Origin of the sequence: Nonomuraea sp. NPDC049684 (assembly GCF_044465345.1) — a bacterium.
Lineage (GTDB): Bacteria > Actinomycetota > Actinomycetes > Streptosporangiales > Streptosporangiaceae > Nonomuraea.
This window is the reverse complement of record NZ_JBITLO010000014.1, coordinates 54,063-108,136: the sequence shown is the minus strand read 5'-3', so window position 1 is coordinate 108,136 and position 54,074 is coordinate 54,063. Positions and strand designations below refer to the sequence as shown.

General features: G+C 70.8%; 62 protein-coding genes and 1 tRNA gene (2 of these 63 cut by a window edge). 30 read left to right on the top strand and 33 right to left on the bottom strand.

Going from position 1 to position 54,074, the window contains the following annotated elements; translation table 11 throughout:
- Positions 1-403: the 5' portion of a hypothetical protein gene (locus ACIBST_RS35900; RefSeq protein ID WP_397178028.1), read on the bottom strand. The gene continues 422 nt to the left of window position 1, outside the view; 403 of the gene's 825 nt are visible here — the first part of the coding sequence; the start codon lies at positions 401-403; the stop codon falls past the left edge of the window.
- Positions 404-540: 137 nt separating this feature from the next.
- On the opposite strand from ACIBST_RS35900, the gene ACIBST_RS35895 reads away from it, so the two are divergent.
- Entirely contained in the window at positions 541-2,628 is a 2,088-nt protein-coding gene (locus ACIBST_RS35895) for a RecQ family ATP-dependent DNA helicase (RefSeq protein WP_397178027.1), read from the top strand.
- Between the two features lie 51 nt (positions 2,629-2,679).
- Here the strand turns inward: ACIBST_RS35895 and ACIBST_RS35890 are convergent, their stop codons facing one another.
- Positions 2,680-3,573 carry a sugar kinase gene (locus ACIBST_RS35890; protein WP_352323632.1) on the bottom strand — a complete coding sequence of 298 codons (894 nt, stop codon included), beginning with the start codon at positions 3,571-3,573 and terminating at the stop codon, positions 2,680-2,682.
- A gap of 167 nt (positions 3,574-3,740) precedes the next feature.
- On the opposite strand from ACIBST_RS35890, the gene ACIBST_RS35885 reads away from it, so the two are divergent.
- From ACIBST_RS35885 to ACIBST_RS35870, 4 genes are all read left to right on the top strand, one after another.
- On the top strand, positions 3,741-6,410 hold the full coding sequence (locus ACIBST_RS35885; RefSeq protein ID WP_397178026.1) for a GNAT family N-acetyltransferase: 2,670 nt from the start codon (positions 3,741-3,743) through the stop codon (positions 6,408-6,410).
- 96 nt (positions 6,411-6,506) lie between these two features.
- Complete coding sequence (locus ACIBST_RS35880; protein ID WP_352323634.1) at positions 6,507-7,097, top strand: DUF5998 family protein; 591 nt, start codon at positions 6,507-6,509, stop codon at positions 7,095-7,097.
- 214 nt (positions 7,098-7,311) lie between these two features.
- Positions 7,312-8,424 (top strand): alkaline phosphatase family protein, encoded by a 1,113-nt coding sequence (locus ACIBST_RS35875; RefSeq protein WP_397178025.1) that lies wholly within the window; start codon positions 7,312-7,314, stop codon positions 8,422-8,424.
- On the top strand, positions 8,421-9,233 hold the full coding sequence (locus tag ACIBST_RS35870) for a sulfurtransferase (RefSeq protein WP_397178024.1): 813 nt from the start codon (positions 8,421-8,423) through the stop codon (positions 9,231-9,233). Before ACIBST_RS35875 ends, ACIBST_RS35870 begins: the two co-directional genes overlap by 4 nt.
- 13 nt (positions 9,234-9,246) lie before the next feature.
- Here the strand turns inward: ACIBST_RS35870 and ACIBST_RS35865 are convergent, their stop codons facing one another.
- The 4 genes from ACIBST_RS35865 to ACIBST_RS35850 form a co-directional block, all read right to left on the bottom strand.
- On the bottom strand, positions 9,247-11,799 hold the full coding sequence (locus ACIBST_RS35865) for a CHAT domain-containing protein (protein ID WP_397178023.1): 2,553 nt from the start codon (positions 11,797-11,799) through the stop codon (positions 9,247-9,249).
- A 67-nt stretch (positions 11,800-11,866) separates the two neighbouring features.
- On the bottom strand, positions 11,867-12,328 hold the full coding sequence (locus tag ACIBST_RS35860; protein ID WP_397178022.1) for a hypothetical protein: 462 nt from the start codon (positions 12,326-12,328) through the stop codon (positions 11,867-11,869).
- Positions 12,325-12,885, bottom strand: a complete 561-nt coding sequence (locus tag ACIBST_RS35855; protein WP_397178021.1) for an RNA polymerase sigma factor — start codon at positions 12,883-12,885, stop codon at positions 12,325-12,327. Before ACIBST_RS35855 ends, ACIBST_RS35860 begins: the two co-directional genes overlap by 4 nt.
- Before the next feature lie 72 nt (positions 12,886-12,957).
- On the bottom strand, positions 12,958-13,971 hold the full coding sequence (locus ACIBST_RS35850; protein ID WP_397178020.1) for a S8 family peptidase: 1,014 nt from the start codon (positions 13,969-13,971) through the stop codon (positions 12,958-12,960).
- A 175-nt stretch (positions 13,972-14,146) separates the two neighbouring features.
- Here ACIBST_RS35850 and ACIBST_RS35845 point away from each other — a divergent pair, with 175 nt between their 5' ends.
- Entirely contained in the window at positions 14,147-14,641 is a 495-nt protein-coding gene (locus tag ACIBST_RS35845) for a DUF3145 domain-containing protein (RefSeq protein ID WP_352323642.1), read from the top strand.
- A gap of 153 nt (positions 14,642-14,794) precedes the next feature.
- Here ACIBST_RS35845 and ACIBST_RS35840 read toward each other — a convergent pair whose 3' ends face one another.
- From ACIBST_RS35840 to ACIBST_RS35800, 9 genes are all read right to left on the bottom strand, one after another.
- The gene (locus ACIBST_RS35840; protein WP_397178019.1) at positions 14,795-16,219 is read right to left on the bottom strand and encodes an acyl-CoA carboxylase subunit beta; all 1,425 of its coding nucleotides are present in this window, start codon (positions 16,217-16,219) and stop codon (positions 14,795-14,797) included.
- On the bottom strand, positions 16,219-17,451 hold the full coding sequence (fabF, locus tag ACIBST_RS35835; RefSeq protein WP_397178018.1) for a beta-ketoacyl-ACP synthase II: 1,233 nt from the start codon (positions 17,449-17,451) through the stop codon (positions 16,219-16,221). Before fabF ends, ACIBST_RS35840 begins: the two co-directional genes overlap by 1 nt.
- 36 nt (positions 17,452-17,487) lie before the next feature.
- On the bottom strand, positions 17,488-17,727 hold the full coding sequence (locus tag ACIBST_RS35830) for an acyl carrier protein (RefSeq protein ID WP_125639869.1): 240 nt from the start codon (positions 17,725-17,727) through the stop codon (positions 17,488-17,490).
- A gap of 81 nt (positions 17,728-17,808) precedes the next feature.
- Complete coding sequence (locus ACIBST_RS35825) at positions 17,809-18,765, bottom strand: beta-ketoacyl-ACP synthase III (RefSeq protein WP_397178017.1); 957 nt, start codon at positions 18,763-18,765, stop codon at positions 17,809-17,811.
- Complete coding sequence (locus ACIBST_RS35820) at positions 18,762-19,658, bottom strand: ACP S-malonyltransferase (RefSeq protein WP_397178016.1); 897 nt, start codon at positions 19,656-19,658, stop codon at positions 18,762-18,764. Before ACIBST_RS35820 ends, ACIBST_RS35825 begins: the two co-directional genes overlap by 4 nt.
- Before the next feature lie 103 nt (positions 19,659-19,761).
- The gene (locus tag ACIBST_RS35815) at positions 19,762-20,886 is read right to left on the bottom strand and encodes a helix-turn-helix domain-containing protein (protein ID WP_357965870.1); all 1,125 of its coding nucleotides are present in this window, start codon (positions 20,884-20,886) and stop codon (positions 19,762-19,764) included.
- A 95-nt stretch (positions 20,887-20,981) separates the two neighbouring features.
- Positions 20,982-21,413, bottom strand: coding sequence for a DUF350 domain-containing protein (locus ACIBST_RS35810; RefSeq protein ID WP_397178015.1), 432 nt, complete (start codon positions 21,411-21,413; stop codon positions 20,982-20,984).
- Positions 21,414-21,437: 24 nt separating this feature from the next.
- Entirely contained in the window at positions 21,438-22,583 is a 1,146-nt protein-coding gene (locus ACIBST_RS35805; RefSeq protein ID WP_397178014.1) for a glutathionylspermidine synthase family protein, read from the bottom strand.
- A 1-nt stretch (position 22,584) separates the two neighbouring features.
- Positions 22,585-22,983, bottom strand: coding sequence for a hypothetical protein (locus ACIBST_RS35800; protein ID WP_397178013.1), 399 nt, complete (start codon positions 22,981-22,983; stop codon positions 22,585-22,587).
- 90 nt (positions 22,984-23,073) lie between these two features.
- Here ACIBST_RS35800 and ACIBST_RS35795 point away from each other — a divergent pair, with 90 nt between their 5' ends.
- The 3 genes from ACIBST_RS35795 (at position 23,074) to ACIBST_RS35785 (ending at position 25,347) form a co-directional block, all read left to right on the top strand.
- On the top strand, positions 23,074-24,096 hold the full coding sequence (locus ACIBST_RS35795) for a PHP domain-containing protein (RefSeq protein ID WP_397178012.1): 1,023 nt from the start codon (positions 23,074-23,076) through the stop codon (positions 24,094-24,096).
- Positions 24,097-24,182: 86 nt separating this feature from the next.
- The gene (locus tag ACIBST_RS35790) at positions 24,183-24,911 is read left to right on the top strand and encodes a YafY family protein (protein ID WP_352357678.1); all 729 of its coding nucleotides are present in this window, start codon (positions 24,183-24,185) and stop codon (positions 24,909-24,911) included.
- A 73-nt stretch (positions 24,912-24,984) separates the two neighbouring features.
- The gene (locus ACIBST_RS35785; RefSeq protein WP_397178011.1) at positions 24,985-25,347 is read left to right on the top strand and encodes a VOC family protein; all 363 of its coding nucleotides are present in this window, start codon (positions 24,985-24,987) and stop codon (positions 25,345-25,347) included.
- A 196-nt stretch (positions 25,348-25,543) separates the two neighbouring features.
- Here the strand turns inward: ACIBST_RS35785 and ACIBST_RS35780 are convergent, their stop codons facing one another.
- The 3 genes from ACIBST_RS35780 to aceE all read right to left on the bottom strand — a co-directional run bounded on the left by ACIBST_RS35780 (position 25,544) and on the right by aceE (position 30,814).
- The gene (locus ACIBST_RS35780) at positions 25,544-26,290 is read right to left on the bottom strand and encodes a maleylpyruvate isomerase family mycothiol-dependent enzyme (protein ID WP_397178010.1); all 747 of its coding nucleotides are present in this window, start codon (positions 26,288-26,290) and stop codon (positions 25,544-25,546) included.
- Between the two features lie 10 nt (positions 26,291-26,300).
- Positions 26,301-27,800 (bottom strand): alpha/beta hydrolase, encoded by a 1,500-nt coding sequence (locus ACIBST_RS35775; protein ID WP_397178009.1) that lies wholly within the window; start codon positions 27,798-27,800, stop codon positions 26,301-26,303.
- Positions 27,801-28,015: 215 nt separating this feature from the next.
- Positions 28,016-30,814, bottom strand: coding sequence for a pyruvate dehydrogenase (acetyl-transferring), homodimeric type (aceE, locus tag ACIBST_RS35770; protein WP_397178008.1), 2,799 nt, complete (start codon positions 30,812-30,814; stop codon positions 28,016-28,018).
- Between the two features lie 902 nt (positions 30,815-31,716).
- Here aceE and ACIBST_RS35765 point away from each other — a divergent pair.
- The 7 genes from ACIBST_RS35765 (at position 31,717) to ACIBST_RS35735 (ending at position 35,039) form a co-directional block, all read left to right on the top strand.
- The gene (locus tag ACIBST_RS35765; protein WP_397178007.1) at positions 31,717-32,013 is read left to right on the top strand and encodes a DUF1918 domain-containing protein; all 297 of its coding nucleotides are present in this window, start codon (positions 31,717-31,719) and stop codon (positions 32,011-32,013) included.
- A 9-nt stretch (positions 32,014-32,022) separates the two neighbouring features.
- Entirely contained in the window at positions 32,023-32,430 is a 408-nt protein-coding gene (locus ACIBST_RS35760; RefSeq protein WP_397178006.1) for a secondary thiamine-phosphate synthase enzyme YjbQ, read from the top strand.
- 118 nt (positions 32,431-32,548) lie between these two features.
- Positions 32,549-32,977, top strand: coding sequence for a DUF3052 domain-containing protein (locus tag ACIBST_RS35755; protein ID WP_397178005.1), 429 nt, complete (start codon positions 32,549-32,551; stop codon positions 32,975-32,977).
- A gap of 30 nt (positions 32,978-33,007) precedes the next feature.
- Positions 33,008-33,469, top strand: coding sequence for a peroxiredoxin (locus ACIBST_RS35750; protein WP_397178004.1), 462 nt, complete (start codon positions 33,008-33,010; stop codon positions 33,467-33,469).
- Between the two features lie 14 nt (positions 33,470-33,483).
- The gene (locus ACIBST_RS35745; protein ID WP_352321053.1) at positions 33,484-33,813 is read left to right on the top strand and encodes a hypothetical protein; all 330 of its coding nucleotides are present in this window, start codon (positions 33,484-33,486) and stop codon (positions 33,811-33,813) included.
- A 192-nt stretch (positions 33,814-34,005) separates the two neighbouring features.
- Complete coding sequence (locus tag ACIBST_RS35740; protein WP_397178003.1) at positions 34,006-34,947, top strand: ROK family protein; 942 nt, start codon at positions 34,006-34,008, stop codon at positions 34,945-34,947.
- A 17-nt stretch (positions 34,948-34,964) separates the two neighbouring features.
- Positions 34,965-35,039, top strand: a tRNA-Val gene (locus tag ACIBST_RS35735).
- Between the two features lie 56 nt (positions 35,040-35,095).
- Here ACIBST_RS35735 and ACIBST_RS35730 read toward each other — a convergent pair.
- The 3 genes from ACIBST_RS35730 to ACIBST_RS35720 all read right to left on the bottom strand — a co-directional run bounded on the left by ACIBST_RS35730 (position 35,096) and on the right by ACIBST_RS35720 (position 36,795).
- Positions 35,096-35,266: a hypothetical protein gene (locus ACIBST_RS35730; protein WP_397178183.1), complete on the bottom strand. Its 171-nt coding sequence runs from the start codon at positions 35,264-35,266 to the stop codon at positions 35,096-35,098.
- A 12-nt stretch (positions 35,267-35,278) separates the two neighbouring features.
- Positions 35,279-35,692 (bottom strand): hypothetical protein, encoded by a 414-nt coding sequence (locus tag ACIBST_RS35725; RefSeq protein WP_397178002.1) that lies wholly within the window; start codon positions 35,690-35,692, stop codon positions 35,279-35,281.
- Between the two features lie 755 nt (positions 35,693-36,447).
- Positions 36,448-36,795, bottom strand: coding sequence for a hypothetical protein (locus ACIBST_RS35720; RefSeq protein ID WP_397042333.1), 348 nt, complete (start codon positions 36,793-36,795; stop codon positions 36,448-36,450).
- A 125-nt stretch (positions 36,796-36,920) separates the two neighbouring features.
- Between ACIBST_RS35720 and ACIBST_RS35715 the strand changes: the two genes are divergently transcribed.
- Together ACIBST_RS35715 and ACIBST_RS35710 are read left to right on the top strand one after the other, a co-directional pair.
- Positions 36,921-38,135, top strand: coding sequence for a helix-turn-helix domain-containing protein (locus tag ACIBST_RS35715; RefSeq protein ID WP_397178001.1), 1,215 nt, complete (start codon positions 36,921-36,923; stop codon positions 38,133-38,135).
- A 30-nt stretch (positions 38,136-38,165) separates the two neighbouring features.
- Positions 38,166-38,642, top strand: a complete 477-nt coding sequence (locus tag ACIBST_RS35710; protein WP_364329088.1) for an NUDIX hydrolase — start codon at positions 38,166-38,168, stop codon at positions 38,640-38,642.
- Between the two features lie 80 nt (positions 38,643-38,722).
- On the opposite strand, the gene ACIBST_RS35705 is transcribed toward ACIBST_RS35710, so the two are convergent.
- Positions 38,723-39,133 carry a hypothetical protein gene (locus ACIBST_RS35705; RefSeq protein ID WP_397178000.1) on the bottom strand — a complete coding sequence of 137 codons (411 nt, stop codon included), beginning with the start codon at positions 39,131-39,133 and terminating at the stop codon, positions 38,723-38,725.
- Between the two features lie 94 nt (positions 39,134-39,227).
- On the opposite strand from ACIBST_RS35705, the gene ACIBST_RS35700 reads away from it, so the two are divergent.
- Positions 39,228-39,671 (top strand): hypothetical protein, encoded by a 444-nt coding sequence (locus ACIBST_RS35700; protein ID WP_397177999.1) that lies wholly within the window; start codon positions 39,228-39,230, stop codon positions 39,669-39,671.
- Positions 39,672-39,690: 19 nt separating this feature from the next.
- Here the strand turns inward: ACIBST_RS35700 and ACIBST_RS35695 are convergent, their stop codons facing one another.
- Complete coding sequence (locus tag ACIBST_RS35695) at positions 39,691-40,047, bottom strand: GntR family transcriptional regulator (RefSeq protein WP_397177998.1); 357 nt, start codon at positions 40,045-40,047, stop codon at positions 39,691-39,693.
- Positions 40,048-40,371: 324 nt separating this feature from the next.
- Complete coding sequence (locus ACIBST_RS35690; RefSeq protein ID WP_397177997.1) at positions 40,372-41,097, bottom strand: hypothetical protein; 726 nt, start codon at positions 41,095-41,097, stop codon at positions 40,372-40,374.
- A gap of 766 nt (positions 41,098-41,863) precedes the next feature.
- Between ACIBST_RS35690 and ACIBST_RS35685 the strand changes: the two genes are divergently transcribed.
- Entirely contained in the window at positions 41,864-42,217 is a 354-nt protein-coding gene (locus ACIBST_RS35685; protein WP_397177996.1) for a hypothetical protein, read from the top strand.
- A 15-nt stretch (positions 42,218-42,232) separates the two neighbouring features.
- Here the strand turns inward: ACIBST_RS35685 and ACIBST_RS35680 are convergent, their stop codons facing one another.
- Positions 42,233-42,589: a hypothetical protein gene (locus ACIBST_RS35680; protein ID WP_397177995.1), complete on the bottom strand. Its 357-nt coding sequence runs from the start codon at positions 42,587-42,589 to the stop codon at positions 42,233-42,235.
- 540 nt (positions 42,590-43,129) lie between these two features.
- Here ACIBST_RS35680 and ACIBST_RS35675 point away from each other — a divergent pair.
- Together ACIBST_RS35675 and ACIBST_RS35670 are read left to right on the top strand one after the other, a co-directional pair.
- The gene (locus tag ACIBST_RS35675; RefSeq protein ID WP_397177994.1) at positions 43,130-43,423 is read left to right on the top strand and encodes a hypothetical protein; all 294 of its coding nucleotides are present in this window, start codon (positions 43,130-43,132) and stop codon (positions 43,421-43,423) included.
- Between the two features lie 76 nt (positions 43,424-43,499).
- A complete protein-coding gene (locus ACIBST_RS35670) occupies positions 43,500-43,958 on the top strand; it encodes a GNAT family N-acetyltransferase (RefSeq protein WP_397177993.1) in 459 nt (152 codons plus the stop codon).
- Between the two features lie 61 nt (positions 43,959-44,019).
- Here ACIBST_RS35670 and ACIBST_RS35665 read toward each other — a convergent pair whose 3' ends face one another.
- A complete protein-coding gene (locus ACIBST_RS35665) occupies positions 44,020-44,706 on the bottom strand; it encodes a hypothetical protein (RefSeq protein ID WP_397177992.1) in 687 nt (228 codons plus the stop codon).
- Positions 44,707-44,851: 145 nt separating this feature from the next.
- Here ACIBST_RS35665 and ACIBST_RS35660 point away from each other — a divergent pair, with 145 nt between their 5' ends.
- The 3 genes from ACIBST_RS35660 (at position 44,852) to ACIBST_RS35650 (ending at position 46,054) form a co-directional block, all read left to right on the top strand.
- On the top strand, positions 44,852-45,373 hold the full coding sequence (locus ACIBST_RS35660; RefSeq protein ID WP_397177991.1) for a hypothetical protein: 522 nt from the start codon (positions 44,852-44,854) through the stop codon (positions 45,371-45,373).
- A gap of 142 nt (positions 45,374-45,515) precedes the next feature.
- Positions 45,516-45,788, top strand: coding sequence for a hypothetical protein (locus tag ACIBST_RS35655; RefSeq protein ID WP_397177990.1), 273 nt, complete (start codon positions 45,516-45,518; stop codon positions 45,786-45,788).
- Positions 45,785-46,054, top strand: coding sequence for a hypothetical protein (locus ACIBST_RS35650; RefSeq protein WP_397177989.1), 270 nt, complete (start codon positions 45,785-45,787; stop codon positions 46,052-46,054). Before ACIBST_RS35655 ends, ACIBST_RS35650 begins: the two co-directional genes overlap by 4 nt.
- On the opposite strand, the gene ACIBST_RS35645 is transcribed toward ACIBST_RS35650, so the two are convergent.
- Both ACIBST_RS35645 and ACIBST_RS35640 read right to left on the bottom strand, forming a co-directional pair.
- Positions 46,031-46,876, bottom strand: a complete 846-nt coding sequence (locus ACIBST_RS35645) for an FkbM family methyltransferase (RefSeq protein WP_397177988.1) — start codon at positions 46,874-46,876, stop codon at positions 46,031-46,033. The genes ACIBST_RS35650 and ACIBST_RS35645 overlap by 24 nt on opposite strands.
- Before the next feature lie 27 nt (positions 46,877-46,903).
- Complete coding sequence (locus ACIBST_RS35640) at positions 46,904-48,277, bottom strand: hypothetical protein (RefSeq protein ID WP_397177987.1); 1,374 nt, start codon at positions 48,275-48,277, stop codon at positions 46,904-46,906.
- Between the two features lie 145 nt (positions 48,278-48,422).
- Between ACIBST_RS35640 and ACIBST_RS35635 the strand changes: the two genes are divergently transcribed.
- The 4 genes from ACIBST_RS35635 (at position 48,423) to ACIBST_RS35620 (ending at position 49,869) form a co-directional block, all read left to right on the top strand.
- Positions 48,423-49,217 carry a GNAT family N-acetyltransferase gene (locus ACIBST_RS35635; RefSeq protein WP_397177986.1) on the top strand — a complete coding sequence of 265 codons (795 nt, stop codon included), beginning with the start codon at positions 48,423-48,425 and terminating at the stop codon, positions 49,215-49,217.
- Between the two features lie 72 nt (positions 49,218-49,289).
- The gene (locus tag ACIBST_RS35630; RefSeq protein WP_397177985.1) at positions 49,290-49,430 is read left to right on the top strand and encodes a hypothetical protein; all 141 of its coding nucleotides are present in this window, start codon (positions 49,290-49,292) and stop codon (positions 49,428-49,430) included.
- Between the two features lie 105 nt (positions 49,431-49,535).
- Complete coding sequence (locus tag ACIBST_RS35625; RefSeq protein ID WP_352323191.1) at positions 49,536-49,682, top strand: hypothetical protein; 147 nt, start codon at positions 49,536-49,538, stop codon at positions 49,680-49,682.
- A 43-nt stretch (positions 49,683-49,725) separates the two neighbouring features.
- Complete coding sequence (locus tag ACIBST_RS35620; protein ID WP_357965512.1) at positions 49,726-49,869, top strand: hypothetical protein; 144 nt, start codon at positions 49,726-49,728, stop codon at positions 49,867-49,869.
- A 33-nt stretch (positions 49,870-49,902) separates the two neighbouring features.
- On the opposite strand, the gene ACIBST_RS35615 is transcribed toward ACIBST_RS35620, so the two are convergent.
- Both ACIBST_RS35615 and ACIBST_RS35610 read right to left on the bottom strand, forming a co-directional pair.
- Positions 49,903-50,220, bottom strand: coding sequence for a hypothetical protein (locus ACIBST_RS35615; RefSeq protein ID WP_397177984.1), 318 nt, complete (start codon positions 50,218-50,220; stop codon positions 49,903-49,905).
- A gap of 87 nt (positions 50,221-50,307) precedes the next feature.
- Positions 50,308-51,033: a LysR family substrate-binding domain-containing protein gene (locus tag ACIBST_RS35610; protein WP_397177983.1), complete on the bottom strand. Its 726-nt coding sequence runs from the start codon at positions 51,031-51,033 to the stop codon at positions 50,308-50,310.
- 54 nt (positions 51,034-51,087) lie between these two features.
- Here ACIBST_RS35610 and ACIBST_RS35605 point away from each other — a divergent pair, with 54 nt between their 5' ends.
- Positions 51,088-51,459 (top strand): DUF5997 family protein, encoded by a 372-nt coding sequence (locus ACIBST_RS35605; RefSeq protein ID WP_397177982.1) that lies wholly within the window; start codon positions 51,088-51,090, stop codon positions 51,457-51,459.
- 62 nt (positions 51,460-51,521) lie between these two features.
- Here ACIBST_RS35605 and ACIBST_RS35600 read toward each other — a convergent pair whose 3' ends face one another.
- The 3 genes in view from ACIBST_RS35600 to ACIBST_RS35590 are tightly spaced (at most 34 nt apart) and all read right to left on the bottom strand, a layout consistent with a single transcriptional unit that may run on beyond the window.
- Positions 51,522-52,886, bottom strand: a complete 1,365-nt coding sequence (locus ACIBST_RS35600) for a TrpB-like pyridoxal phosphate-dependent enzyme (protein WP_397177981.1) — start codon at positions 52,884-52,886, stop codon at positions 51,522-51,524.
- Positions 52,887-52,920: 34 nt separating this feature from the next.
- Positions 52,921-53,577: a transglutaminase family protein gene (locus tag ACIBST_RS35595; RefSeq protein WP_397177980.1), complete on the bottom strand. Its 657-nt coding sequence runs from the start codon at positions 53,575-53,577 to the stop codon at positions 52,921-52,923.
- A protein-coding gene (locus ACIBST_RS35590) for an acyl-CoA dehydrogenase family protein (protein WP_397177979.1) crosses the window boundary here: on the bottom strand, positions 53,574-54,074 show its 3' portion. The gene runs 666 nt beyond the window's last position; the window shows 501 of its 1,167 coding nt (coding positions 667-1,167); its start codon lies beyond the right edge, outside the window — the gene reads right to left on this strand; the stop codon is at positions 53,574-53,576. The genes ACIBST_RS35595 and ACIBST_RS35590 overlap by 4 nt, the downstream gene beginning before the upstream one ends.

Genomic DNA, 54,074 nt, shown 5'->3' with positions numbered 1-54,074 from the left:
TCACCACGGCCATGAACTCGCCGGAACCGCTGTTGACCTTGTAGATGTGGTCGAACCCCGCCACGTCCGGCCTGTCGGGGCTCCTGCGGGCGTCGCGGACGATCACGTAGAAGGCGTCGTCGTCGGCCTCGGGCAGGTTGTACGCGGCGCCGATCGAGAAGACGCCGACCGGCGTGACCAGCGAGGTCTCCCCCGAGACCTGCACCCTGCCGTCGCTGCCCCACTCCAGCTTCACCGGCAGGAAGGCGGGGTGGTAGGACGCCTTCACGTCGGTCCCGGCGCAGCCCGCCGTGGTGAGGATCAGGACGGCCAGCACCACCCGGGCCATCATCTCGAAGTGATCTTTCGTGTTCCTCCGGCGACGCGCCGCCGGTCCGACCGGGGTGTGGACAAGCCCCGTCATCAGCCCTCCTGGGGGGCGAAAGCGCTTGACGACTGCTCAACGTCCCGCCCGGCCGCCCGGTTCCGTACGACGGGCCAACGCGGGCCGGGACGCGCGATCGGCCTGTTCCGTCGGTGGAAGCTGGTAATAAGGGGGACATGATTGAAGCCCCCGACGCGGCGATGCTGCGCGAAGAGGCCGAGGAGCGGCTGCGAGCCCTGGCCGGCGACCACGCCCGGCTGCGAGACGACCAGTGGTCCGCCATCGAGGCGCTCGTGCTCGACCGGCGCAGGGTCCTCGTCGTGCAGCGCACCGGCTGGGGCAAGTCCGCCGTCTACTTCGTGGCCACCGCCCTGCTGCGCGAGCTCGGCGAGGGCCCCACGGTCATCGTCTCGCCGCTGCTCGCCCTCATGCGCAACCAGATCGCCGCCGCCGAGCGCGCCGGGATCAGGGCCGTCACCATCAACTCCGCCAACCCCGAGGCGTGGGAGGAGATCTACGGCCAGGTCGCCGAGGGCATGGTCGACGTGCTGCTGGTCAGCCCCGAGCGGCTCAACAACCCCGACTTCCGCGACAACGTGCTGCCCGAGCTGGCCGAGAGCGCCGGGCTCGTGGTCGTCGACGAGGCCCACTGCATCTCCGACTGGGGCCACGACTTCCGGCCCGACTACCGCCGGCTCGCCACCCTGTTCGACGAGCTGCCGCCCGGCATCCCGGTGCTGGCCACCACCGCCACGGCCAACGCCCGCGTCACCCGCGACGTCGCCGAGCAGATGGGCGAGGGCACGTTCGTGCTGCGCGGCCCGCTGGAGCGCGAGAGCCTCCACCTGAGCGTCGTCAAGCTGCCCTCGGCCGAGCAGCGCCTGGCCTGGCTGGCCCAGACCCTGCGCGAGCTGCCGGGCTCCGGCATCGTCTACACGCTCACCGTCGCCGCCGCCCACGAGATCGCCGGCTACCTGCGCGAGCAGGGCCACGAGGTGGCCGCCTACTCCGGCCAGACCGACCCGGCCGAGCGGCTGGCCGCGGAGGAGGCGCTGCTCAACAACAAGATCAAGGCGCTGGTCGCCACGAGCGCGCTCGGCATGGGGTTCGACAAGCCCGACCTGGGCTTCGTCGTGCACGTCGGCGCGCCGCAGTCGCCCGTCGCCTACTACCAGCAGGTCGGCCGGGCCGGGCGCGGCGTCGAGCGGGCCGAGGTCATCCTGCTGCCCGGCACGGAAGACCGCGAGATCTGGGCCTACTTCACCTCCCTGGCCTTCCCGCCCGAGCCCGTCGTGCGCGCCACGCTCCAGGCGCTCGAACAGGGCGGCGTGATGTCCACCCAGGCCCTGGAGACCGCCGTCGACCTGAGCCGCAGCCGTCTGGAGATGATGCTCAAGGTCCTCGACGTCGACGGCGCCGTGCGCCGGGTCAAGGGCGGCTGGGAGTCGACCGGCGAGCCCTGGGCCTACGACACCGAGCGCTACGCCCGCATCGCCGCCGAGCGCAAGGCCGAGCAGGACGCCATGCTGCGCTACCTGACCACCGAGGAGTGCCGCGAGCAGTACCTGCGCAGGCACCTCGACGACGACACCGCCACGCCCTGCGGCCGCTGCGACAACTGCACCGGCCGCCACCGCTCGCCGGAGATCGCCGCCCAGGCCGTCGAGACCGCCCGCGAACGCCTGAGCAGGCCCGGCGTCGAGATCGAGGCGCGCCGGCAGTGGCCCACCGGCCTGGCCGACCTGTCCGGCAGGATCAAGCCCGAGCTCGGCGCGGAGCCGGGCCGCGCGCTCGGCCGGCTGACCGACATCGGCTGGGGCAACCGGCTGCGCGAGCTGCTGGCCGGAGCCGACGGGCCGATGGCCGACGACATGTTCAAGGCCGTCGTCCAGGTGTTGTCGGCGTGGAGCTGGCAGGAGCGGCCGGTGGCCGTGGTCAACGTGCCGTCGGCGACGCGCCCGCAGCTCGTGCGCGGCTTCGCCGAACGGCTGGCGCAGGTCGGCCGGCTGACCTACCTGGGCGAGCTGGGCTACCGGGCGGGGTCGCCCGGCCGGCAGTTCAACAGCGCCAAGCGCGTCCAGGCGATCAGGGGCACGCTGGCGATGCCGAAAGAGCTCGGCGCGGCCATCGCCCAGTGCGGCGGCCCGGTGCTGCTGGTCGACGACCGCGTGGACACGGGCTGGACGATGACCCTGGCGGCGGCCCTGATCCGGCACGCGGGCGCGCCGGCGGTGCTGCCGCTCGCGCTGGCCACCACGTCCTGACCGGCCGGTAGGCGTCCCGGCCGGGGCAGGGAAGCCCGGCCGGGGAGCGGGTCAGAACGGCGGGCGCGCGCCCAGGTGCATGATGGCCTTGGCGGCGAGCCGGCACCCGGCGGCCAGCGACTCGGCCGGCGGCTTGCCGGCCAGCCACGGCGGCAGGAACCCGGCCGAGAACGCGTCACCCGCGCCCGTGCCGTCGACGATCTTGTCGACCGGCTCGGCGGCCACCCGGACCGGGTCGGGGCGGCCGTTGCTGAACCACAGCGCGCCCTCGGCGTTCATCTTGATGACGACCTGCGGGAACCACGCGGTGAGCACCTTGGCGGCGGCCTCGGCGTCGTCGCGGCCGGTCAGCACCTTGGCCTGGTCGATGTTGGCGAACAGCAGCTTCGCGCCGTTGGTCCATTCGAGGAACGGCTCGGCGCCCGTGCGCTCCAGCGGCGCGGAGGAGGCGCAGTCGACCGAGATCGACATGCCCGTGCGGCGCGCCATGTCGAGCGCCGCCAGACCGGCGTCGCGCGAGCCCTCGTTGACCAGCGTGTAGCCCGACAGATGCAGGTGGGCGCCCGAGGCGAACAGGTCGCGCGGCAGGTCTTCGGGGGACAGGGCGGCGTTGGCGCCCGGGTCGGAGAGCATCGTGCGCTCGCCCTTGTGCGTGACGAGCACCACGCAGGTGCCGGTGGGCCGCTCGGGGTCCATGACGAGCCGGGCGTCGACGCCGTAGCCCATCAGCTCCATGTCGCGGTTGCGGCCGGTGATGTCGGCGCCCCGGCGGCCGATGAAGGCCACCTCCGCGCCCTCGACGGCGAGCCACGAGGCGATGTTGGCGCCGGAGCCGCCGCCGTGCATCGTCACGATCGCGGGCGTGTCACTCGCCCTGGCGAGCGCGTAACGGGCGCGTGCGACCGCGTCGGTCATGAGATCGCCCACCACGACGACCCGCGTCATGATGCCACCACCTTGCTGCCTTCAGAACGACCCTGGCCACGGCAAAACTAACAGCTTCCGGGCTGTTCGTGGGGCTGACCCCGGACACCGGGCAGCAGTCGATGCACAAGCGTTGCCCAAGAGGCCCGCCGGTCTTGGCATGTGGGATGCGGGTTTACGCTCGTGGCGTGGAGGCACAGTATCCGGCTCACTGGGAGGCCGACGTCGTCCTGGCCGACGGGGGCACCGCGCACGTGCGCCCCATCAGGCCCGCCGACGCCGACCGTCTCCGTGCTTTCTACTCCCGTCTGTCGGCCGAGTCGATCTATTTCCGGTTCTTCGGCCCCCGGCCCCGGCTGTCCGACCGCGACGTCGAGCGCTTCACCAACGTCGACTACGTCAACCGCGTGGCCCTCATCGCCACCATCGGCGCCGAGATGGTCGCGGTCATCCGCTACGACCGCACCGAGCCGGGCGAGGCCGAGGTCGCCTTCCTGGTCGAGGACGCCCACCAGGGCAGGGGCGTGGCCTCCGTCCTGCTGGAGCACCTGGCGGCCACGGCCCGCGAGCGCGGCATCGAGCGGTTCGTCGCCGACGTGCTGCCCGCCAACATGAAGATGATGGGCGTCCTGCGGCAGGCCGGCTACACCGCCCAGAGCCAGTTCGCCGACGGCGTCGTCCGCATGACCCTCGACCTGACCCCGACCGAGACCTCGGCGGAGGTGACGACCTCGCGCGAGCACCGGGCCGAGTCGCGCTCGATCGCGCGCCTGCTGGCCCCCGGCTCGGTCGCGGTCATCGGCGCCTCGCGCGAGCCCGGCGGCGTCGGCCAGACCGTCCTGCGCAACCTGCTGGCGGCCGACTTCACCGGCCCGGTCTACCCCGTCCACCGGCAGGTGCGGGCCGTGGCGGGCGTGCGGGCCTACCCCAGCGTGACCGAGATCGACGGCGAGGTCGATCTCGCGGTCGTGGCCGTGCCCGCCGAGGGCGTCCTCGACGTGGTCAAGGAGTGCGCGGAGAAGGGCGTCCACGGGCTGGTCGTGGTCTCCTCCGGGTTCGGCGAGACCGGCGCGTCCGGCCGCGCCCGGCAGGACGAGCTGGCCCGCATCGCCCGCTCCTACGGCCTGCGCGTGGTCGGCCCCAACTGCCTGGGCATCGCCAACACCGACCCGGCCGTCAAGCTCAACGCCACGCTGGCCGCCACCGTGCCGGGCCGCGGCCGGGTGGGCTTCTTCAGCCAGTCCGGCGCGCTCGGCACCGCGCTGCTCCAGCGCGTGGCCCAGCGCGGCATGGGCATCTCGTCGTTCGTCTCGGCCGGCAACCGCGCCGACGTCTCGGGCAACGACCTCCTGCAGTACTGGGAGGAGGACGCCGCGACCGAGGTCATCCTGCTCTACCTGGAGTCGCTGGGAAACCCGCGCAAGTTCACCCGGCTGGCCAGGCGCATCGCGCGCAACAAGCCGATCGTGGTGGTCAAGAGCGGCGGCACCCCGGCCGGCCACTCGGCCGAGGAGCTCGGGCTGCCCGACTCCGCGATCAGCTCCCTGTTCGCCCAGGCCGGCCTGATCAGGGTCGACGACCTCATCCAGCTCTTCGACGTGGGCCAGCTCCTGGCCTACCAGCCGCTGCCCGCCGGGCCCAGGGTCGCGCTGGTGACCAACTCCGACGCGCTTGGCCTGCTGGCCGCCGACTCCTGCCTGGCGGCCGGCCTCGAACCGCGCCCGCCGGTCAACCTGGGCGCCGCGGCCGGGCCGGCCGAGTTCGGCGCGGCGCTCGCCGGCGAGCTGGCCGCCGACGAGGTCGACGCGGCCGTCGTGATCTACATGCCGCCGATCCCCGGCGAGTCGGACGAGGTGGCGGCCGAGCTGCTGCGCGTCTCGCGGGAGTCCGCCAAGCCGGTGCTGGCCACGTTCCGCGGGCACCTCGGCATGCACCCGTCGCTGCGCGTGCCCGGCTCCTCCGGCGGCACGCCCGCGCGGGGCTCCATCCCGTCGTACGCGGCGCCGGAGGAGGCGGTCAGGGCCCTGGCCCACGTGGTGCGGTACGCCACCTGGCGGGCGCATCCGGCCGTGCCGCCGCCCGAGCTCGACGGCCTCGACACCGCCCGCGCCCGCGAGCTGGTGCTGGCCGCGCTGTCCGGCGCCCCGGCCCCGGCGGGGGAGGAGCCGGGCGGGTTCGCCGAGCCGGGCCCGCCGGTCGAGATCGACGCCACCGAGCTGCTGTCCTCCTACGGGCTGACCGTCTGGCCCGCCGAGGTCGTTCGCTCGCCCGAGGAGGCCGTGGCCGCCGCCGAACGGCTCGGCTGGCCCGTGGTGCTCAAGGTGGCCGACCCGGGGGCCTCGCGCCGCGCGGGCACCGTACGCCTGGGGCTCACCGGCCCCGAGATGGTGCGCCACGCCTACGCCGAGTTCGCCGACCAGCTCGGCGAGCGGGTCGAGCTGGCCGTGCAGCGCATGGCGCCGCAGCCGGCCGTGCCCACCGTCGTGGGGGTCGTCGAGGACCGCGCGTTCGGGCCGGTGGTCTCGTTCGGGCTCGGCGAGGTGACCGCCCGCCTGCTGCTCGACCAGGGCTTCCGGCTGGCCCCGCTGACCGGCGAGGACGCCGCCGCCCTGGTGCGTTCCGTACGCGCCGCCCCGCTGCTGTTCGGCCAGTACGGCTACCCGCCCGTCGCCGTCCCCGCCCTGGAGGAGCTGCTCGTACGGGTGGGCCGCCTGGCCAACGACCTGCCGCAGGTGGCCCGGCTCGACCTCGACCAGGTGCTGGTGGGCGAGTCGGAGGTGCTGATCCTGGGCGCCCGCGCCACCCTGCGCACCCCGGCGGGACCACGCCTGGACGGCGGCCCGAGACGGCTCTCCTGACCGCACGCACAATGTCGTTCATGTCTAGACAAAGACGTTCATAGAGCGTTATGTCTGGCGGGTGAGTGCACTGCGCGGCCCTGGCAGGATGGAGGCATGAGGGAAACCCGAGTCTCAGCCGCGGGCCTGCGTGAAGCGATCGAGCGCAGCGGCTACTACCCCGACCTCGTCACCGATGCGGTCGAATCCGCGCTGGGCAAGGAGGCCGTGACCGCGTTCGTGGTCCACCACGAGGCCACCTTCGATCCCGCCATGGAGGTTCGCAGGCACGTCACCGTCCTGGTGCTGTCGACGACGAGGCTGCTGGTCTGCCACACCGACGAGCACCCGGCGGTCGAGGGCGTCTCGGCCTCCCACGCGTCCACGACCACCGAGGCGGTCCGGCTGAGCCGCGTGCAGTCGGTGGCCGTCACCCGCGTGGTGCCCGACCCTGCCTCCTACGTGCCGGGCGTCCCGCCCACGGAGGTCACCCTCACCATCGGCTGGGGCGCGATCTCCCACGTCGACCTTGAGCCGGCCACCTGCGGCGACGAGAACTGCGACGCCGACCACGGCTACACCGGCGCGATCACGGCCGACGACCTGTCGCTGCGGGTCAGCGAGGCGGCCGACGGCCCTGAGGCGGTCACCCACGTGCTGGCCTTCGCCAAGGCACTGTCCGAGGCCACCGCCCGAGCCGCCGCCTGACCCCGACGACCCGCCGCTCGGCGCACCACCCGGCCGCCCCGGTCACCGCCAGGGCCGCAGCCTGACCACCCCCGGTCGTCACGGCCGCAGCCTGACCGCCCCCGGTCGTCACGGCCGCAGCCTGACCGCCCCCGGTCGTCACGGCCGCAGCCTGACCGCCCCCGGTCACCGTCAGGGCCGCCGCCCGGCCACCCGCGGCCACTAGGATGTGGGGATGCTGCCGGACTACGGCGCCGGGTCGCTGGCGGACCTTCCCGGTTCGCTGCTGGCCGCCCTCGGCCTGACCGAGCCCAACCCGCTGGCCCTCGACCCCGCGGCGCGCGTCTGCCTGCTCCTGGTCGACGGCCTGGGGGCCGAGCTGCTCCGCGCCCACCCCGAGACCGCCCCCTTCCTGTCCGCCCTGCCCGCCCGCATCCTCACCGCCGGTTTCCCCGCCACCACCGTCACCAGCCTGTGCTCACTCGGCACCGGCCTGACCCCGGGCGAGCACGGCATGGTCGGCCTGACGCTGGCCGTCCCCGGCACCGGCCACCTGTTCAACTGCCTGCGCTGGACCCTCCCCGGCGGCCGGACGATGGACCCCGAGGAGTGGCAGCCCGCCACCACCGTCTACCAGCGGGCCGCGGCCCAGGGCGTCGACGCCGTCTACGTGGCCCCCGCCGAGTTCGAGGGCTCCGGCCTGACCAGGGCCGTCTACCGCGGCGTGCGCCACGTGCCCGCCGACGGCGTCGACGACATCGTCGCCCGCGTCGGCGAGGCGCTGCGCGGCGCGCCCCGCGCCCACGTCACCGCCTACTACGGCAAGCTCGACGCCGTCGGCCACATGTCCGGATGGGGTGGCGAGGAGTGGCTGGCCGAGCTGGCCGTCGTCGACGGCCTGGCCCGGCGGCTGGCCGAGTCGCTGCCGCCCGGTTCGGCCCTCTACGTCACCGCCGACCACGGCATGGTCAACGCCACCGAGAAGCTCGACGCCGAGCGCGTGCCCGCGCTGACCGAGGGCGTCGCGCTGCTCGGCGGCGAGGCCCGGGCCAGGCACGTCTACGCCGAGCCCGGCGCCGCCGGGCACGTCCTGGAGGCGTGGCGCGCGACGCTGGGCGAGCGCGCCTGGGTAGTGTCCAGGCAGGAGGCGGTCGAGTCCGGCTGGTTCGGGCCCCGGGTGCGCGAGGCGTGGCTGGGCCGCATCGGCGACGTCGTGGCCGTGCCCCGGGCCGGTCTGGCCGTCACCGCTCCCACCCGTCATCCGATCGAGGCGCTGTTCACCGGCTACCACGGCTCGCTGACCGCCGCCGAGCTCAACGTCCCGCTGCTGGAGGTTTCCACCCGATGAGTGCGCTGATCACGCCCGCCGAGCTCGCCGCGCTGCCGGAGGTGTCCGTGCTCGACGTGCGCTGGCGGCTCGGCGGCCCGCCCGGGATCGGGCTCTACCGCGAGGGGCACCTCCCGGGCGCCGTCTTCTGCGACGTCGACGCCGACCTCGCCGCGCCCCCCGGCCCCGCCGGCCGCCACCCGCTGCCGGGCGCCGACGAGTTCCAGCGGGCCATGCGCGCGCTGGGCGTCCGCGACGGCCGCCCGGTCGTGGTCTACGACGACGCCGGCTCCACGACCGCCGCCCGCGCCTGGTGGGCGCTGCGCTTCTTCGGCCACACGTCCGTACGCGTGCTCGACGGCGGCCTGGCGGCCTGGACCGAGGCGGGCCTGCCGGTCACGAAGGACGAGCCCGCGATCGCGCCGGGCGACTTCACCGCCAGGCCCGGCGGCATGCCGACGCTGACCGCCGACGAGGCCGCCGCGGTGGCCGCCGAGGGCGTGCTGCTCGACGCCCGCGCCGCCGAACGTTACCGGGGCGAGGTCGAGCCCGTCGATCCGGTGGCCGGGCACGTGCCCGGCGCGGTGAGCGCGCCCACGACCGGCAACGTCGACGCGGGCGGCAGGTTCCTCGCCCCCGCCGTCCTGCGCGAGCGCTTCGCCGGGCTGGGCGTGCGCGAGGGCGTCCCGGTGGGCGCCTACTGCGGGTCGGGGGTCACCGCCGCCCACGAGGTGCTGGCCCTGGAGCTGGCCGGCGTGCCCGCGGCCCTCTACGTCGGCTCCTGGTCGAACTGGGTCGCCGACCCCGCCCGCCCGGTGGCCACCGGCTGACGCCCGAACGCGGTCAGCCGGCCGGATGGACCGGCCGGTCGCCCGCCCCGAAACAGACGAACCCCAGCAGGCCGGTCTTGGCCGACGCGCAGGCCAGAGCCGCGTCCGGCGCCTGCCCGGCGGCCAGCAGCTCGTGGAAGGCGCCCATCATGGCCATCGCGGCCTCGTCCCCGATGGGCACCATCCCCGCCACCACGCATGAGCTCCCGCGCGCCAGGAACGTGCCCGGCAGCCCGAGCGGCGCCCCCTCCGCAGGCGTGCGGGCCATGCCCGAGTTGCACGCCGACAACACGACCAGCTCCGGCGCGCGGTGCCGGCCCAGCAGGTCGTAGGCCATGAGCTGCCCGTCGCCGAGCGTGATGCCGGACAGCAGCGGGCTGCGGGCGTGGAAGGCGCCGTGCGCGGCCAGATGGAGGACGTCGGCCTCGCCGAGCGCGGCCAGCACGGCGTCCCGGCGGCCGGGCACCGCCCGCGCGCCCGGATGGCAGGCCAGCACGCGGGCCACCTCCTCCTCGGCGTGGACCAGGTCGGGCCCGGCCGCCGCCAGCACCACCGGCGCCCCCTCCCGCAGGCGGGCCCGCCGCCGCGCGCCCACCCACGCCGCCGCGCTCGCCGCCACGCTCACGGGACGCTCGCGCAGCCCCGGCAGCGCGCCCCAGGGCAGGGTGTGCAGCGGCCCCACCGGCACCACCACCAGCGGCCGATCACCCAGCTCGGCCACGAGCGGCCCCAGCAGCAGCCGCTCCAGCTCCGCGCCGGCGCCGGTCAGCTCGGTGAGCGCCTGCGCGGGACCGGTCACGTCGAGCCCCGCACCCCACTGACGCAGGGCGTGGCGCAGCCGCATGATCGCCTCACGCGTCTGCCGCACGCCGCCCAGCCGCCGCAGGACCAGCCGGTCGGCGGTGATCAGCACCGCCAGCAGCGTCTCCTCCTCGGCCACGAACTCCACCAGCGCCGCGCCGTCGAGCGCCGCCCGGACCCGGTCGACGTCCACCAGGCCGCACGCGTGTTCCGGCGCCGCGACCGCACGCCACCGCTCGGCCCACTCGAACACCTCGCCCGCGCACCCGTCGCGCACCGCCAGGCCCAGCCCGAAGGCGGCCAGCCGCTCGCCGGACCGGGCCGCGTGCGCCCGCAACGCCGGATCCTCGAACGTCTCCACCTGCCCGCTCACCTCGGCCAGCCCGTCGCGGACCGCCCGCAGCGCCCCCGTGACGTCCTCCCGCAGCGCCGCCTCCAGGGCCAGGGCGTGCTGGCGTACGGTCGCCGGGATCTGCGCGAGCTGCGTGGTCTGCGGCTCGGGGGCCAGCGAGGTCAGGCGGGTGCCGGCCGGCATCCAGCGCTCGGCTCGCTCGGCGTGCCGGGTGAGCCTGCGCAGCTGGGCCGAGGCCACCGGATGGTCGTCGACGGCGAGCGCCGCCTCGGCCGCGCTCAGCCGCAGCGCCGCGGCGGCGGCCACGTGCGAGGAGACGTCCTCCAGCTCGTCGGCGCACTTGATCAGATCGGCGACCAGCTCGGACGTGACCGGCCCGAGCGCCAGCCGGGCACGCAGGACGACCTCGCCGGCCAGCGGCAGCCACGACAGCCGCTCCTGCTCGGCCAGCTCGCGCGCCGCCTGCTCGGCCACCTGCCTGGCCCGGTGGGGATCGCCGGTGAGCAGCTCGACCTGGGCCAGCTTGAGCCGCGCCTCGGCCAGCGCCACCTGCGCGCCGGAGGACTCCAGATCGGGCACCGCCAGGCTCAGCATCGCCCTGGCCTCACCGGGCAGGTGCGCCGCCAGCAGCGCGCCGGCGAAGTCGGCCCGCATCGTGGCCAGCCGCTCGGGGAAGCCGAACAGGGTGTCCTCGGCCTCCCGGTAGTGCTCGAACGCGCTCGCGATGTCCCCCCGCCGCACGGCGAGGAAGGGCAGGTTGGCGGCCGACAGCCGGGCCAGGTGGCGCAGGCCGGCGTACTGGGCGATCTGCAGGCAGGCCGCGATGTCGCGCATGGCGGCGTCCCAGTCGCCGCGGTAGGCGTGGATCAGGCCGCGGTTGAGCAGGCCGCCGGCCAGGAACCGCCGGTCGTCGACCGTGCCGGGCGCGGCCACGAGGGCCCGCAGCGACCGGTCGCAGGCGGCGATGGCCTCCTGGTGGCGGCCCAGGTGGGCCAGGGCGACCGCGCGCTGGGTGTCGAGCTTGGCGCGGTCGAGGGGCGACAGGTAGGCCCAGGCCAGGGCGGCCACGCGCAGGGCCTGGAGCGGGTGCCCGCGCTCGGTGCGCACGGTGACCAGCGACAGCCGCGCCTGGGCCTGGCGCTCGGCCGGGGCGCCCGGGGTGGCGATGGCCTGGCGCAGGCAGTGTTCGGCGCCGAGGAGGTCGCCCAGCTCGCGGGCGGCCAGCGCCATGGCGCGCAGCGCGATGGCCTCGGCCTCGGGCGCCTCGGCCCGGCGGGCGGCGGCCAGGACGGTGCGGCCGGCGTAAAGGGCCTGCTCGGGATCGACGTGCGCGCGCAGCACGGCCGCCTCGGCCGCCTCGACGAGCGGACCGTGGTCGGGTGCTGATCCTGGTGGGGGAGAAGTGACGCTCATGGCGGGCTGACCGGCGGGGAGGAGGGGGTGGGGGCGTAGGGCGCGGACGCGTGCCAGGGCGGCGGCGTCACGTGCGGATGCGCACCCACCTGGTCTGGACGGGGGCATGACCGGGACGGTGGCACACGATGCTCAGCCACCCGGGCGGCAGCCCGGTGGCGGCGAACCGGCCGTCCTGGGCGACCTGCCGGGTGAGCGTCAGGTGGGGGGTGCGCACGTCGATGGCGGCGCCCTCCCCGGGGTCGGGAAAGATCTGCCCGGCGACGTCGATCAGCCCGTCGCCCACGGTCACCTCCAGGTCGAAGGTGAGACCGTCGGTGACGAACCGCACCAGGTGCGAGCCGTCGTCGCGGTCGGGCGCACCCGAGCGCGCCGCGCGGCCACCGCCGTGGTCGGCGGGGTTGGCGGTCACCGCCTGGGGGACGCGCAGCCCGTAGACGTCACGCGCGGCGGCCGACACGTGCCCGGGCATCGGATCCATGCCGGCGGCCAGCCGGAGCGCCGCCAGGAAGTACTCGTCGTTGATCATTGCGCTGTCTCCTGTAGTGAGAGCAGAGTGCGCAGTTTCTCCAGGCAGCGGGCCCTGGTCGGCCCCACGCTGCCCACGGGCAACCCGAGCCGCATCGCCATCTGCTGGTTGCCCAGATCGGTCGCGACCAGTTGCAGCAGAGTGCGGCAGGGTTCCTGCAGGGCGGAGACCGACTTCCACAGCAGCCGCCTGCCGTCGGCCTCCAGCACGGCGGAGGCGGGGTCGGGCTCCTCGACGGCCCCGAAGGTGGGCCTGCCCTCCGGATCGGCGACCAGCAGGCCCGACGGCTCCTTCCGGAGCAGCAGCAGCGCCTCGCGGCGGGTGGTGGTCATCAGCCAGCCGCCCACCCGCGAGGGGTCGCGGATGTCGTGCAGGTGCTGGAGCAGCCGCAGCCAGGCGCCCTGGACCGCGTCGGCGGCGTCGGCCTCGCCCAGCCCGCACGAGCGGGCCAGCGCCCACATGCGCGGGCCGAACCGGGACTCCATCTCGTCCCAGGCTGATCGGTCGCCGTCGGCCGCGTCGCGGAGCAGCTCCGCCGGTTCGCGCAAGTCGCTCAAGCGGCCTCCTTTCGTCCCGCACGGGGAGGTCATCCTGCCTCCGCGTGATTGGCCGAGGACTGAGCGTAAACTCTACAGACTCGTGGGTACGACAACTCCCAGATCGGGAATTTGCCGGGACTGCCGGGGGTCGAGCAGTCGTTCGACGGCTTCCTTGGCCGGTTCGCGCCGGGCGGCGTCGGCCACGGCCCCCGACACCAGCGCGGTGGCGAACGACGTGCCGCTCCAGGCCGCGTAGCCGGCGAACTCGCCGGTGTCCAGGAAGCTGCTGGTCAGCCAGTCGCCGCGGGCGCAGGCGTCGACCCAGGTGCCGTATCCGGAGAAGGGCGCGCGGCGCTCCTGGGCGGCGTCGAGGGCCGCCACGCCCACCGCGCACGGCAGGGCGGCGGGCCAGAACGGCCGGTCGGAGGCGGTGTTGCCGGCGCAGGCCACCGTCACCGTGTCCTTCAGCGCGCCGATGGCGTCGGCCAGCAGGGGCGGCGGCCGGTCGTCGAAGGAGTGGCAGCCGAAGGAGAGGTTGAGCACCTGCGGCGGGTCCTCGCGCATGCGGTGGAGGGTGCGCACCACGGTCGCCTCGTCGCCCAGGCCGTCGCCGTCGAGCACGCGGCGGACCCGCAGCCTGGCGCCGGGCGCCCGGCGGGCCAGCAGGCCGGCGACGAACGTGCCGTGCCCGGCCTGCGCCCCCTGGGCCGCGTCGGCGCTCTCCGGGCCGAGCCCGGCGTACCAGTCGCTGCCCGACCACCACGGGTGCTTGGCCACGCCGGTGTCGAGCAGGGCCACGACCACGTCCGAACGCGACCTGGCCGGCCTGAAGGAGACGGGCGGCGCGGGGAACGGCCGGGACGCCGGTCCGCCGAAGAACAGCGGCTGGCCGGTGAGCACGTGGTTGGGCGAGGCCCGGAAGCCCCGGTCGCGCAGCTCGGCGGTGATCTCGCACGGGTCCACCCCGGCCGTCAGGTGCAGGACGGTGACCCCGTCGGCCTCGGAGACCGCCTGCGTCCAGCGGGCGGCGGCCGACACCGCGCCCCGGTCGACCAGCACCTGACCTGGCCGGATGAACGCCTCGCCGACAGATTGCATGTCCATGAGCCGGTTGTTTCCCCGTCCGCCACAACTGTCACGTGACACGCCCGCACCAACTTGGTATGGCCCCCCTCTGGTGTCCGATGGCGACCGACGGTAGTCTTCCCCTAGTCACTTGTGATCATCCCGGGGCGAGGCCGTTGGGGAAGGCGCACCTCGTACCGAAACGGGAGGTCCGGTGTCTGCTCGTGGCGTGCTTTACGTCCACTCGGCTCAGCCCGCGCTGTGCCCTCACATCGAATGGGCAGTCGCGGGTGTCCTCGGCGTGCCCGTTGATCTGACGTGGACACCGCAACCAGCCGCGCCGAACGTCGTGCGCGCGCAGGCGGAGTGGGAGGGCCGCGCCGGCATCGCGGCGGCCATCGCCTCTTCGCTCATGGGCTGGCAGCGCCTGCGATTCGAGATCACCGAGGATCCCTCGCCCGGCGTCGACGGCTCCAGACACGCCTACACGCCGACGCTCGGCGCCTTCACGGCGGTCATCGGCGCGGCCGGGGACATCATGATCCCCGAAGACCGCCTGCGTGCCGCCATGATGATGGCCGCCCAGGGCCGGTGCGTGCTGGAGGACGAGCTCGACAAGCTGCTCGGCCGGCCGTGGGACGAAGAGCTGGAGCCCTTCCGGTACGCCGGCGACGGCGCTCCCGTCCGCTGGCTGCACGCCGCCGTCTGACCCCGCCGTCTGACCCCGCCCCACCTCCCGCCGAGCGCCTGCCGGGGGCGGCCCGCGGCACGCACGTCATGCCCTGGAGCCGTCCGGCTTCTCGAACGACGGAAAGGCCCCGCACCGGGTCTCGGTGCGGGGCCTTTCGCGTGGAACCGGCCGCTACAGCGGGATGTTGCCGTGGGCGCCCCTGGCCGGGGTGGCCTGGGCGAGCACCTTGGCGATGGCGCCGCGCGTCTCGGCGGGCTTGATCACCTCGTCGATGACGCCCAGCTCCTGGGCGCGGGCCAGGCCGCCGGCGAGCTGCTCGTGCTCCTCGGCGAGCCGCTGCTCCAGCGCCGGGCGCTCCTCCTCGGGCGCGGCGGCGAGCTCGCGCCGCTTGAGCACGCGCACCGCCGCCACCGCTCCCATGACCGCCACCTGGGTGGTCGGCCAGGCGAACACCCTGGTGGCGCCCAGTGCCCGTGAGTTCATCGCGATGTACGCCCCGCCGTACGCCTTGCGGGTGACCACGGTGACCCGGGGCACCGACGCCTCGGCGAAGGCGTGCAGCAGCTTGGCGCCGCGCCGGACGACGCCGTCGTGCTCCTGGCCGACGCCCGGCAGGTAACCCGGCACGTCCACGAGGACAACCAACGGCACTCCGAAGGCGTCACACATACGTACGAAGCGAGCGGCTTTCTCGGCGGACGTGGCGTCGAGGCAGCCGCCCAGCCGCAACGGGTTGTTGGCGACGACACCGACCGTCCGGCCGCCGAGACGGCCCAGAGACGTGACGACGTTGGGCGCCCATTTGGCGTGCAGTTCGACGCCGGCCTCGTCGAGCAGGCCGTTGACCAGCGGCTTGACGTCGTAGGCCCGGCGCGCGGACTCGGGCAGCAGCGAGGAGAAGTCGACCTCCTCGACCGCGCCGGGCCGCACCCGGCCCTGGTGGCCGAGCAGCGTGGCGAGCCGGCGCGCCTGGAGGTAGGCCTCGGCCTCGGTCTTGGTGACGACGTGCACGACGCCGCTGCGCCTGCTGTGCGGCTCGGGGCCGCCCAGCGCCTCGCTGTCGACGTTCTCGCCGGTGACGCTGCGCACGACGTCGGGGCCGGTCACGAAGATGCGGCCGGTGTCGGCCAGGATCACCAGGTCGGTGAGCGCGGGGCCGTAGGCGGCGCCGCCGGCCGCCGGGCCGACGACCACCGAGATCTGCGGCACGACGCCCGACGCCTTGGTCATGGCCGCGAACACCCGGCCGACGGCGTGCAGCGACTCGACGCCTTCGGCGAGCCGGGCGCCGCCGGAGTGCCAGATGCCGATGACCGGCACCCGCTCCCGGACGGCCACGTCGTAGGCGTGCACGATGTGCTCGCAGCCCTCGCTGCCCATCGCGCCGCCCTGGAAGCGCGCGTCGCTGCAGAAGGCGGCGACGGGCACGCCCTCGATCCGGCCCATGGCGGCCAGGACGCCGCTGTTGTCCTGCGGGGTGATGAGCCGCAGCGAGCCCTCGTCGAGCAGCGCTGCCAGGCGGACGACTGGATCGCGGGGGTCGGCGGGCTCCTGGCCGGAGCCTTCGCCCACCACCCGGCTGTCCAGTACGGTCATCAAGCCCCCTTGAAGACGACGGTCACGTTGTGCCCGCCGAACCCGAAGGAGTTGTTGACCGCGGCGATGTCACCCTGCGGCAGCGAGCGGTTCGCGCCGTGGACGATGTCGACCTCGATGCCGTCGTCGAGGTTGTCGAGGTTGATGGTGGCCGGGACGATCCGCTCCTGCAGCGCCTTGATCGTGAAGACGGACTCGATGCCGCCGGCGCCGCCGAGCAGGTGACCGGTCATGGACTTGGTCGAGGTGACCAGCGGGTGGGTGCCGATGGCCTTGGCCACGGCCTGCACCTCGCCGACGTCGCCCGCCGGGGTGGAGGTGGCGTGCGCGTTGACGTGCTTGACGTCGACGCCGGTGATCTCGGCGTCGGTCAGCGCCTGCGTCATCGCCATGATGATGCCGCGGCCCTCGGGCTCGGGCTGGGTGATGTGGTGGGCGTCGGCCGAGTAGCCGACGCCGGAGGCGTAGGCGTAGATGCGCGCGCCGCGCGCCTTGGCGTGCTCCTCCGACTCCAGCACCACGATGCCGGCGCCCTCGCCGAGCACGAACCCGTCGCGGTCGCGGTCCCACGGCCGGGAGGCGCCCTGCGGGTCGTCGTTGCGGGTGGACATCGCCCGCGCGGCGGCGAAGGCGGCGATGTTGAGGCCGTGGATGGCGGCCTCGGTGCCGCCGGCGACCACCACGTCGGCACGGCCGAGCCGGATCATGTCCATGGCGTAGCCGATCGCCTCGGCGCCGGAGGCGCAGGCGGAGACGGTGGCGTGCACGCCCGCCTGGGCGCCCAGGTCGATGCCGATCCAGGCGGCCGGGCCGTTGGGCATGAGCATCGGCACGGTGAAGGGCGACAGCCGGTTCCAGCCGCGCTCCTTCCACGTGTCGTAGGCGGTCAGGGTGGTGCTGATGCCGCCGATGCCGCTGGAGACCACGACGCCCAGCCGCTCGGGGGCCACCTCGGGGGCGCCGGCGTCCTGCCAGGCCTCCCTGGCGGCGACCAGGGCGAACTGCTCGCTGCGGTCGAGACGGCGGGACTCGGGGCGGGGCAGCACCTCGGTGGGGTCGACCGCCGCCGTCCCCGCGAACCGCACGGGGACGGAGTCGATCCACTCCGTGGTGAGGGTCTCCACACCCGACTGACCGGCGAGGAGCGCCGTCCAGGTCGAGGTGACGTCTCCACCGACGGGCGTCGTCGCGCCGAGCCCGGTGACGACGACACGTACCCGGTTCGCACTCACGTTTTCGCGCTCCTTACTGGTCAGAACTGCTGGGTGTCAGGCCTGGATGAAGTTGAGGACGTCCTTGACCGTCTTCAGGTTCTTCAGCTGGTCGTCGGGGATCTCGACGCCGAACTCGTCCTGAGCGGCCACGGCGATCTCGACCATGGACAGGGAGTCGATGTCGAGGTCGTCGACGAAGCTCTTCTCGGGGGTCACCTCGCCGGCCGGAATGCCGGTGATCTCGTTGATGATCTTGCCGAGGCCCGCGAGGATCTCCTGCTCGGTGGCAGCCATGTCGCTACTTCTCCTTCATTTTCTGGTTTCTGTACGGCGTCCGCCGTACGAGCTGAGGTACGGCGGGAGCCGTACCGGATCCTACGGAATCTCGATCACTTGGCCCGCATAGGTCAGACCGGCGCCGAAGCCGAGGATGAGCGCGAGGTCGCCTGAGCGGACCTCGCCGCGCTCCAGCATCCGCGAGAGCGCGAGCGGGATGGAGGCCGCCGACGTGTTGCCCGCGGTGACGATGTCGCGGCCGACGACGGCCTTGTCGGCACCGAGCTTGCGCGCGATGGCCTCGATGATGCGCAGGTTGGCCTGGTGGGGGACGAACGCCGCCAGCTCCGAGGGGTCGACCCCGGCGCGGGCGCACGCCTCCAGGGCCACCGGGTGCAGCGCGGTGGTGGCCCAGCGGAAGACCGTCTGGCCCTCCTGGAAGAGGAACTTCGTGCGGTCGGCGATGGAGATGGCCTCGGACCTGTCGCCGGAGCTGCCCCAGACGACCGGGCCGATGCCGGGCGTGTCGGTCGGGCCGACCACCGCGGCGCCGGCGCCGTCGGCGAAGATCACGGCCGTGGACCGGTCGGTCCAGTCGACCCACTGCGACAGCTTCTCCGAGCCGACGACCAGCACGTTCCTGGCCGAGCCGCCGCGGACGGCGGCGCTGGCGGTGGCCAGCGCGTAGCAGAAGCCGGCGCAGGCGGCGTTGACGTCGAAGGCGCCCGGGGACTTGATGCCCAGCCGGTGGGCCACGAGCGCCGCGGCGTTGGGGATCTGGGTCTCCAGCGTGCAGGTGGCCACGATCACCAGGTCGATCTCGTCGGGCGTGAGGCCGCTGGCGGCCAGCGCCTTGCCGCCGGCCTGGACCGCCATGTCCTCGACGGACTCGGCGGCCGAGGCGACCCGGCGCTCCTTGATCCCGACGCGGGACTGGATCCACTCGTCGTTGGTGTCCATGGTCTTGGCCAGGTCGTCGTTGGTGACGACGTTGTCCGGCTGGTAATGGCCCAAGGCCAGAATCCGGGCGCCGGGGGCGATGTCGGGGATCCTCACTTGATCAGCTCCCTGGCCGCGTCGAGGTCGTCGGGTGTCTTCAGCGCCACGGTCTCGACGCCGCGCAGGCCGCGCTTGGCGAGCCCCGTCAGCGTGCCGCCGGGCAGCAGCTCGATCATCTTGGTCACGCCCAGCTCGGCCATCGTCGCCATGCACAGGTCCCAGCGGACGGGGCTGCTGATCTGCGAGATGAGCCGCTGGACGAACTCGGCGCCGCTCGCGGCGGGCCGGCCGTCGGCGTTGGACAGCAGAGTGACCTGCGGGTCGCCGGGCACGACGTTCCAGGCCGCCTCGCGCAGGGCGTCGACGGCGGGGGCCATGTGACCGGTGTGGAACGCCCCGGCCACCTTGAGCGGGATGAGCCTGGCACGGGCGGGCGCGTCGTCCTTGAAGGCGGCGAGCTGCTCCAGCGTGCCGCCCGCCACGATCTGGCCAGCGCCGTTGATGTTGGCCGGGGTCAGCCCGTGACGCTCGATCGCGGCCAGCACGTCGGCCTCCACGCCGCCGAGCACGGCGGTCATGCCGGTCTCGGTGACGGCGGCGGCCTTGGCCATGGCCTGGGCGCGCTCGCGGACCAGGCCCAGGGCCTGCTCGGCGGTGAGCACCCCGGCCAGCGCGGCCGCGGCGAACTCGCCCACGCTGTGGCCGGCCAGGACGTCGGGGGAGGCCCCCAGCGCCTCGGCGGCGGCCAGCGCGGCGGCCACGAGCAGCGGCTGCGCCACGGCGGTGTCGCGGATCTCGTCGGCGTCGGCGGTGGTGCCGTAGGCCACCAGGTCGATCCCGGCGACCTCCGACCAGGCGCCGAGTCTGTCGGCCAGACCGGGCAACTCAAGCCAGGGGGTCAGGAAGCCTGGGGTTTGGGCGCCTTGGCCCGGAGCGACGAGTACAAGCACAAAAACCACCATGCCCTGTAGAACTTCGACACGCGGATGGAGATCCGTACGAACTTTGTCCCGGGTGCTTTGTAGGAACCCTACAGTGAAGATTTCGGGAATGTTACGTTAGGGCCCGCCATGCCGCGGCGCCTTCGGAAAGCCGGCCCAGGATGAGGCCGACCTGCAGCGTGAAGGCCGACCTGCCCTCGGTGGGCTGGTAGCCCGTGAGCTCGGTGATCTTCTTCAGACGGTAGCGGACCGTGTTCGGGTGCACGAACAGCAGCCGCGCCGTCGCCTCCAGGGAGGTGCCCTGTTCGAGGTAGGTGGCCAGCGTATCGAGCAGGGGAGTGCCGGCCAACGGCAGGTAGACGTTCTCGATGAGCTGCTCCCTGGCGTCGGCGTCGCCGTCGAGGGCGCGTTCGGCCAGCAGGTCCTCGGCGTGCACCGGCCTGGGGGCGTCCGGCCAGCCCGCGGAGGCCTTCAGCCCGGCCAGCGCGGCCCGCGCCGACCGCGCGGCGGCGTGCAGGTCGGGCACCTCGGGGCCGATGACGATCGGGCCCACGCCGAAGCGCGCCACGACCTGCCGGGCCGCGTCGTGGACGCTGTCGGCCCCGCCCACGATCACGATCAGCCGGTCGGCCTGCACGCCGGCCAGCAGGTCCATGCCGATGCGGCGGCCCTTGTCGCGCAGGCCGTCGATGACCGCGCGCGGGTCGTCGTCGGGGGCGTGCCCGGCGATCACGACGACGGGGGAGGAGGTCCAGCCGAGGGCGGCGGCCCAGGAGTGGAGGCCGTCGTCGACCTCGCCGCGCACCAGCGCGTCGACGATCAGCGCCTCCAGCCTGGCGTCCCAGGAGCCGCGGGCCTCGGCCTCGCGGGCGTAGACGTGCGCGGCGGCGAAGGCCACGTCGCGGGTGTAGCGGAGCATGGCCTGCTGGAGCTGGTCCTCGCCGCCCGGCGCGGCCAGCTCGTCGGTCTGGGCCTCGACCACCTCGACCACGACCCGGACGATGTCGACCGTCTGCTGGAGCGAGATCGAGCGTTTGAGCTCGCGCGGGGCCGTGCCGAAGAACTCGATGCTGGGCGTCGGCCGGTTCTCGCCGGCGTGCTGGAACCACTCCACGAACGCGGCGATGCCGGCCTGGGCCACCAGGCCCACCCACGAGCGGTCCTCGGCGCTGAGCGCACGGAACCAGGGGAGCTGGTCGTCCATGCGGGCCATCGCCGCCGTGCCGAGCGCGCCCATGGCGCGCTCGAGCCTTCGCGTGGTGTCCTCCCGGGTCCGGTCTGTCACGCCTCCTAGAGTGCCAGGTCGGTTCCGATGACCGGAACGGTGGTGTTTCAGATGACCGCAACCGCCGTGATCAGGCCGATCGCCACGTTGGTGACCGCCAGCAGGCGCGCGCCGGGCTGCAGCTCCGGCTCCTTCACCAGCTCGCGTACGGAGATCCCGACGACCTTGTCGAACACCAGCATGGCCACCGTCTGCACCACGATGCCGACCAGCCCGAACACGGCCGTGCCCGCGAGCCCTTCGGCCAGCCGGCCGCCGGAGGACCAGATGGACGCGGCCACGATGAGCCCGATCGCCGCCAGCGCGGACGTGGTGAGCAGCGTGGCGTTGGCGTTGCGCTGGGTGCGGATGATCTCGCTCAGCTTGCCGGGCGTGGCCCAGTCGATCACGTAGAAGCCGACGATCAGCAGGATCACGCCGACGGCGGCGTACGCGGCGATCGCGCCGGCGCCGCGGGCCAGGACTTCGAGAAGGGTCACGTCATTTCCAATCACGGGGGTGCTTCAGATCGCGATGCGATGAGGGACGAAGGAGGAGGTGTCATCGGTGATCAGGCCGGTGGTCTCCCTGATGCCGAGCCCGGCGGCCTCGTCGGCGACCACCCAGGCGCCGAGCACCGGCCGCTGGCCCTCGAACGCGGGCAGGGCCTCGAACCCCTGGAAGACGTAGCCCTCCCGGCCGTAACGGCCCGGGGTCTCCTGGGCGCCCTCGGGGGTGACGATGCGCATCGAGGCGCCCTCCCTGCCCAGCAGCGGCTTGGCGATGTAGGAGGTCAGCTCGCGCGGCCCGTCGAGGTAGGCGGGCAGCAGGTTGGGATGGCCGGGGTAGAGCTCCCACAACACGGCCAGCAGCGCCTTGTTCGACAGCAGCGCCTTCCACAGCGGCTCGATCCAGGTGGAGTGGCGCACCGCGTGCCGGCCGAAGTCGTCGGCGAGCATCCACTCCCAGGGGTAGAGCTTGAACGCCGAGCGGATCATCTCGTCCCCGGCGTCGACGAAACGGCGGTTGAGCTCGTCCCAGCCGATGTCCTCCATGGCGACGGCGACCGTCCGCCGGCCGGCCTGCTCGGCGGTCTCCTGCAGGTAGGCGACCGTCATGGCCTCCTCGCCCGTCTCGTCGGCGTTGGTGAAGGCGAAGTGCGTGGGGCCGGGCGGCAGCGGCAGCTCGCGCCAGCGCTCGATGAGCCGCTCGTGCAGGGAGTTCCACTGGTCGTCGCCGGGGTGGACGTCCTGCAGCCAGAACCACTGGATCACCGACGCCTCCACCAGCGACGTCGGCGTGTCGGCGTTGTACTCCAGCAGCCGGGCCGGGCCGGTGCCGTCGTAGCGCAGGTCGAAGCGGCCGTACAGGTGGGGGTCGCGACGCTCCCAGGAGTGGGCCACGGCGTCCCTGGCCCACTCGGGGACGGCGAAGTCGGCGTAGCGGCCGGTCGAGACGACGTGCTCGACGGCCCGCAGGCACATGCCGTGCAGCTCCTCGACCTGCTCCTCCAGCGACTCCACCTCCTCCAGGGACAGGACGTAGTGCACCGACTCGTCCCAGTAGGGCCGGCTCAGGCCCTCGGGGTGGGCCGCCCGGTGGTAGGCCAGGCCCTGGCTCTCGATCGTCTTCTCCCAGCCGGGACGGGCGATGCCATGCTCGCGGCGCACGTCAGCTCCCGCCGCCCCAGCTGTTGCCGAAGCCGCCGCGCTGGATCGACTTGCCGCTGCGGCTGGAGATGTTCACGTCGGACGGCCGGTACGTGGTGCCGCCCTGCATGCGGTTGCCGACCCGGTGGCCGCCGTAGTACCACATGTACGCGCCGCGCGAACCGGCGTAGTAGTGCGACCCGCCGCCACCGCCGTCGTCGTCGCAGTAGTCGTCGTCGACGACCTCGTACGTGCCGTCCTCCAGCCGCACCACGCAGTCGGCGGTGACGTCGTCGTCGTCCTGGGTCGCCGCGCAGTAGCCCACCAGCATCACCGACAGGACCCCGAGAATGGTCAGTGGGACGGCCTTGGACGACTTGCGCGGGGGTGGGGGAGCCGGCGTGCGCGGCGGTTGTGCCATGTGGTTCCTGCTTTCCTGGGCGAATCAGCCTATCGGTGCCCTTCGCCCCTGTTCAATGCCGGTGGTCGTCCGCTCGGGTATGAATGACTCATGGAACCGGTCCAGGCCCTGCGCGAGATCGCCTTCCTGCTCGAACGCGCAGGTGAGCCCACCTATCGGGTCCGCGCGTTCCGCCGCGCGGCCGCGGTCGTGGACGACCTGCCGGAAGGGGAGCTCGCGCGGCTGGCCGGAACCGGCGGGCTGGGCGACCTCCCCGGCATCGGCAAGGTCACCGCCCTCGTGATCAACGAAGCGCTCGACGGTCAGGTTCCGACGTATTTGCGTAGGTTGCGGGCCACCGAGGGCGTCGAGCTCGACGCCGAGACCGCGGCCCTGCGCGAGGCGCTGAAGGGCGACCTGCACAGCCACTCCGACTGGTCCGACGGCGGCTCGCCGATCGAGGAGATGGCCGAGGCCGCCAGGGGGCTCGGGCACGAGTACTGGGCGCTGACCGACCACTCGCCGCGCCTGACCGTGGCCAAGGGACTGTCGGCCGAGCGGCTGGAGCGGCAGCTCGACGTGGTGGCCGGGCTCAACGAGCGGCTGGCGCCCTTCCGCATCCTGACCGGCATCGAGGTCGACATCCACCTCGACGGCTCGCTCGACCAGGACCCGGCGCTGCTCGAACGGCTCGACGTGGTCGTGGCCAGCGTCCACTCCAAGCTGCGCATGGACCGCGAGGAGATGACCCGCCGCATGGTCACCGCCGTCGCGAACCCCCTGGTCGACGTCCTCGGCCACTGCACCGGGCGGGTCGTGCGGGCGGGCGGCGAGCGCGGGGTCAAGCGGCCGGAGTCGGAGTTCGACGCCGAGCTGGTCTTCGAGGCGTGCCGGCGGTTCGGGGTGGCCGTGGAGATCAACTCCAGGCCCGACCGGCTCGACCCGCCCAAGCGGCTCCTGCGGCTGGCCTACGAGACGGGGTGCGTGTTCTCGATCGACTCCGACGCGCACGCGCCCGGACAGCTCGACTGGCAGCGCTTCGGCTGCGAGCGTGCCGCGCGCTGCGGGATCGAGCCCGCGCGGATCGTCAACACCTGGCCCCTGGACCGGCTGCTGGAGTGGACGGCGGCGTGAGATCTGGGTGGCCGGGCGGTTAGCCCCCTCTTGCGGGGGCCGCGCGGGGCCGGTGATTGTCGGTGGCGGCGCGTAGCGTTCCGGCTGTGAACCGTACCGACCGGCTCTATGCGCTCGTCGAGGACCTGCGCGCCATCGCGCCACGCTGCCGCTCCGCCCGCGAGCTCGCCGAAAGGTTCGAGGTCAGCGTGCGCACCATCGAGCGCGACATCACCGCGTTGCAGGGGTCCGGGGTGCCGATCTACGCCGAGCCCGGTCGCAGGGGCGGCTACGCCCTCGACAAGAAGATGTCGCTGCCCCCGCTCAACTTCACCCCGGCCGAGGCGGTGGCCATCGCGGTGGCCCTCAGCCAGGCCGGCGACCAGCCGTTCGGCCGCCAGGCCCGCAGCGCGTTACGCAAGGTGGTCTCGGCCATGCCGGGGCCCGAGGGCGATCTGGCCAGGGAGCTGGCGCGGCGGGTCCAGCTCGTCAGCGAGCCGCCAGAGCCCGGCTCCCCGAGCCGGCCGCTCGGCGCCGAGGGCATCTCCAGGGCCATCGAGGAGGCGCTGCTGCGGCGGCGCGTGCTCAGGCTCGACTACGCCGACGCCAAGGGCGCGCTCACCTCGCGCGACGTCGAGCCGGGCGTGTTCCTGGGCGGGCGCGGCGGTTTCTGGTACCTCGTGGCGTGGTGCCGGCTGCGCGAGGACGTCCGCGTCTTCCGGCTCGACCGCATCGCCGCGGCCGTCGTCACCGTCGAGCGCTGCCCCGAGCGGCCGCTCGAAGGGTTCGCCCCCGACGTGCCGGAGATGGTGGTCCGCGGAACCATGCTCGATTAATCATGCGAAAACACCGACATAGGGTTGTCGCCATAGCGATACATCGTTGTCTTGTTCGAAAAATGAGGAGGCGATGATGGACAACACGGTGACCTGGTTCGAGATCTCGACCGACGACCCCGAAGGCGCCGAACGTTTCTACGGCGAGCTGTTCGGCTGGTCGTTCAGCCGCGACGACGACGGCCCGCTCGACTACCGCATGATCGGCTACCCGGGCGGCGAGCGGCCCGGCGGCGGCCTGTTCAACAACAAGGGCGACTTCCCCGCCCACGCGGTCTTCCACGTGCAGGTCGCCGACGTCGAGGCCGCGTGCGCCAAGAGCGAGTCGCTCGGCGGCAAGGTCGAGATGAAGGTCATCGACGACGGCGCCGGCACCGACTTCGCCTATCTGCGCGACGTCTCGGGGAGCCTGTTCGGAGTCTTCCACCGCAGGTGAGCCCTCCGGCGGCGTCCGCCGCCGGAGCTCGCGGGACGTCGCCGCGCTCGCGCCCCCGGGGAAGCACCTTCCCCGCCGAACCGGGGCCGCGCGAGGCGGGCCGTGCCGCATGGGAGCGGTTCACCCGCCCTGGACACGCCGCCGATCGCCGAGCGGCGGCGCGTCCAGGGCCCCTTCCCCCGTCAGGGGGTCCGGTTCAGAAGGCGGCGGCCGCCAGCCAGCGGGTCAGCAGGTCGTGGTCGCCGAAGACGGCCGACGACCGCGGGGGCCGCCGGCCGTAGAGCATCAGGAGCAGTTCACTCGCCGGGCCGCGCACGGCGGCGTCGCCCTTGGTGTGGCCGCGTTCGCAGGTGACCGCCCCGTCGGCGCCCTGCGTGACGGTCCACTCGCCGTCGAGGTCGCTCGCGTGGAGGTGGATCCTGGCCCCTTCCGCGCCGAGCCCGGCCAGCGACCTGGTCACCCAGAACGCGTACGGCAGGTTGTGCAGGAACTCCTCGATGCCGTCCACGGCGGTCGCCGCCGGGATCTCCGGGTCGAGGCCGAGTGCGAGCTCGGCGTCGGCCCGGTGGATCACCAGCTCGAACAGCATCCTGGGCGCCCACCAGCCGGCCCGCCGGTCCGGGCCCCACGTCCACACCGGCAGGTCCGGGTCGGCGGTGCGCAGCACGTCCAGGAGGTCGGCGGCGCCCTCCATGAGCCAGGCGGCGTCGCCGTGCGCGCCCTCGGCCAGGCCGCTGGGCACCTCGCGCGACCAGACGCGCTCCTGGACCCGGTCGCGCAGCACGTACGCCGCCCAGCGATGGGTCCGGCCGACGTGCGTGAGGAGATCGCCGAACGTCCATCCCGGGCACGTCGGCACCGGGACGGACAGGTCGGTCGCCAGCGCCGCCAGCCGCGCGGCCTCGCCCTCGATCCGGGCGATGAAGGTGTCGTTGTCGGTCACCCGTCACACACTAGGCCGCCGGGCAGGTCGCGCCCTTGGGGGGCAGCTTGCCCTCCACCAGGTACGCGTCCACCAGCCCCTGCACGCACTTGCTGCCCGACAGGTACGCCCCGTGCCCCTCGCCCTCGTACGTCACCAGCCGCGCGGTCCTGAGCTGGGCCGTCAGCCGCGGCGCCCACTGGTACGGCGTGGCGGGGTCGCCCTTGCCGCCCACGACCAGGATCGGCGCCGACCCGGTGGCGTTGACGTGCCGCGCCTGGTTGCTGCCCTTGGCCGGCCACACCCGGCACAGTCCGCCCGAGCCCTCGCTGCCGAACAGCGGCGAGATCCGCAGCGCCGCCGCCTCGGTGCGCCGCAGCTCGGCCTCGCTGGGCCGCTCGGCGGTGTCCACGCAGGTGATGGCCGGGAAGCTGGTCATCTGCGTGGAGTAGGTGCCGTCCTCCGAGCGTCCGGTGTAGGAGTCGGCCAGGTACATCAGCGCCTCGCCGTGGCCCTTCAGCGCCTCGCCGAGCGCCTTCTCCAGGAACGGCCAGGTCAGCTCGGAGTACAGGGCGGCGGCCACGCCGGTGGAGGCCAGGCCCTGGGTGAGCTGCCGGCCGTCCACCTTCAGCGGCTTGGTGGTGAGCTGGTTCATCAGGTTCTCGACGTTGGCGTTCGCGGCGGTCACGTCCTTGCCGACCTCGCAGCCGCCCTTGACGCAGCTGCGCAGGAAGCTCTCGTACGCCTGCTGGAAGCCGCGGGTCTGGGTCAGCGTGCGCTGCTCGAAGGTGACCGTCGGGTCGAGCGGCGCGTCGAGCAGCATGCGGCCCACGTTCTTGGGGAACTGGGTGGCGTAGACGGCGCCGAGCTGGGTGCCGTACGACATGCCGACGTAGTTCAGCTTGGGGTCGCCGACGGCGGCGCGGATGCGGTCCATGTCGCGGGCGGCGTTGACGGTGCCGACGTAGGGCAGGACCTTGCCGGAGTGCTGCTGGCAGAGCTGGGCGAACTCCTTGTTGGCGTCCAGGCTCTCCTGATGGGTCTGCGCGTTGGTGGGCAGCGTGTCGAGGGAGACGAACCGGTCCATCTGCGCGCTGTCGCCGCAGCGTACGCCTGCGCTGCGCTCGACGCCGCGCGGGTCGAAGCTGACCAGGTCGTAGTGGGCGCGCAGTGAGGTCAGCGCCTTGGCGGCCTGGTCGAGGGTGTCCACGCCGGAGGCGCCCGGCCCGCCGAAGTTGAACACCATCGAGCCGAGCCGCTTCTTCGGATCGGTGGCCGCCAGCTTGATGAGCGCCAGCTCCAGCTTGTCGCCGTCGGGGCGGGAGTAGTCGAGGGGCACCGCCAGCTTCCCGCAGCGCACCGAGGCGTCCTGCTGTGCCGGTGGCTCGCCGTCCGGGCGCTTGATGTCGGTGCACGGCCCCCACGCGATCTTGTCGGTGTCGGCGGCGGGCCCGTCGGTGGCGGGCTCTGCGGGTGCACTCGCGCAGCCCGCGGCCGTTACGAGCAGGGCGGCGGCTAGGACGCGTCGCATACGAACATTCCCCTTCGTGTCTTCGGGGGAAGCAGTGCCCACGATACGGGACCCCGCGGCGAACCTGTGTGAGGCGGCCCTGTGTGAGGCGGTCCTGGGTGAGGCGGCACGTACCCCTCCTGGACGTGCCGCCTCATCCGTCAAACGGAGCGGAGGCCCGGACATGACGGCGCTCCCGCGAAATGTTCTTCGCGGGAGCGCGCCTTCCGGATGACTCAGACGCCCATCGACTGGGTGTCGTTGCTCTCCGCGCCGCCGGCTTCGGTGACGCCGTTCTTCAGGTGGTAGCGGGCGATGGCCTCGCGCAGCACCTCGCCGTCGAGCTCGCCCCGCTTGACCAGCCGGGTGAGCACGGCCAGCGTGATCGAGGCGGCGTCCACGTGGAAGTGGCGGCGCAGCGCCGAGCGGGTGTCGGACAGGCCGAACCCGTCGGTGCCCAGCGAGGACCAGTCACCCGGCACCCACTGCGCGATCTGGTCCTGGACCGCCTTCATGTAGTCGCTGACGCCCACGAACGGGCCGCCGGCCTGCGAGAGCGCCTGCGTCACGTACGGGACGCGCTGCTCGGCGTCGGGGTTGAGCAGGTTGTGCTCCTCGCACGCCAGCGCGTCGCGCCGCAGCTCGGACCACGACGTCGCCGACCACACGTCGGCGGACACGCCCCACTCCTCGGCCAGCAGGCGCTGGGCCTCCATGGCCCACGGCCCCGCCACGCCCGAGGCCAGGATGTTGGCCTTCGGCCCCTGCGTCTGCGGGCCCTCGGCGAACTTGTACAGGCCCTTGAGCAGGCCCTCGACGTCGAGGTCGGCCGGCTGCGCGGGCTGCAGGTAGGGCTCGTTGTAGACGGTCAGGTAGTAGAAGACGTCCTCGGGCTGCTCGCCGTACATGCGGCGCAGGCCGTCCTTGACGATGTGGGCGACCTCGAAGGCCCAGGACGGGTCGTAGGAGACCGCGGCCGGGTTCGTCGAGGCGATGAGCGGCGTGTGGCCGTCTTCGTGCTGCAGGCCCTCGCCGTTGAGCGTGGTGCGGCCGGCGGTGGCGCCGAGCAGGAAGCCGCGGCCCATCTGGTCGCCCATCTGCCACATCTGGTCGCCGGTGCGCTGCCACCCGAACATCGAGTAGAAGATGTAGACCGGGATCATGTGCTCGCCGTGCGTGGCGTAGGAGGTGCCGGCCGCGATGGTCGAGGCCATCGAGCCCGACTCGCTGATGCCCTCGTGCAGGATCTGCCCCTGCACGGCCTCCTTGTACGACAGCAGCAGCTCCCTGTCGACCGCCTCGTACGTCTGCCCGTGAGGCGAGTAGATCTTGGCCGTCGGGAACATGGCGTCGAGACCGAACGTGCGGGCCTCGTCGGGGATGATCGGCACGAACCGGTGGCCGATCTCCTTGTCGCGCATGAGGTCCTTCAGCAGGCGCACGAACGCCATGGTCGTGGCGACCTGCTGCTTGCCCGAGCCCTTGCGGAACTGGCTGTAGACGTCGTCGCCGGGCAGCTTGACCGGCTTGGCACGCATGACCCGCTTGGGCAGCACCCCGCCGAGCGCCGCGCGGCGCTCCTTCATGTACTGGATCTCGGGGTCGTGCTCGCCCGGGTGGAAGTACGGGGGCAGCTCGCCCTCCAGGGCCGAGTCCGGGATCGGCAGGTAGAGCCGGTCGCGGAACTCCTTCAGCTCGGCCTTGGTGAGCTTCTTCATCTGGTGGGTGGCGTTGCGCGCCTCGAAGTCCTTGCCCAGCGTCCAGCCCTTGATGGTCTGGGCGAGGATCACCGTCGGCTGGCCGACGTGCTCGCGGGCCGCCTTGAAGGCCGCGTAGACCTTGCGGTAGTCGTGGCCGCCGCGCGACAGCTTGCGGATGTCGTCGTCGGACAGGTGCTCGACCATCTTGCGCAGACGAGGGTCGCCGCCGAAGAAGTGGTCGCGGATGTAGCCGCCGGTCTCGACCGAGTAGGTCTGGAACTGGCCGTCGGGCGTGGTGTTCATCTGGTTGACCAGCACGCCGTCGACGTCGGCCGCGAGCAGCGGGTCCCAGTCGCGGCCCCACACGACCTTGATCACGTTCCAGCCGGCGCCGCGGAAGTACGACTCCAGCTCCTGGATGATCTTGCCGTTGCCGCGCACCGGGCCGTCGAGCCGCTGCAGGTTGCAGTTGATGACGAACGTGAGGTTGTCCAGCTCCTCGCGGGCGGCCAGGCCGATCGCGCCGAGCGACTCGGGCTCGTCCATCTCGCCGTCGCCGAGGAAGGCCCACACGTGGCTGCGCGAGGTGTCCTTGAGCTGGCGGTTGAGCAGGTAGCGGTTGAACCGCGCCTGGTAGATCGCGCCGATCGGGCCGAGGCCCATGGAGACCGTCGGGAACTCCCAGAAGTCGGGCATGAGCCGCGGGTGCGGGTAGGAGGGCAGGCCGCGGAAGCCGTGCGACAGCTCCTGCCGGAACGCGTCGAGCTGGGCCTCGTTGAGGCGGCCCTCCAGGAAGGCGCGGGCGTAGATGCCCGGCGCGGCGTGGCCCTGGAAGAACACCTGGTCGCCCGACTCGCCGTGGTCCTTGCCGCGGAAGAAGTGGTTGAAGCCCACCTCGTAGAGCGAGGCCGCCGAGGCGTAGGTGGCGATGTGGCCGCCCACGTTCGTACGGGCGTTGGCCCGCGACACCATGACCGCGGCGTTCCACCGGATGTAGGCGCGGATGCGCCGCTCGACGTGCTCGTCGCCCGGGAACCAGGGCTCGCGCTCCGGCGGGATCGTGTTGATGTAGTCGGTGCTGCGCAGGCCCGGCACGCCGACCTGGTGCTCGCGGGCCCGTTCCAGCATGCGGAGCATGAGGTAGCGGGCTCTGGTGCGGCCTTCGGTCTTGACGACATTGTCGAGAGACTCGAGCCACTCGTTGGTCTCACTGGGGTCGACATCAGGCAGCTGGCTGGGTAGGCCGTCGCTGATGATCGAGAATCGCTGGCGTCCGGAAGCCACTGGGTCTCGCCTTCCGAGAATGACTGAAGTCTGGTCTGGGTCGCCTTCCATCCTGGTCGCTAGTCGTAGAAAACGCATCTCTACTGACGGGTAACCAGAGCGTCCCTGCTGGCAGGGCCATGTTGGTGGCCTAGACCACCGATGGTAGGACGAATCGCCACCAAAGGTTACATCGGTGGAGCAATTTAACAAGACTAGAAAACGGACGAAATTTCCCCCCAATCCTAGGGGGCTGGCCCGGTGGGTCGGCCTCCGCCCTCAACCCTCCCCCGAACCGGGCGCTCCTCACCCCTTCCCCGTCCGTTCCCCGTCCGCGCCTCGGCCGTGCCTCGTCCGGATGGGGCGGGCGCGCCGCGCCGCGCCGCGCGAGTCTAGCCACCGTCTTTGCGGTTGCGCCGGGCGGGGCGGCGGTCCCCGGCGGGAGTGTCGAGGCGCACACCTCTTCTCTTTACTTCTGTACGCGCTCCGGAACGGCCTCGCGGGGCCACCGCCCTCCGGGGTTGTCCGGCGGGAGTGCATCCGAGACCCGGCCGCCGCCATTACAGACCGCACGCTCACACACCTGAGGCGCTCGCACCCCCCGAGGCCCGCCCGCGCCCGGTCGGGCCGCCCGCGCCCGGTCGGGCCGCTGCATCCGGTCGGCGCACGCGGAGTCGGACCCCGCCGGTCGGCCCCGCTCGAAGCCGCGTCTCCGTCTCCGTGGGGGTCTCTCTCCTTGTGTCTCTTGTCGCGCCGGCCCTTCACCGCCCATCCGACCGGGGCCTCCGGCTGCCTCCACTCGCGTGCACAAACGGCTCTCGGCCGGGCCGCTGCCGAAATGAGGCCATATCGGAACCATCAGGCGACAGAGCCGGACGCGACCCCGCCGTCCCGGCTCTGACCAGCCCTTATGTCGTGGTGGTCAGGTGATCCGACGACCACAGCCGGGTCGCGGCGGCCGAAACCGCGCACATGTGCCGCGTAACGTTTCGGTCATCATTTCCGGCCCCTATGAAGACCCGGCAAAAAATCGCCATCCCCGGGATCCGCTCTTTTCCTCGGCCGTCCGCCGTACCAATGTGGAAGGTATGAATGCGACGGCAGGAGACCGGCTCCTGATGCACGGCAACACCGTCGGCGAAAGGGACCGGAGCGGCGTCATCACCGAGGTCCACGGCATGGACGGCGGGCCTCCGTACATGGTGCGGTTCGACGACGGCCACACCGGGCTGGTCTTTCCCGGCCCTGATGCGGTCGTTGTGCCTCAGTAGGATTTCCCTGTGAGATCAGAAATCATCTCCGTGGCCACGGGTTCACGCGAGACCGTGCACGACATCACCGCTGAATGCGCTGAATTCGTGCGCGCGCAGGGAGAAGACGGCCTGTTGCACGTTTTCGTGCCGCACGCGACCGCGGGCGTGGCGCTGCTGGAGCTCGGCTCCGGGAGCGACGACGACCTGATCACCGCGCTGCGTGACCTGCTCCCGGCCGACGACCGCTGGCGTCATGCCCACGGTTCGCGCGGTCACGGCAGGTCACACGTCATGCCCGCGCTGATCCCGCCGTACGCCACGATCCCCGTGCTGGGCGGGAGAATGGCGTTGGGCACATGGCAGTCCGTCGCGCTGGTCGACCTCAATGTCGACAACACGCAACGCCAGGTTCGCCTGTCGTTTTTGTCAGATTGATTCTGGCCGACTACGGCCGTACCCGTGGCGACCGTTGACGACTGAGGGTCACAGCGTGTGGACTGTGCCGAAGCGATAAACCGCATAGAGCGGGGCCACTCAAGCAGGAGGGATAAACGTGAGCGCGACCGCGGGTCAGGCGCAGGGCGAGCGCGGCCTGGCCGAACGACTCGGCCTCAAGCCGGGTCAGGTGGTGCAGGAGATCGGTTGGGACGAGGACGTCGACGACGAGCTTCGCGACTCCATCGAGGACCTGACCGGCAACGAGCTGCTGGACGAGGAGAGTGACGACGTCGTCGACGTTGTGCTGCTGTGGTGGCGCGACGGCGACGGGGACCTCTTCGACGCCCTCAGCGACGCCATGCGAGCACTCGCCGAAGCCGGCCAGATCTGGCTGCTGACTCCCAAGGCCGGGCGCGCTGGCCACGTGGAGCCGAGCGACATCGGGGAGGATGCCGCTACCGCGGGTCTCTCGCAGACCAGCAGCATCTCAGCCGCACCCGACTGGTCCGGGACCAGGCTCGTCGCCCCGAAGGGCCGACGTTAGGAAACTTCCGAGGCCGGCCGATACGGCAGGATGGTGGCTGTGAACGCACATCCTGCCGAGGTCGGCGCACTGGCTCCGGATTTCGAGCTGCAGGACCAGCACGGCGCCCCGGTGAGACTGTCCATGTTCCGGGGCGAGAAGGTCGTGCTGGTCTTCTATCCGCTTGCCTTCAGCGGGATCTGCGAGGGCGAGCTCACCGCGCTGCGCGACCAGCCTCTCGACGCGCGGGTGCTCGCCGTGTCGGTCGACTCCGTGTTCGCCTTGCGTGCCTGGTCCGACCGGGAAGGTTACGGATTCGCCCTACTCTCCGATTTCTGGCCACATGGACAGGTCGCCCAGGCGTACGGTGTGTTCGATGATGCGAAGGGGCTCGCGCGTCGGGGGACCTTCATCATCGACGGCGAGGGCGTGATCCGGTGGTCGGTGATCAGTCCGATCTCCTCGGCACGTGACGTCGCCGACTACGTCAAGGCACTCGCCGACATTTCCTGACCTCGGAGGGAACGATGCCCTGCTACCGATGCGGGGCCCGGCAGACCGACCCGGTCCGTGGCGCCAGCCCGTGGCAGCGCGGGGTGCGCAACGAGTCCCAGGTGCTGATCTGCCCGGACTGTCAACGGCTGCACGACCTCGATCTCGACTCCTGCGCCACCTGCGGGTCCACCGCGCTCATCTGCCGGCTGGGGGAGATCGAGTGCCGCGGCTGCGGCGCCGTCCGGCAGGCCCGGGCGCCGAAGGGGTTCGAGGAGCAGGGAGCGTACGTGGGGTCGGGGGCTCCGCCTGGGTTGTCGGCGGAGGTCGAGGCGGCGCTGAACCGGGTGCTGGGCAGGGCCTGACCGTCCGGACCGATCTTGAGCCGAACTCCCGGCGGTGTGCGGCTTCCTGGCGGTGTGCGGCTGATCGCCAGTTCAGGGCCCGGGTGTCGTCGGCCCGGATCGCGGCGCGGCGCCCTCCTCCCACCTGAGGGATTCTCAAGCGCCTTTTCAGACATTTGCTGACCTGCGCTATCGTCTCCTTTCGTGTCCGCTATGAGTTCGTTCGTCGTCGCGCTCGACGTCGGTGGCACGTCCATGAAGGGCGGCCTGGTCAGCGAGTCCGGTGAGGTGCTGCTGAGCGAGCGGCGCCACACTCCTCGCGCGGAGGGCCCTGAGGCGGTCGTGTCCGCCATTTCAGACTTCATCAGCCACCTGGCCTCCTCCGGCGACGGCGAACCCGCAGGCGTCGGTCTGGCCGTCCCCGGGCTGGTGTCCGAGAACGCGGCTCTCTATGCGGCGAACCTCGGCTGGCGTGACGTCCCCGCCTCGAACTTCACCACTCTGGACATCCCCGTCATGCTGGGCCACGACGTCCGCACGGGCGGTCTGGCCGAGAGCATCCTCGGCGCCGGAAGAGGCGTCTCCGACTTCCTCTTCCTCCCCATCGGCACCGGCATCGCCGGAGCCTCGATCATCAACGGCGACCCGTACGGCGGCTCCTCCGGCTGGGCCGGCGAGATCGGCCACACCCCCGTCTTCCCCGACGGCGAACAGTGCGCGTGCGGCCAGTTCGGCTGCCTGGAGACGTACGCCTCGGCGGCCTCGGTCGGTCGCCGCTACAGCCTGCGCGCGGGCGTGGAGGGCGTACGCGCCGAGCAGGTGGTCGCCTCCGACGACCCCATCGCCATCGAGGTGTGGGACGAGGCCGTGGAGGCCCTGTCGCTCGCCCTGGCGACGTACACGCTGCTGCTGGACCCGTCGGTGATCGTCCTCGGCGGCGGCCTGGCCGAGGCCGGTCCCGCCCTGTTCGATCCCGTACGTACCCGCCTGGTCAAGCGCCTGGCCTTCCGCGACGCGCCTCCGCTCGTCCCGGCCGCGCTGGGCGTCGACGCCGGCATGCTGGGCGCCGCCCTGCTGGGCTGGCGAGCCGCCGGCCGCCCCGAACTGGGCCCCGGCTGGACGGTGAATGTGCGATCGGCCCCTCTGGTGTCGTAAGGTTAGTGCCGATCAGGGGGCGGTTAGCTCAGCGGTAGAGCACTCGCCTTACAAGCGAGGGGTCACTGGTTCGAACCCAGTACCGCCCACCAGCGAAAATATACAATCTCTGATCTTGAAAACGGCGTCTGAGTGACTAAGTGAGGGACTAAGTCCCGAAGATCTTGTCCATCGCCGCAGCTCCCTGCATGATCACGGGCCGGATCTGATGCCGGTAGACGGTCTCGGTGACCACCGTGTTGGAGTGCCCGACGAGGCGCGAGATGTCCTCGATGGGGACGCCGGAGTCTGACAGCACGGACACGAAGCTGTGCCGCAGCTCGCGAGGCGATCACTCCCGCCCGGTGAGCCCTGCCGCCTCCACGACCTTCCGGAAGTCGCGTCGTACGTTGTGCGCCGTGACGGGGGTGCCCGTGCGTGTGCAGAACACGAGGTCCGTGTCCTTCCACCGGTCGCCGGCCTTCTCCTGCGCGACGTCCTGGGCTTCTCTGAGCAGGCGTAGCGCCTCCACGCAACGCCGGGGGAGTTTGAGTGATCGCCGAGACTTGACGGTCTTGGTGTCACCTTTCTGCCGTACGGATCGCCAGACGTAGACCGCGAAGTCGTCGTGCTCCCAGCCGGTCTGGGGCACCGGCAGCCAGGATGCACGGGCCTCGTCGTACGCCACGACGTGCGACCAGAGAAGTGCCCTCAGCTCTTCGGTGCGAGCGCCGATCAGCAGGGAGAGGACGATGTAGGCCCGCATGCGCGCGCCACCCGGTTCGGGCCGACGACGATTTGCTGGCTCAGAGTTTCTTTACTGGTTCAAGGGCTCGCTGCGCTCGCTACGGGGCCGCCGGCCCGCTCAGCGGTCTGGCGGGCTTGCGCGTGCGGCCTGGGGGCCGTTCGCGCCCGCCACCGCACGCGGGCCGGCGGCCCCGACGATGAGCTTTCAAGATCCTGCCGCCCCGCTTCCGGTGCTCGGGCCTGGAGGCCCTGCGCTCCGGGTCGGGTTGCTATCGATTCACCCGGGTTGCTGCCTGTGGTGGTATCCGGCGTGCCGCAGGGCCGTTCAGACCGACCCGCGAAGAGACAGCTTCTTCTTCCCTGGCCTGGTCTCCGCTTGCAGGTTCGCGGCCAGTTCATCCAACGTCGCCCCGCAACGGACGTTGGACTGGCCCCTTGTACAGGGAACAGACTGTTTCCGAATGGCCGCCCACCCTGCGGCCATGTCGTGAACCTGCCACTCCGGGTACTCGGCAATCAACTTCGCCAAGGTCATGGGCATGGTTGCACTCCGACGACCGGTGTACAGGGCGGCTGCGACTCCTGTAGGCGGGCGTAGCGGAGAGCGATTCGGTGCGCGGCCCGAGTGGGCTCGGTGGAGGGGTGCCAAGCGTGGATGACTCGCTGTCGTCTCGCGTCCCAGGCTGACCGCCACCGGTACCGCCCGCCGTGACACCAGACGCCCGGTCCGACCCACACGGACACCAGCGCAAGCATGCCACTGCGCCAGGATCTTCACTGAGTGCTCGCTTCCGTGGATTCCGGTCGCAGACTGCGGATCGTCTCCGAGAGAGGGTGGCGTCGTTGAAGGTCCGCGTAGCGGAAGGCAACCCGGCGCGCGGCTCTCGACGGTTCGATGGCCGGATGGCGGGCGTACAGCACTCGTTTGCGGCGGTCGTCCCAGCCTGCCCGCCACCAGTACCAATCGCCGTCGCACCAGACGACGAGCCCGACCCACACGGACACCAGGCTCAGGCCATAGCCGTCATGGACGTCTGCGGATACGCCGTGAGCGGCGAGGGCGTCGGCCAGGGCATCGGCGGCGTGCTTCTCTGGCGTGGGGTGTCGGTTCGGCGGTTGCATGAGTGACCTCCCATCACGTACAGCAGTGACGTAGCGTGACGGTATGTGTCGGCCGAGCTGTGAGGCCGGAAGGAAATTCAGGGGTCCGTCGTAGGCATCCGATGAGGATGAGGTGCATGCGAGGAATGACCAGCAATCTGTCCATCGGCCAGCGCGTGGCCTGGTACCGGCGACGGCGTGGGATGTCTCAGGACGTATTGGCCGGGCTGGTGGGACGGACCACCGACTGGCTGAGCAAGGTGGAGAACGACCGCATCACCTTGGATCGTCTGTCCGTCATCAAATCCCTGGCGAGCGTATTGGACGTGTCCCTCGGTGATCTACTGGCCGAGCCGCACCTGTTCGAGTGGACGGACGGAAGCGGCGATCAGACCATCCCAGCACTGCGCGCCGCGATCACGGACTATCGGCAGCTCTCGCCGATGGCCGGGCTCGTGGAGAACGCGGAACCCTCCGGGCAGGCCGACCTGCGACGTGCCCTTGCCGAAGTGTGGCGGGCGTACCAGGGAGCCCGGTACAGCTCCGTGATCCGGACTCTGCCCGGACTCCTGGGAGAGGCGCATCATGCTGCGCGCGTAGCGAACGGTGACGCGCGCATGGCCGCATCGGGAGTGCTCGGGCAGGTCTACCACGCCGCTGCCAGCATCCTGGCCAAGGTGGGTGAGGCTGATCTCGCATGGATCGCCGCTGAGCGGGGACTCTCCTTCGCACGGCAATCCGGTGATCAGCTCGTGACGGCCTCATTGCTTCGCTCCGTGACCCACGCCCTTCTGTCCAACGGTCGCTACGAGGCAGCCAAGCAGCTCACGATGGACGCCGCCGACCTGCTGTCTCCCGGCCTCCCGCACGCCACGGCTGAGCTGCTTTCGGTGTACGGCACGCTGTACCTCGCCGGGTCGATGGCGGCGGCGCGAGACGACGACCGCAGCACGACACGCGCGTTCCTCGCCGAGGCACAGGAAGCGGCGGTGCGGCTCGGCGGTGACGCCAACCATGTCTGGACCGCGTCCGGGCCGACGAACGTCCGTATCCATCAGGTGGCCACGGCAATCGAGCTGGGAGACATCCAGGTGGCTGTGGAACTCGGGCCGAAGCTGGATACCAGCAAGCTTCCGATCGAACGTCGCGCTCGTCATGGCCTGGCCGTGGCGCATGCCCTGAGCCTGTGGAACCGTACCGACGACGCGATGGCCGCGCTCTTGGAGGCCGAGACCATCGCTCCCGAGCAGGTGCGCCATCACTACCTCAGCCGTCAGCTCACGATGTCGTGGATCAGAAGGCAGAAGGGCAAACCCAGTTACCAACTCGCGGCTCTCGCCCGGCGACTGCACATCGTGTGAAGGCAGTCCCTGTGGCGTAAGGTCGGGGCTGTGAACGATCAGGAGGCTCCGCCGTTCGCCCAGGCCCGTGCCGCTGCCGGTGCGCTGTTCTTTGATGACAGCGGTCGTGTGCTTCTCGTCCGCCCTACGTACAAGCCCTCCATGGACATTCCGGGCGGGTACGTCGAGCCGGGGGAGACCCCGTACGAGGCGTGCGTTCGAGAGGTGCAAGAGGAACTGGGCATTCAGCCGGCCATCGGTCGCCTCCTCGTGGTCGATTGGGCGCCTCTCCCTAAGGAGGGCGACAAGGTCCTGTTCGTGTTCGACGGAGGCACCTTGGACGGCGAGTTGCTCAAGCAGATCAGGTTCGTGGACAACGAGCTGAGCGCCTACGAGTTCCATCCCGTCGAGGAACTGGACGGGCTGTTGATCGAGCGGCTTGCCCGTCGCGTCAAGGCCGCCGCTACTGCACGCGAGCTTGGCAGAACCGTCTATCTGGAGCACGGCCAGGCCGCTCCCACTGAGTGACTATCTGAGTGACAACGGCCCAGGACGAGCGTGGACGGTCGAGGACCAGGGCGGAACGTTCGCCGAGGTAGGACCCCGAATCACCCGAGGTCCCACCTTGTCGCGGCGAGCCTTACAAGCGAGGGGGCACTGGTTCGAACCCAGTACCGCCCACCAGCCTGAAGAGCCCCGTTTCCGATCACGGAAACGGGGCTTCGTGCCGTTGACGTGTCAGTAGCAGGCGCGGAGGCTCTTTCGATCTTCGCGTTCATGATGTCGGTGATCTTGCGATCTGCTTCCGCCGTGCTGTGCTGGTAGATCAGTGCGGCGCGGACGGAGTTGCGTCCCATGCGCTGCATGAGATCTTTGAGGCTCGCACCGGAGCCGGCGGCGATCGTGTTCCCGGTGCCCAAGATCGTGGAAGTGCAGGTCGGGAAAGCCGATCTTTCCTTGTGTTTCGCGGCCATGGCGCCTACGCCGACCGCGCGGCCTTGGGGCGCCAGCGTGGCCACTCGGCGGAGATGCGCTGGACGCGACGTCGAAGTCCTTGACGGGCTCGGCCTCGCCGTGACACCAAGCGCCTGAGAGAAGCTTCGGTGTGGAATCGTGAACGCGCTGTGCTGCTTCCCGGACAAGCCAGAACGAATACTCTCGATCATGGAGTCGGAAAGCAGTGGATCGCGAGGGAGCACGGCCCTGCTGGTCTTAGGGGTCGTATGGGTGCTGGGCACCCTGGTACTCGGATGGCTGGGTTTCGCGTACAGCTTCGCGCTGATGGGAGGCGAACCGGCGAATGCGGACCTAGGCCAGGTGCTCGTCTACCTGGCGCTCGGACTCGGAGGCGGAGGACCCGTCGTAGGCCTGATCGTCGCCAGGGCGCTGAACAGCAAGGGTGGCACCTGGTTCTATGGGCTCGTCGTGCTCGGCATGGTGCTCTTCGTCCTCTTCGCGATGTATCAGCACAAGAGCCGCAGCAACCATGTGTGGCAGGAAGATCCGCCGGTGTGCACGGCGCCCCCAGAACGGGCGCACGGAGTACCCGGATGCTAGAAAACGGGGTAGGCGTCCACTAACTCATGCCTGTCTGCCGAGAGCAAGACTCCACGACGGTCAGAGGCCGGCCGGAGACGTCGCGCACAGCGCCGAACCCACCTTGACCACCTCGCCCGTGGAGGCGGCCTTCGGCTTGGTCAAGTCCGCCTGCCCCCGGCCGCTTCTGCTCGACAGAGGCCATTGCCGGTCGGCTGCGGATCAAGCGACCCCTGCGCTGCTGGGACTCGATCCATCCATGCTCGCGCAATCCGCGGAGGGCAACGACCACGGTAGGACGGGAGATGCTGAACTCCTTAATGAGCTGGTTCTCGCTCGGCAGCAGCGTGCCCGGTGGGTAGTCTCCCGGCTCGATGCGGTTCTCGAGAGGCTCCACAAGCTTCGCATCCGGCTTGCCACCGGCTGTCCACGTGGTTCGCGGAAGCGGAAGCCGTGCAAGGAGAACCGGCAGGCAGGGCAGCGACCGGGCCGGTACCTCGGCCTCCGCCCGCCCGCCGTCCGGAGGTGCGGTCTGGGAGCCGGTCCACCGGACGGCGGCGGAACATCGGGCCGGGCACCGCACGCCAGCATCGCTGTACCGATCAAACACACCGACCCCGCATGCCACGCCGCCTTACAGATGCAGCCCTATGATCGCCCTGCATGGCTGGCCGCCGTAGGTGCTTGGGGTGGTCGACGATCCAGGGCTCCTCACCCTGATTCACCGATTAACGGCGTGATCGCCTTCGCGGGGGTGCTCGCGACTGGCCCTGAGCAAGGCCCATCGAACCAGTCCGGACATCAGGATGGGTATTCCGACGGCCCAGCAGCGCATGCCGGCCCAAGGTCCCTCGTTGGCGTGCTGGCCGTTGCCCTGGATCTCAGGTGCAAGGGTGGAGGCGATCACTGGAAGCAGGAGCAGCGTGACGCCGGCGAGGAAGAGCGCCGCGCTGAAGGCGATCGACTGTCGCGGCCGATAGGGACGACCCGCAAGCGTAGTAAGGATTACGGCGCACACGACGGCAGGCAGCGCCACTTTGCCCGCCCAGTGCAGCAGCATGGTCATCCCGTACCACTGCTCATCTGAAAGGGCGTCCATAAAATAGACGGCAGGGGCCGGCGCGCCGAGGAGATCCTGCACCGTGCCCAACAGGCTTCCGCCGATGAAGGCGGCGACGAAGACGGTCCACCGCCACCCGTTTCGGAATCCCTTGGCTGAGGGGATGAGAGAGATGAGGGCGGCGAGCAGGCCGAGGAATGCGCCCTTGCTGGCCCCGTTGGCGAAGGGGATCCATTTGTTCCACGGGTAGTTGCCGACCGTGATGGCGGTCCATGCGCCGATGGCGCCCCAGGCCACTACCCCGACGGCAATCCCGACGCACAACACATCCCAGACGCGCCCATCTTGGTTACGCGCGATGTCCTCCGGGAGATCCTTTCGGCGCATCCGGTCATCATGATGGGGTGCGAAGCAAACGTGCAACGTGCATGTACTGATCACGGTCAACGTCGAGGAGACGGAGATCTTGGCCGAAGGTCAGAGGTACGCCCCCTCGTGACGGTCATGAGCTGTAAGCCGCCGGCAGTCCAACCCTCCATGCGGGGTGGATCCCTCTGTAGAAGTGACGTGTTGGCTTTCGTGCTTTCTGCGTGCCGCAGGCTAGGCCATGCCGCGCCAGATCTGGCAAGCGAGCACCAGGTCAGAGGCGTGATCGCGGTGTCATCACATTAAATCGATCAGGACACACTGATCGCGATACAGGTTCGAGAGCACAGGTCCAGACGTTCAGCCAAGGAGCCTTGGCTCCTTGCAAGCGAGGGGTCGCTCATTGGAACCCGGTGCCCTCCACCAGCGTAAATCTTCAATCCCTGATGTTGAAGGTGGCGTCTGAGTGACTAGCCTCCTTCATCTGGTCTCGGTGACCACTGGGTGCGGGGGCCTGACCCGGCGCGAGATGTTCTCGACATGGACGCCGGAGTCTGACAGTCACGGACGCAAAGCTGTGCCGCAGCTGGCCGAGACCATCGCGCCGTCAGTACCTCAGCCCCTGGCTCACGATGGTGTGGATCAGAAAGCAGAAGGGCGAACCCAGCTTCCGACTCCCAGCTCTCGCCCGGCGACTGCACATCGTGTGAAGGCAGTCTCTGTGGCGTAAGGCCGGGTCGGTGAACGATCAGAAGACTCCGCCGTTCGCCCTACGTACAAGCCCTCCATGGACATCCCGGGCGGGTACGTCGAGCCGGGGGAGACCCGGCGCCTCTCCCCAAGGAGGGCGACTGTTCTGTTCGTGTTTGACGGAGGCACCTTGGACGACGGGTTGCTCAAGCGGATCAGGCTCGCGGACGACGAACTGAGCGCCTACGAGTCTCATCCCGTCGAGGAAGCGGACAGACTGTTGATCGAGCGGCTTGCTCGTCGCGTCAAGGCCGTCGCTACTGCGCGCGAGCTTGGCAGGGACCCGAAGCACCCGAGGTCCGCCGTCTCGCGGCGAGCACCTCTGTGGAGCACGGGAAAGCGAGTACACGGAGAGCCAGCCCTACAGGGCTGCTGTTCGGCGTCCGTTTGAAGGTTCGGTCGATGCTCAGATTGAGTGCCAGATGGACTGGACGACGATGGCCAGCATCAACGCTGTAGCGCCAAGGATCAGTGCGACGATCGACACGGTGCGATTGGTGGCTGTCCCGACGCGAGCGCCGGACATGCCGAGCCCCGACATGAAGAGGGCGACGAACGATACCCAGATCCCGACACGGGCCAGCACCAGGGTCATGTCGAGCAGGAGGGCGAGGATGCCGAGGCAAAGGCCGACGACACCTGCCCAGTTGTGCGTTGTCGGGGATGGCGTAGGCGGCTGTTGAGGGTATTCCTCGTATGGCTGTGCTGGCTCCTGCTGCGGGTGCCGCCGGCCGTGCTGGTCCTGAGGGCCGGGATACGCCATGTGATGCTCCTGGGGGAGGGGGCGCGTGTAAGACGCGCTGACGGCGGGTGCGGTTTGCACCGTTGCCGTCGTAGGAGTAGCTGTCGGTGACACGAGGACGCCCGCCTTCCCGCGCGGACCGAACGCTCCGGTCGAGGTTGCCATGCCGATGTGCCCCCTACGGTCGCCGCCGCCTGGTGGTCGCCGGTCATGGTTGGGGGAGATCCAAGGGGCAGGGCTTATCTTTCCGCCCCTGGACCATTGAGCGATATTGCTGATCACCGGGGCTTGATTGTGAGGTCGTTGCGGCCCTGTGGTGAGCGCGACAGGCACCATAGGCCGACGTTCAGTTGCGTGCGCGTGCGTACGGATCTGTGCCAGTCAGTGACCCTGAGGGTGATGGGGAAGTGCTAGTGGGTCGGTGTGGACGTAGGGCAGGTAAACGTGATCGCTGTGCTGTCAGCGTGTCATTTGTTGTTCCCTTGGCTGAGGCAGACGTCTTCCCGGCTCAAGCTTCGCCATGAAATGATCCACTGCCGTTGGAACCATGGAAGGACTGGCATGTCTCCCAAAGCGATGGTGTTTGTTGCCTTCCTGCTGATCGGCTCGGGCGTTCTCGCTGGTCTGATGTCTGTTACATCGGGTGGTGTATCTTGCGGCTCGGCATTTTTCGAAGTCACCCGGCAGGAACTCGATCTGTCCCCCGTCTGGGCCGACATTGCGCAACATTTGGACAGCTGCAGAGACCTGCGGAACCTCGTTAAGATTCCCGCTACCGTACTGATCGCAGCAGGCGGGGTCACGTTGTTCGCTGCCTTTCTTTCGTGGCGACGCATATCCGTTTCACGCGGATAGGGCAGCAACCGCCTGGCAGCGGGGTTTCGTGTCGTCGACGTGGCATCGGCTGCTCTTCCGATCTCCGGTGCCTGGCATGCTCTGTGGCGTGACTATTCGTACTGCGACGCGCCGGGATCTGCCGGCGATCATCGCGCTCCTGGCTGACGAGGACACCGTGGTCGATCCCCGGACCGTTGAGGTCGACGAGGCGTACGAGCGAGCCTTCAAGGCCGTCGACGCCGACGAGCGCAACGAGATGATCGTTCTGGACGAGGAAGACGGTGCGGTCGTCGGCTGCCTCCAGCTGACGTACATCCCTGGCCTGGGACGACACGGTCAGGAGCGGGCGCTGATCGAGGCGGTCCGGGTGCGTGCCGATCGACGTGGGGCGGGGCTCGGGCGCGAACTGCTCACCTGGGCGATCGAGCGGGCACGCGCCCGTGGCTGCACCCTGGTCCAGCTCACCAGCAACAAACGACGCACGGAGGCCCATCGTTTCTACGACTCTCTCGGCTTCGTACGCAGTCACGACGGGTTCAAGCTGTCGTTCTGAGGCGGGGTGAACGGTCGCGCACGTGCAATGACCGTCGGCGGTTCGACGCCGAGTGGGGTGGTCACGACGCCATGGGCGATGATGCGGTGATTTTGATCGTGCGCACTCCGGGTTCTTCGATCAATTCGGCGAGTGCTGGCTTCGGGTGGCTGTAGGTGACGAATCCATAGACCCTGCCTTCATGCGTCGCCTGACGTAAGCGGCCGGGATCGATCGCGAAGGGCTTCAGGTTCAGCGAGTCGGTCCACTGCAACTTGGCCACCCAACGTCTGTAGAGCTCGATCGGGGAAGTATTCGCGCATTCGGTTTCATAGACGGCGCACGAGCGCCAGTAGACAGGTTTGCCGACGTCCCCGTGCGATCCGGAGAGGAACAGATGAACGACGCCGCCGTGGAACGAGCGCAGCAACGGGCTCATCGTCGTCTCCGGCATGGCGGGAGCGGAGACGATGCCCAGCACGTCGGTCACTATTTGTCCGCCTGATTGGCGACGTCGCAGACCCGGGTGCATTTCGAAACCAGCGGCCGTCAGGCGCATCGACAGGGGGCCCACACTCACCTCGTGGTTCACGAAGAGCTGGTACTCAGGATGCGCTGTCTGAAAGGCGCCGCCATAGACCTCGCGCATGCGTTCTGCGCGCCCGCCGAACAAGTGCACGCCTTCGGTCAGACAGGCGAGCAGAACGAGGATGACGACGATGACGGACCCGGTTCTGCGGGAATTCCTGGTGCGGCTGTCTGCAGTCAAGGCGGTCTCCGTGCGCGCCGATCCGGTCGAACAGGGATGATCAAACCAGATCGCCGGTGAATGGTGCGCCTGGACGACACCGGTACGGCATCGTCTGTTCCGCTGGGCCTGTCGGTGTGGTGGCGCCGCACTAAGATCGCGTCCCGTGTCTTCGGAACATTTATGGCGGTTTATCAGGATCGGATTAGTAAGTCTGATTCTTCTGGCGGCGGTCGCGGTGCTGGTGCTCGGCGACACCTGGCTCTGGGTGGCCGCCGAGTGGTCGCCGCCGACCTTCGGCGAACTCTACACGGACGACGGAAGGGGCGATGGGTCCGACGCCTCGGCCGGTCTGGCGCTGTTCGGGGCCGCCCTGCTCGGAGGGGGCTTCGGCGGCGGTCTGGCGATGGTGATCCTGGTGGACGCGGTGAGGCTCGTCAGCACCGTGTGGATCGCGGCCACCGCCCGTGAGCTGGCCGCCGGTGGTCGCCCGGCGGATCTCCCGCCCGTCCGGCGGCGTGGGGCCCGCGTCGCGGTGGCGGCCGTGGTGTCGCTCGTCGTACTGATCAACCCGGAGCAGAACGCGCGCCTGACCTACACCGCCGGGTCGGCGGGCTGCTACGACCGGCCCAGCTTCGGCGACGTGAAGCCCGCGGAACGCGACACATGGAGGGGAGGTCGCCGGTGAGGCCGACTGCCTGATCGCCAGGTCGATGTGCATCGACTGCGACTTCTCCGTAACGGCGGCGAAGTATTGTGGTGGAGGTCCCCGGGGTAAGGGCTCATAAGCCGAAGGGGCTGCGCAGTCCGCGAACGGAGGGCCACCTGCCATGCGAAATCGCACGTTGCGGATCCCGGCCACCGCTGCCGCCGTCCAGGAAGCCATCGACCAGGCGACGGCGGGAGAGGTCGTCCTGCTGGAGCAGGAGGGCCGCCTCGTGGCCGCGGTGGTGCCCTACGAGGTGGCCGCCGCCGGCGTCGACCTGCTCAACGAGGCTCAGGATGCCGCTGACCGGAGGTCGGGGTTGAGGCTGATCGCGGAGCTCGAAGCCGGCATGGAGACGATGCGGCTCGGCGACCTGCGCCGTGAGCTGGCCTCGTGAAGGGCTACTACGAGATCCAGCTCTCGTCATCGGCGGTGCGGCAGATCCGTGCCGTGCACGCCGCGGAGCCGATGGCCGCCACGTTCGTCCTCAACTGCCTGGAGTATCTCTCCACCGACCTCGACTCGGGCCTGCTGCGCACGATCGACAAGGAAGCGGGGCTGCTGAAGGCGGAGATAGGCGACTTCGAGGCCTTGTGCTGGGTGCGGCACGAGGAGATGAGCCTGGTGATCCTGACCGTCTCACGGAGTCGTCACCCAGCGTGACGCCGCGCCCTCGTTCGCCCGGACGGCGAAGTCGAGGACGTCCCGCATCCGCCGCGTGCTGACCGGCTCGGCGTAGATGTAGGGGCACATGTCCGACCGCGTCATCTTCGAACGCTGATAGAGCGAGAAGTCGCACCAGGCGTAGTCGTGCCGCGTGAGCTGCTCGATCACCTCCTCCCTGATGCGTTCGCCGTACATGGAGTCGTGCATCTCGATCAGGAGCGCCGGCTGGTGGTGGGCGATCGTCTCCGCCGCGCCCGCCAGCGCCTTCGCCTCATGGCCCTCGATGTCCACCTTGACCAGCCGGATCCTCTCCCGGGACCGGGAGAGGATGAGGTCGATCGGCAGGGCGTCGGCCTCGCCGAGGAACGCGCCGTACCCCTCCTCGCCGTGGTGGAGGGCGGACGTGATGCAGTCGGCGGGGATGGTTGCCGGCTCGCCGGCGGCGAGGGTACGCGTGCAGGGGCCGGCGGTGACGTCGTAGGGATCCCAGAGCCGTAATCGTGCCCCGGAGTCGTGTGCGGCCACCGGCTGGACGTCGACGTTGCCGATCTCGTTGAGCTGCAGATTGAGGTGCAGCGCGCCCAGCGCGACCGGGTTCGGCTCGACGGCGACGACCTTCGCGAAAGCCCTGGCCATCCGTAAGGCGAAGTGGCCGACGTGGGCGCCGACGTCGAGGAAGGCCGAGCCGGGCTCGGCGAAGGACTGCAGGAGGCGCCAGATGTCCTGCTCGTGCGGCCCGGGACCGACGCGGTCACCGCTGGCGGGCCGCACGGCCCAGGTGAGTCCGTCGCGCTGCGAGAGGGAAGGTGTCGTCGACATCAGGACTCCCGGGAAGGTGTTCCGCGCTCACCCACGTGTGATCGTTCTCGCGTCGGAGGAGATCCAGCTCCGGTGCGGGTAGAAGCTCCTGAGTTCCCGCATGCGCGAGGAGTCCGTGAAGAAGACGAACTCCAGGTTGGCGCGCCGCAGCATGCTGCGTTTCGACTCCTCGCCCAGCATGCCCCCGACCACCGGGACCATGTTGACCGCCACTTCGGTGAGCGTCGACAGGCCCGTCATCGCGAACCGTTCGGCGACCTTCGCCAGTCCGGGCATCTTCCTGCGCAGGAAGATGCCGAGCCTGGTGGATTTGACCGCCAGATGGGGACGTGTCGCCCGGATGTGGTCGCAGATACGCTGCCAGTAGTCGGCGGCGCAGTCGGCCAGGGCCGTGGCCAGGGCGTCGTCCACGTCACGGGCGTTGGAGACTTCGAGGTAGGACTGGATCTCGAACAGCTCCCTGGCCTGTTCGCGCAGTTCGACGATCTCCTCGAAGCGGAGCATGGCCAGCAGGTCGGGCGGCGGGCCCTCGACCATCCGATAGGCCGTCTCGACGAGCTCCCGCATGTCGAGCTGGGGATCCGGCCGGCTTTGCGCACGCCGCGCGTCGGTGAGGACGGCCTCGGGAAGGCCGGTGCCGTCTCCTGAGGTCCAGTCAGAGCCCATGATTCTCGCGTTGAACGCGCGTGCGTGCGCGGTCTCGTCGAACAGGCCGTGGATCTGGATCAGCTCGCTGCTCACCGGCAGTCCGGAGTCGTGGAGCAGCGCGAAGATGGGGGTGTGGGAGAACCGCGGCCGCGACAGGATCTCGTCGTACCGTCTTCTCAGTTCGGTCGGCTGCGCCGACAGCAGGCCGGTCAGGACGGAGTCGGGTGAGTTGGCGGCCTCGCGGACCTGCCGCATGAAGTCGTCCTTGGCGGTGACATAGTCGTAACGGACGACGACGGAACCGTCCCCGGCGAGTACGCCGTCCAGTTCCTTGATCATGCGGTCGCGGGCGACCGAGACCGGCGAGACGACCCATCCCTTCCCGTCGGGGCTGTTCCGCTTCCAGCTGTCCAGGACCTCCGCCAGGGAGTCGCAGGGATCGAGCCGGTCCTCCCGGTAGAGGTAGTTGTGGGCGCGGAGCCCGACCGCGACGACGCCCGCCGCGACGAGATCTCTGAGCAGGCGGTAGAAGTTGTTCTCCCGCAGGTCCGACCTGCTGAAGTCGCCCACGACCCGGGGGTTGTCCACGAGCTGCGTGTCATGTACGTAGACCCGCTCGTTGAAGAGCGCCCCGAACACCAGCAGGGCCCGCAGCTGCATGGTGGAGCTGATGCCGGCCCAGATCGGCTCCAAGGCCGCGAATTGGGACGTGGCGCGCAAGGCGTTGATGGAGCGGGAGTCATCGCGCTTCATCTCTTCGAGATACCACCCTTCGGTCGCCACTCCCAAGGGAAGCACAGCCGGGTACCGCAGGAAAGGTTGTCACGGATAGTGGCTCGGCCGGTGGGCTCGCGTCGTACCATCCGGTCGTGGTGTCTCCTTCGGAAAGGGGCCGGTTGTGTCGGCGTTCGAAGAGGCCGTGGAGTCCAGGGATCATCTCGTCGCCGTCTGGAGCGAGCTGGTACGGGACCGAGGCGGCCGGATCGGCACGGACGACGGCGTCGTGCACATGTGGGCCGAGAGCCCCTTCGGCTTCTGGAACACCGTGACGCTGGCCGGTACGGGCATCCCCGCGGACGCGCTCGGCGAGCGGCTGGCGCGGGCGGCGTCCTTCATGAGGGGCAGGTCGGAGAGCGGATATCTGTGGATCTTCGAGGAGCTGCTGAGCCCCCAGGCGCGGGAGAGCCTGTTCCGGCGTGCGGCCGAGGCCGGGCTGGAGCCGGCGTTCTCGGGACGGGGCATGGCGGGCGACCTGTCCGTGCCTGAGCCGGAGCATCCGGACCTGGAGTTCCGTCGGGTGGAGACCGAGGAGCACCTCGCCGCGTACGGCGACATCAACGCCCGCGCCTACGGCATGACGCCCGAGGCGGGCAGGCTCGCCCTGGCCGGCTCCGAACTGTGGCGCGGCGACGTGCACGCCTACCTCGGATACCGCGACGGACGGCCGGTGACCTGCGCCGCCACCGTCGCCGGGCCGCGTTCGATCTTCCTGGCGCTGGTCGCCACCCTGCCGGAGGAGATGCGCAGGGGGTACGGCGAGGCCGTCACCCGCAAGGCGATCCACGAAGGCGGCAGGCGGAGCGGGCACCGGCGGCTGGTCCTGCACGCCACGCCGGCCGGGCAGCCGGTCTACGAACGCATCGGCTGCCGGGCCAACACGGCGATCCACTTCCTCCGGCTCGCGCCGGCCTGACGGACCCCGGTTCGCGCACGGCAAGGGGCCTGGCGCCGGCGGGCCGGAGGTCTCCCGAGGACGATCCGGGTCATGAGATCGGGCCCCCCGCCGATCGGCGCGCCCGCGCCGGGGCTGGTCCTCGCGCTCGTCTCCGGGCGGCGCGCCGTCGCGATCGTGTTCGGGACGGTCCTTCTCGCCGTGGCCGTCCTGCCGGCGTGCCTGCGCAGGTAGCCGGACGTACGGGCGGTCGAGGGCGGACTTTCCGCGGTCATGCCTACATCGCATGATCACGGGTAGCGCTGTGCAACCACCCCAGCTACAGAAGTGGAACACGGCATGATCACTCTCATTCTGCTCATCCTCGCCCTGGCCTGCTTCGTCCTGTCCGCCTTCAACATCGGCGGCGCGCGCGTCAACCTGCTCGCACTCGGACTGGCGCTCTGGGTGCTCAGCGAGATCATCCCGAAGCTCGGCCAGCTCTGACCCCCGGCGGCTGAGACCACCCCCTACGGGCAGGAACACGCACATGGACGCCCTCACCATCGTCGCTCTGCTGGCACTCCTCGCCGGAATCCTGGTCGCCCTCACCCAGCGGGTGTGGCCCATCGCGTTGCTGTGCGGGGGGCTGTTCATGTCCGTGCTGGCGGACGCCGGTCTCATCGTCACATAGGCGAAGGAGACCGGCTGCCCGGCGCTTCCGGCTTCAGCAGTAGGTGATGCCGGTGACGGTGAACGGGATGCTGTGGTACGGCGTGTACTCCGACCGCTGGCCGGGGGAGACGCACGGGCCGACCTCCGGCCACGACCCCACCGTGGGGTCCGGATGGGTGACGCGGATGACCACGGCGTAGTTGCCGGAACCGCCGCTGCAGTACGCCCAGGCGGTCTTGCCGTCCCGGCCGGTGGTGCAGCCGGTGGGGGAGGCGTGCGCGGGGGAGGCGGCGCCGAGGAGGGCGACGGTGGCGAGGACGGTGGTGAGTACGGTCGCTAGGGGCAGGGCCAAGTGCTTTCTCGCGCGCATGTGCTGACCTCCAGGGGGTCGACAGGCAGTGCACTGTTAGGAAAGCTTCTTAAGAGAAAGTAGTCGCCCTGCCCCCGCCGTCAACCCTCAGCGGGGACGGGGGCCCTTCTTCTTGCGGGTCGTCGGCGCGGCACGGCGCCCCGCACGGTTCTGGGCCGGTTTGGGCGGCTGGCGTCGTGCCTGCTTCTCCTGGGGAGCGGCGGGCGCGCGCCCGCGCGAGCTGTTGACCGTGCGGCCGCGCACGATGCCGATGAAGTCCTCCACCAGGTCGGTGGTCGCGTCGGTGGGCCAGGCCAGGGCGACCTGGGACTGCGGCGCGTCGGTCACCGGGCGGTAGGTGAGGTCTTTGCGGTGGTGGAGGCGGGCCAGCGACTGGGGGACCAGGAGCAGGCCGGTGCCGGCGGCCACCATCTCGACCGCCTCGGCCGTGGTGGCGGGACGGGTGAAGGCCGGCTGCCCGGGCCGCGACGCCCACTCGATGGCGTCGTCGAGGGGGTGGAAGATCTCCTCGTCGGCCAGGTCGGCGAGGGTCACCTCGTCGGCGGCGGCCACGGCGTGGTCCTTCGGCACCACGACCACCGTGGTCTCGACGTAGAGGGGGATCGCGCTCAGGCCCTCGCGGTCGATCGGGAGCCGGACGAACGCGGCGTCGGCCCCGCCGCCGCGCAGGAGGGCCAGCGCCTCGGGGGTGGGGGCCGTGACCAGCGTGAGCGGCACGTCGGGCAGCCGCTCGGCCCAGACGCCGGCCCACTTGGCGGGGGTCACGCCGGGCGCGTACGCCAGCCGGAAGTCTTCGCCGCTCTCGTCAGTCACGTCCTCAGGGTATCGATGTCGGGGAAGCTGTCCCGACTGGCTAGGCTTGGGGGCATGACCTCGTCCAAACCGAAGAGCATCCAGACGATGAAGCCCGAGACGGCGGCCAAGAAGCTGGGTGTCCTTCTCTCGGCCACGCCCGCGGAGTTCCAGGCGGGCGTCGTCTCCAGGGACGAGCTGAACGAGCTGCAGGCCAAGCCGCCCGCGTGGCTCGCCGACCTGCGCCGTAACGGGCCGCACCCCAAGCAGGTGGTCGCCGCCAAGCTCGGGGTCTCCATCTCGGGGCTGCTCAGGGCCGGCATCACCGAGCCGCTCACGACCGCCGAGATCGACGCGCTGAAGGCGGAGAACCCCGACTGGCTGGAGCGGGAGCGCACCGTCCAGGCGGAGGCCCGCAAGGAAGCCCAGCGGCTCAAGCAGCGCTAGTCGCCGCGTTCCAGACATGACGGCGCGGCCCGCCGGCGGGCAGGCCGCGCGTCACCGCCCGGTCAGGCGCGGGCCAGGTCGGGGATGCTGGACAGGCCGTGGGCGAGGTCCTCGTCCGTCGGCTCGTCGTCGGGCAGCAGCCCGGCCTGGAACTTCTCGTAGGCGGCCAGGTCGAAGTGGCCGTGTCCGGACAGCGCGATGAGGATCGCCTTCGACTGGCCCTGCTCGCGGCAGCGCAGCGCCTCGTCGATGGCGGCCCGCACCGCGTGCGCCGACTCGGGGGCGGGCACGATGCCCTCCTCGCGGGCGAACAGCACGCCGGCCTCGAAGCAGGCGGTCTGCCGTACCGCGACCGCCTCCATCAGCCCGTTCTCGACGGCCCGGCTGATCAGCGGCGAGATGTCGTGGGCGCGCAGCCCGCCGGCGTGCACGGGCGGCGGCACGAACTTGTGGCCCAGCGTGTGCATCCGCGACAGCGGGGTGAGCCGGGCCGCGTCGGAGTGGTCGTAGGCGATGCGGCCGCGGGTCAGGGTGGGGCAGGCGACCGGTTCGGCGGCGACGAGCCGGATCTCACGCCCGCGGCGCAGCTTGTCGCGCAGGAACGGGAAGCACATCCCGGCCAGGGTGCTGCCGCCGCCGCAGGGGCCGACCACGATGTCCGGGTAGTCCTCGGCGAGCTCCATCTGGAGCATCGCCTCCTGGCCGATGACGGTCTGGTGGGCGCACACGTGGTTGAGCGAGCTGCCGCGGGTGTAGCCCAGGTCGGGGTTGGCGAAGGCGACCTCCAGGGCCTCGGACTTGGCGATGCCGAGGCTGCCGGGGTGGTCGGGGTCCTCGGCCAGCACGGCCCGTCCGGCCGCGGTCAGCGGGCTGGGGCTGGAGTTGCAGACCGCGCCGTACGCCTCCATGAGGGCCCGGCGGTACGGCTTCTGCCGGTAGCTGACGCCCACCATGAACACCTGCGCGCTCAGCCCGAACATGGCCGCGGCCGAGGCGATCGAGCTGCCCCACTGGCCCGCGCCGGTCTCGGTGACCAGCCCCGTCTTGCCGATCTGCTTGTTGTAGTACGCCTGCGGCACCGCCGAGTTGGGCTTGAGACTGCCGACCGGCGAGACGCCCTCGTACTTGTAGTAGATGCGGGCGGGGGTGTCGAGGGCGCGTTCGAGGCGGCGCGCCCGGTAGAGCGGGGTGGGCCGCCACTGGCGGTAGATGTCGCGCACCGGGCCGGGGATCTCGAACTCCGGCTCGGTGCTGAGCTCCTGGTCCACCAGGGGCTCGGCGATCGTCCTGCACAGCTCGGCCCGGGTGATGGCCGCGCCGGTGGCCGGGTCGAGGATGGGGGCCGGCTCGCCGAAGTCCGCGGCGATGTTCAGCCACGTGTACGGGATGTCGTCCTCGTTCAGGGTGTACTTGACGCGCTCGTTCAACGGATACCTCTCATAAGGACTTCGTCGATGGATGTCAGACGCCCGCTTCCGCGGTCAGCGAGCCCTTCACGGTCTGGTCCCGGCCGCCCAGCAGCGCGGGGTGGGCCGTCCTGAAGCCCTCCAGGACCAGCTCGTAGGGGAAGTCGTCGAACTCGCCGTGCCAGTGCAGGAACTCCATGTGCCGCCGGCCTGACTCGTCGTGCGGGTGGTAGACGCTGTCGGCGGTGCCGTCGAACTCCAGGGGCTTCAGGCGGTACAGCCGGCACAACATCTTGTTGAACACGGGGGTGGCCTTCACCCAGCGGCCGTCGAGCTGGACGGAGACCAGGCCGTGGAAGCGGAACACGTCGCCGCCGACGAGCTCCTTGAGCCGTCCGGAGGCCAGGTGGTTGCGCACGTCGGCGAACACCAGCCGGGACGGGATGCCGAGCGCGCGGGCGGCGGCGGCGTACACCACCGACTTGTGCAGGCAGAAGCCGCTGCCCCGGGCGATGATCGTGCTGGCCCGCAGGCCGTCGCGGGACATGTCGATGTCGTAGACGTCGTACAGGATGGTGTCGCGCACCTTGTAGTAGAGGCGTACGGCCTGCTCGGTGGGCGTGCCGGCGCCCTCGACGGCCTGTTCGGCGAACTCGCGCACCACGGGGTGGCCGGCGTCCAGGAACTTCGTGGCGGCCAGGTCAGCGGTCATGTGTGTGACTCCTTGAGGCCGAGCATCCGGGCGATGCGGATCCGTTGCATCTCCGAGGTGCCGGAGTAGATGGTGCCGCCGACCGCGTCCCGGAGCTCCTTCTCCAGCCCGGTCCCGGTCAGGTAGCCGCTGCCGCCGAAGATCTGGATCGCGGCCAGCGCCGACCTGACGTTCGCCTCGCTGGTGACCACCTTGGCGATCGCGATGTCGGTGGCGACGTCCCGGCCGGCGGCGAAGCCGCGCGCGGCGTCGTACAGCCAGCGCCGGGCGGTCTCCACGCCGATCTTCATGTCCACGATCTGGCCGGCGACATGCTGGAACGAGCCGATCGGCCGGCCGAACTGGCGGCGCCGGGAGGCGTGCTCGACGCAGCGGTCCAGCCGGTGCCGCATCGCGCCGGCCTGGACGATGAAGGAGCACAGGATCTCCCACCGCATCACGTGCTCCAGCACGGTGAAGCCCATGCCGGGCCGGCCGACCACGTTGGCGGCCGGGAC

Excerpts from the sequence above, each read along its gene's own strand:
- ACIBST_RS35775 (WP_397178009.1), bottom strand. The coding sequence starts at position 27,800 with ATGCGACGCGTCCTAGCCGCCGCCCTGCTCGTAACGGCCGCGGGCTGC.
- ACIBST_RS35720 (WP_397042333.1), bottom strand. The coding sequence starts at position 36,795 with ATGCAACCGCCGAACCGACACCCCACGCCAGAGAAGCACGCCGCCGAT.
- ACIBST_RS35680 (WP_397177995.1), bottom strand. The coding sequence starts at position 42,589 with ATGGCGTATCCCGGCCCTCAGGACCAGCACGGCCGGCGGCACCCGCAG.
- ACIBST_RS35745 (WP_352321053.1), top strand. The coding sequence starts at position 33,484 with ATGCCCTGCTACCGATGCGGGGCCCGGCAGACCGACCCGGTCCGTGGC.
- ACIBST_RS35890 (WP_352323632.1), bottom strand. The coding sequence starts at position 3,573 with ATGACGCGGGTCGTCGTGGTGGGCGATCTCATGACCGACGCGGTCGCA.
- ACIBST_RS35750 (WP_397178004.1), top strand. The coding sequence starts at position 33,008 with ATGGTGGCTGTGAACGCACATCCTGCCGAGGTCGGCGCACTGGCTCCG.
- ACIBST_RS35675 (WP_397177994.1), top strand. The coding sequence starts at position 43,130 with ATGTCTCCCAAAGCGATGGTGTTTGTTGCCTTCCTGCTGATCGGCTCG.
- ACIBST_RS35595 (WP_397177980.1), bottom strand. The coding sequence starts at position 53,577 with ATGACCGCTGACCTGGCCGCCACGAAGTTCCTGGACGCCGGCCACCCC.
- ACIBST_RS35670 (WP_397177993.1), top strand. The coding sequence starts at position 43,500 with ATGCTCTGTGGCGTGACTATTCGTACTGCGACGCGCCGGGATCTGCCG.
- ACIBST_RS35725 (WP_397178002.1), bottom strand. The coding sequence starts at position 35,692 with ATGCGGGCCTACATCGTCCTCTCCCTGCTGATCGGCGCTCGCACCGAA.
- ACIBST_RS35655 (WP_397177990.1), top strand. The coding sequence starts at position 45,516 with ATGCGAAATCGCACGTTGCGGATCCCGGCCACCGCTGCCGCCGTCCAG.
- ACIBST_RS35800 (WP_397178013.1), bottom strand. The coding sequence starts at position 22,983 with ATGGCACAACCGCCGCGCACGCCGGCTCCCCCACCCCCGCGCAAGTCG.
- ACIBST_RS35715 (WP_397178001.1), top strand. The coding sequence starts at position 36,921 with ATGACCAGCAATCTGTCCATCGGCCAGCGCGTGGCCTGGTACCGGCGA.
- ACIBST_RS35625 (WP_352323191.1), top strand. The coding sequence starts at position 49,536 with ATGATCACTCTCATTCTGCTCATCCTCGCCCTGGCCTGCTTCGTCCTG.
- ACIBST_RS35795 (WP_397178012.1), top strand. The coding sequence starts at position 23,074 with ATGGAACCGGTCCAGGCCCTGCGCGAGATCGCCTTCCTGCTCGAACGC.
- ACIBST_RS35895 (WP_397178027.1), top strand. The coding sequence starts at position 541 with ATGATTGAAGCCCCCGACGCGGCGATGCTGCGCGAAGAGGCCGAGGAG.
- ACIBST_RS35640 (WP_397177987.1), bottom strand. The coding sequence starts at position 48,277 with ATGAAGCGCGATGACTCCCGCTCCATCAACGCCTTGCGCGCCACGTCC.
- ACIBST_RS35850 (WP_397178020.1), bottom strand. The coding sequence starts at position 13,971 with ATGGACATGCAATCTGTCGGCGAGGCGTTCATCCGGCCAGGTCAGGTG.
- ACIBST_RS35620 (WP_357965512.1), top strand. The coding sequence starts at position 49,726 with ATGGACGCCCTCACCATCGTCGCTCTGCTGGCACTCCTCGCCGGAATC.
- ACIBST_RS35860 (WP_397178022.1), bottom strand. The coding sequence starts at position 12,328 with ATGATCAACGACGAGTACTTCCTGGCGGCGCTCCGGCTGGCCGCCGGC.
- ACIBST_RS35645 (WP_397177988.1), bottom strand. The coding sequence starts at position 46,876 with ATGTCGACGACACCTTCCCTCTCGCAGCGCGACGGACTCACCTGGGCC.
- ACIBST_RS35865 (WP_397178023.1), bottom strand. The coding sequence starts at position 11,799 with ATGAGCGTCACTTCTCCCCCACCAGGATCAGCACCCGACCACGGTCCG.
- ACIBST_RS35815 (WP_357965870.1), bottom strand. The coding sequence starts at position 20,886 with ATGGGCGCGCTCGGCACGGCGGCGATGGCCCGCATGGACGACCAGCTC.
- ACIBST_RS35840 (WP_397178019.1), bottom strand. The coding sequence starts at position 16,219 with ATGACCGTACTGGACAGCCGGGTGGTGGGCGAAGGCTCCGGCCAGGAG.
- ACIBST_RS35690 (WP_397177997.1), bottom strand. The coding sequence starts at position 41,097 with ATGCGCCGAAAGGATCTCCCGGAGGACATCGCGCGTAACCAAGATGGG.
- ACIBST_RS35875 (WP_397178025.1), top strand. The coding sequence starts at position 7,312 with ATGCTGCCGGACTACGGCGCCGGGTCGCTGGCGGACCTTCCCGGTTCG.
- ACIBST_RS35830 (WP_125639869.1), bottom strand. The coding sequence starts at position 17,727 with ATGGCTGCCACCGAGCAGGAGATCCTCGCGGGCCTCGGCAAGATCATC.
- ACIBST_RS35740 (WP_397178003.1), top strand. The coding sequence starts at position 34,006 with ATGAGTTCGTTCGTCGTCGCGCTCGACGTCGGTGGCACGTCCATGAAG.
- aceE (WP_397178008.1), bottom strand. The coding sequence starts at position 30,814 with ATGGAAGGCGACCCAGACCAGACTTCAGTCATTCTCGGAAGGCGAGAC.
- ACIBST_RS35870 (WP_397178024.1), top strand. The coding sequence starts at position 8,421 with ATGAGTGCGCTGATCACGCCCGCCGAGCTCGCCGCGCTGCCGGAGGTG.
- ACIBST_RS35785 (WP_397178011.1), top strand. The coding sequence starts at position 24,985 with ATGATGGACAACACGGTGACCTGGTTCGAGATCTCGACCGACGACCCC.
- ACIBST_RS35880 (WP_352323634.1), top strand. The coding sequence starts at position 6,507 with ATGAGGGAAACCCGAGTCTCAGCCGCGGGCCTGCGTGAAGCGATCGAG.
- ACIBST_RS35630 (WP_397177985.1), top strand. The coding sequence starts at position 49,290 with ATGAGATCGGGCCCCCCGCCGATCGGCGCGCCCGCGCCGGGGCTGGTC.
- ACIBST_RS35685 (WP_397177996.1), top strand. The coding sequence starts at position 41,864 with ATGGACATCCCGGGCGGGTACGTCGAGCCGGGGGAGACCCGGCGCCTC.
- ACIBST_RS35615 (WP_397177984.1), bottom strand. The coding sequence starts at position 50,220 with ATGCGCGCGAGAAAGCACTTGGCCCTGCCCCTAGCGACCGTACTCACC.
- ACIBST_RS35605 (WP_397177982.1), top strand. The coding sequence starts at position 51,088 with ATGACCTCGTCCAAACCGAAGAGCATCCAGACGATGAAGCCCGAGACG.